The organism is Streptomyces axinellae (assembly GCF_039532135.1).
In the GTDB taxonomy this organism is placed as follows: Bacteria; Actinomycetota; Actinomycetes; order Streptomycetales; family Streptomycetaceae; genus Streptomyces; species Streptomyces axinellae.
Window position 1 is genome coordinate 285,303 of record NZ_BAAARJ010000008.1, and the last position, 48,346, is coordinate 333,648.

Consider the following 48,346-nt stretch of genomic DNA (forward strand, 5'->3'; position numbering starts at 1 on the left):
CTCGGTGCGGGCTTCCATCGGGGAGAGCGGCGAACTGCTGCTGGTGGCGCTGGTCCTGCCGGAGGATGACGCACCGCACCTCGGCAAGGTCGTGGACCTGGATCTGCTGCTGGAGTTCGGCGGTCGGCACCGCACGACCGAGGAGTACCGCCGGCTGCTCGCCGGCGCGGGATTCGAACTGCGCCGCGTCGTGCCCACCGCGGGAGCCGCGTCGGTCGTGGAAGCCGTTCCGGCCTGACCCCTTACGGAGACCTCATGCCGATACTCATCGTCGTCGGTGGAGTCACGTTCGTCTACAGCACGCTCGAAGCGATGCTCGCACCGGCCCTCCCGCTCATCCAGGCGGGCGTCGGTGGCACCTCGTCGTCCATCGCGTGGGTATTCACGGGACTGCTGTTGTCGGGGGCCGTGTGCACCCCGTTGATCGGCCGTCTCGGTGACCTCTACGACAAGAAGAGACTGTTCATCGCCGTTCTCGCGATCGTCGCGCTCGGCACCGCACTGGCGGGGCTGGCGACGAACGTGCCCGTACTGGCGATCGGCCAGATGATGCAAGGCACCGGACTGGGACTCACACCGTTGTCGATCGGCCTGATGCGCGATGTCCTGCCGGGCGACCGGGTCAAGAGCGGCAACGCGTTGATCATCGGGACATCGTCGCTGGGCGTCGTCGCCGGACCGCTGCTGGCCGGCCCGCTGACGTCCGTGATGTCGTACCGATGGCTCTTCTGGCTGCCGTTCTTCCTCCTGGCCGTCCTGACCGGACTGGCCTTCTCGATGGTCCCGACGAGCGCGACCGCGAACGCGACCACGGCCGCGGCTGCGGCAGCGAAACACGGCAGCGTGGACTGGCTGGGCGCCGGGCTGCTCGGCGGCGGCCTTTTGGCGTTGCTGACCGGCCTGACACTCGTCCCGACATGGGGCTGGGCTTCGGGCGGGTTCGTCGCGCTGGCGGTCGCCGCGTCGGCGCTGCTCACCGCCTTCGTCATGACGCAGCGACGGCTGGCGAATCCGCTGATCGACCTGCGGGTGCGCGGGCGGACCGTCTTCGTCGTCTGTGCCGTCTCCTTCGCCGTCGGCTGGGCCGTCTTCGCCACCTACACCGCCCTCCCGACGATCACCGCGGCTCCCACCACGACCGGATACGGACTCGCGTCCGACGCGACCGTGACAGGCTGGATCCTGGTGCCCTCCGGTGTGCTCGCCGGTGCCAGCGCGTTCGTGGTCCGTCCGCTCGAACGTCTGGTCGGCGCGAAGGTGCTCTTGGTGGCGTCGTGTGTGCCGATCCTGGCGGCCCCGGGCGTACTGCTGCTCGACCGGCCGTCACTCGGCCTGCTCATCACCTCATCGGCCTTGATGGGCCTGGGCATCGGGCTGGGGCTGACGCAGGCGATGAACATCGTCGTGACAGCCGTTCCGGCAGCCAGGGCCACGAGCCTGACCGGGCTGATGTTCGTCGTCCGTGCCGTCGGCGGGAGCCTCGGCGCGCAGGTCGGCGGCAGCACGCTGGCCGGCGACGTGATCCCCTCGACCACACTTCCGACCTGGTCCGCCTTCACGACGATGCTGACCATCAGCGTCCTGATCGGAGTGCTCGCCGTACTCGTCGCCGCCGCACTGCCCCGCAGATCCGGCGCTGTGCCCGACCCCGCGGGAGCCCGGGCTCCGGTGTGACCCGCTCGTCACCGGTCATCGGAGGTGTCGAGCCCCCGATGACCGGTGACGGGCGTTCTCAGACCAGCGCGCCCGCGAGTTCCGCGTACTGCTTCCTGGCCAGGGTGGGCTCGGCCCCGGGGGTGGAGAGGATCTCGATGCAGACGTGGTCCGCGCCGGCGTCGAACTGCTGCTTCACCCGTTGGACGACAGCACCGATGTCCCCGTGGGCGACCATCGCGTTCACCAGCCGGTCGCTGCCACCGTCGATCAGGTCGTCCTCGGTGAAGCCGAGCAGGTCACGCACCGCGTTCCAGCGGGACGGCAGCTGGGAGCTGTGCTCTATCCAGTACCGCACGTTCTCTCTGGCGGTCTCGCGCGCGGCTGCCTTGTCCGGGTTCAGGACGACACCTTGCTGCACGGCGAGGATTTTGTCCGGGCCGAGTATCTCCCTCGCGTGAGCGGTGTGTTCGGCCGGCAGAAAGTACGGGTGCGCTCCCCAGGTACGTTCCCCCGCGAGCGCGAGCATGGCCGGGCCCACCGCTCCCAGGACCGTCCTGAGCTCGGTTTTCGGCGGGGAGGCCGTGAACATGGCCGAGTCCATCCGGTCGAGGAAATCGCGCATCATCTCACCGGGCGGACCCCACGTCCGGCCCACCATTTCGGCCAGGTGCGGTACGCCCACCCCGATGCCGAGCAGGTACCGGTCCGGAAACGCCTCGGTCAGCGTGCGATGAGCCTGCGCCAAGGTGTACGGATTGTGCCGGTAGATGTTGGCGACGCCGCTGGCCACGGTGATCCGTGACGTCGCGGACAACAGCAGCGCTGCCTGTGTCGGTGCGTCCCGGCCGAACCCTTCCGCCGTCCACACCGTGCCGTAACCCAGGTCCTCGAACTCGGCCACCGCATCGACGACTTCGGCCCATGCGTGGTTGTCGACCTCAGCGGGCCGTATTCCCACCCTGCCCAGCATGCTTCCTCCACTAGTCGGTCAGTAGCGACAGCCTGGTGACGCCTGTCATGTACGGACTCGGCTGGAACCGCGGCGCGTCGTCGGGATCCACACGGAAGCGGGGGAAGCGGTCGAAGAGCACGTTCATCGCCACCCGGCCTTCCATCCGTGCCAACTGGGTGCCGATGCAGAAGTGCACTCCGCGCCCGAAGGCCAAGTGCGGATTGGGGTCCCTGCTGATGTCGAACTCGTGCGGCCGGTCGAACCGCCGGGGGTCACGGTTGGCCGCCGCGAGCCACAGCAGCACCAACTGATCTGCCGCGATGGCTTTGTCACCTATCCGCCCGGGCTGATTGGTGCAGCGCGAGATGGCCGCGAACGAACTCAGGTACCGCAAGGACTCCTCGATCACCCCGGGGATGCGCGACCGGTCCGACTGCACGGCTTCACGCGCTTCCTGGAACGTGTCCATGCACAGCACGGTGTTGCCCAGCAGCATCGTCGTGGTGATGTGTCCCGCGATCAGCAGCACGGCACCGAAGTTCGCCACCTCGGTGTCGCTCAGCCGCTCGCCGTCCACCTCCGCCTCGACGAGCCTGGTCAGCAGGTCGCTCCTCGGCTTCACCCGGCGTTCGGTGGCGTGCTCGTGCAAGTAGGCGATCAGCTTGCCCATTTGGTCCACGGCGTTTTGTGTGGACTCCGGTGTGGGCTCGCCGCGGGTGAACCCCTCGGGCCGCTCGAAGACCTCGCCGACCCACCGCTTGAACAGGTCCCGGTCGCTGTTGGGCAGGCCGAGCAGGTCGGCGATGACGATCACCGGCAGCGGATACGCCAGGTCCTCGACCACTTCCATCCGCCCGGAGCCGGCGGACTTGTCCAGCAGTTCGTGCGTCAGCTCGACGATCCTCGGCTCCAGGCTCGAAATCATCTTCGAGGTGAAGGCGTGACCGACCAGTTTGCGCAGCTTGTTGTGCTCGGGCGGATCCATCTTGAGCAGGTTTCCCTGGGAGAACTCACCCTCGATGGGCACCAGCCGCGCGGTATCGGAGGAGAACGTCGCGGTGTCGGCGAGGACTTCGAGCACCTCCTGATGCCCATAGACGTTCCACATCCCGGACTGCTCGTCGAAGCTGACCGGCTCGTCGGGCTCCTTGCCGTGCAGCCAGAACTGGCGCGGATCGAGATTGCTCCACCGGGCGAACGCCGTGCTCATCGTTGTGCCTCCCCAAGTGTTGGATTCACGCCGCTCGTCTGGCGACACTCTCGCGGCGGGCCGCCACGGCCGAGCCGGACTCACGCCGCGCCATCCGGCGCAGCACGCCCGGTGCCACCAGGCAGCCCACGACTCCCCACACCCCGAGCACGCCCGTCATCTCCAGGAACCGCCAGGACTCGCCGATCTCCGACGTGGCCAGGGCGTCCGGCAAAAACGCGGCACGCAGTCCGAGACCGAGCCAGTAGACCGGGAAGACCTGCGCAATCCACTGGACCCACTCGGGCAGCGTCGTGAGCGGGTAGAACACCCCGGAGAAGCCGACAAGCACCATGATCAGCACCATGATCGGGACAAGCCCCTGGGTGCTGCGGAAGAGCGAGCCGAGGATCGCGCCGACCGGCAGGATCGCGAGCATGCCGAGCGCGAGCACCCAGACCAGGTTCACCCACGACGACACCGAACCCCACCGCAGGCCGTCGAACAGGAACGCCACCGGGACCAGCAGGATGAGCAGGACCGCCACGCTGGTCCCGGCCTGCGCGAGCACCTTGCCGGTGACGTAGCCGAGCATGCCGTTCGGTGTGGCTTTGGCACGCAGCAACGTGCCGTCCTCCCGATCGGTGATCAACGTGAACGCCAGCCCTACCAGGCCGGTGAACAGCGTGTTGATCCCGAGGATGCCGGGAACCGCGTGGGTGCCGAGGGAGAATTCGGTGCCGGGCACCGTGGTGTCCCGCAGGAAGTACATCACCGCCAACGCGATGGCAGGCCAGAACAGCCAGCCGACGAGCTGGCCCCCGTTGGTCACTGTCTGCCGGAACTCGATCCAGCCACGTTGCAGCCCCGCACGCAGAGCGACCGCGCCCGGCTTCATGCCTCCTCCATCTCCCGCACCATGGCCAGGTAGACGTCTTCCAGATTCGCCCGGCGCACCTCAAGGTCACCGACCGTGTCGCCGTGCTTCTCGAACAGTTCACGTACGTACCGGGTCGCGTCCTCGGCCGACTCCACTTGAGGCTTGCCGTCGAGCGTGTACCGGACCTCGGTCCTGCTCCCCACCTGGTGCGCCAACTCGGCCGCCGTGCCGTCGGCCCTGATCCGGCCGCCCGCCAGGATCACGATCCGGTCGGCCAGCTTCTCGGCCTCGCCCAGGTCGTGCGTGGTGAGCAGGATTGTCGTGTCCTCCAGGGCGGACAGCCGCTGTACCAGCCCGTGGAACTCCTGCCGGGCCTCCGGGTCGAAACCGGTGGTCGGCTCGTCGAGGAACAGCAGATCCGGGTTGCCGATCAGGCCGACGGCCACGTCCAGCCTGCGCCGCTGCCCACCGGACAACGCGCCGACCCGGGCGTTCACATGCCCGGTCAGCCCGACCAGGCCGATCATTTCGTCGGTGTCGTAGGGACGTTTGCGCAGCGGTGTGCCGTACGGCGTGTAGTAGCGGCCGAGGTGATCGAGCAGTTCACGGACCTTCCACCAACCGTGGTCACGCCAGGACTGCAACACGATTCCCAACCGGGCACGCCATGCCTCGTCACCGTCATCCGGGTCGGTTCCCAGCACGCGGACCTCACCGGCCGAGCGCTTGCGGAATCCCTCCAGGATCTCGATGGTGGTCGTCTTGCCCGCCCCGTTCGGTCCCAGCAGCGCGAGGACCTCACCGCGGCGCGCATGGAAATCCACGCCGCACAGCACATCCTTCGAGCCGTAGCGCATCCGCAGCCCTCGGGTTTCGATGACCGGTCGGGCGTCGGCGCGTTCAGGCACGGCGTCCGCGTTCGATGCCGTGGGCAACGCCACGATTCCTCCCTCTGCTCGGTTCGGCGCCGATTATTCACCTCGTGGCCGACCCACACGGCCCCTCACGAGCCCGTGAAGGGCCCGGCTCAGCACCGTTCAGGCGCAGGTTGGAAAGGCCCCTGCGGCACCGGACATGGGGAAGTACGGATTCGCTACGGGCAGGGACGCGACCGGCGTCGGTGCGGGCATCCCACAGCACGTGGCGGCAGACTCGTGGTCATGGCCCGGAGGGAGCAGGGCTGATCAGCGGGATCCGCCCTGCTGGTCCCCGACCGGCTACTGGCAGAGGGCTTGTGAGCTGCCTTTTGCAGCTCACAAGCCCTCCGTTGCGCCACCGAGGCCGGGTGGGGGCCGGACCGGTCTCGCTACGTCGCCAGATGCGTCGGCGCGAACATCCGCAGCACTGCGGGGAGTACCACGACCGACGGCCCGGGCGCGGCGAGCGCCTCGGCGAGATCGGCCGAGAGGTCTTCCGGGGTGGTGCGCACCGCCGGTACGCCGAAGGACTCGGCGAGCGCGACGAAGTCGGGCCGGGCCAGCTCGGTGGCGGTCGCGGCGCCAAAGGCGTCGGTCATGTACTCGCGGAGGATGCCGTATCCGCCGTCGTCCACGATGAGCCAGGTGACCGGCAGGCCGTACTGGCGGGCCGTGGCCAGTTCGGCGATCGAGTACATGGCTCCGCCGTCCCCGGAGACGGCCAGCACCGGCCTGGCGGGGTCGGCCGCCGCTGCGCCGAGCGCCGCCGGGAAGCCGTAGCCGAGACCTCCGGCGCCCTGGGCCGAGTGCATCGCGGCGGGCCAGGCGCTCCACGCCCAATAGGCGAGGATCGTCATGTCCCAGAAGCTCGGCGAGTCCCGCGGCAGGGCCGCGCGGACCGCGCCGAGCACCCGCTGCTCCAGGTCGAGGTCCTGGCCGGCGATGCGCTCCCGGACCCGGGCGAGCAGGTCGGCGGCGGTGCGTTCGGCGGCCCCGCCGTCGGCTCGCTCGGCCACCGCGTCGGCCAGGTCGCGCAGGGCAGGGGCGGCGTCGGCGTGGATGCCCAGGGCGGGATGGTTGGACTCCAGTTTGCCGAGGTCCGCCTCGATCTGGATCACCCGGCCGCGGGGGCGGAAGGTGTGGTAGTTCGAGGAGAGTTCACCGAGCCCGGAGCCGACCACCAGCAGGACGTCGGCGTCCTCCAGCAGGTCGGTGGTGTACCGGTCCTCCAGCCACGACTGGAGGGAGAGCGGATGCTCCCAGGGGAAAGCACCCTTGCCGCCGAAAGTCGTCGCCACCGGGGCGCTGATCTTTTCGGCGAGCGCCAAGAGCGCGGGTTCGGCGCCCGCCCGCACCACGCCGCCGCCGGCCAGGATCACCGGGCGCGCCGCGCCCGACAGCCGGGCAGCGGCCTCGGCGATCAGCTCCGGCCGCGGCGGCAGCGGACGCGGCGTGGCCGCGAGCGCCATGACCGGCGGTACGTCAACCGGCGCGAGCAGCACGTCCTGCGGGACCTCCACCCACACCGGGCCGTAGGGCGCGCTGAGCGCCGATTCCCAGGCGGCGGCGATCGCCGACGGTATCTGGGAGGCGGCGCGCACCGGGTGCACGGACTTCACCACACCACGGAAGGACGCCTGCTGGTCGCGGAGTTCGTGCAGGTAGCCGTGGCGACCACCGCCGAGCCCGGCGACCGGGACCTGGCTGCCGATCGCCACGACGGGCGCGGAGGCGGCGGCGGACTCCTGGAGCGCGGCGAGCGACATCAGCGCACCGGGCCCGGTGGAGACCAGCAATGGCGCCGCGCTTCCGGTGGACCGGGCGAAGGCGTCCGCCGCGAAGCCCGCGTTGCTCTCCATGCGAAGCCCGACGTACGTGAGCACGGACCGGCGCAGCGCGTCGAACGCGCCGAGGGCATGCTGGCCGGGGAGTCCGAAGACGGTCCGTGCGCCCAGCGCGGCCAGGGACTCAACGACCAGGTCGCCACCGTTACGCTCACCACTGCCACGGCCGCTCATCGGACGACCGCGATCCGCCTGGACATGACCGTGGCCATCTCGTACGCGCCCGCGAAGCACGGTATGCGGGACGAGTCGGCGGGGCCGCGCGGCTCACTGGTGGTCATCGCTGCTTCCTTTCGAGGTGCTTTGCGGGGGCTGTCCCGCGAAGGGAATCCAGGAGAAGGGAATCAGAAGGGGATTCTCCGGCTTCGGCCGGTACCGCTGCGGCGGGATTGCGGCCCGCGAGCCGGTGAACACTTGCCAGGGCACGGCGGCGCCGGCCCGGGTGGTGTCTTCGCCGGGTGGGTGGCCCTTTGCGGCTGTGTGCGGCGGCGCCGGACGCAGCCGAGCGGCAGCGTTCAGTCCGTGCCCTCGGAGAGCATTTCCAAGAGTGCGGAAAATTTTCCCGTAACCCCCAACGCGGCCTTGTCCCGGGCCAGTTCCTCGGTTTGTACCCGGGACTGGCGGTGCGGCACTCCGGCCGGGGAACCGTATCGGTCCCGGCGGGCTCGGTGCTGGTCACGAGGGGGCGGTGCTTCTGCTGTGCCCGCTAGGGCTCATCCGTTGACGCGGGGCGTCTCCCCCCAGGGCCGACAGAGAGGGAGCCCCTTCCAGCGAGTCGCGGCATGAGGGTACGATCACGGCCATTCGAACGTCGCGGCAAGCATTATCGATTTCCGCAAGGCTGCTGAATTCGCGACTTGAACATATCTATGGGAGTTAACCGAAATGGGCAGCGGAGTTTCCGTGACGTCGATGACAGGGGCCGCTGCCTCAAGATCTCCGGAAGCGTCCATCGTGTGGACCGATCCTGTCACCGGCCGTCAGGCATTCCTCGTCATCGACCGGTTGATTCGAGGACTCGCCAGCGGTGGCCTGCGGATGCGTGAGGGCTGCACCTACGAAGAGGTCCGGCGCCTGGCCGCCGCGATGAGCGTGAAGGAAGCCCTTCATCACAACCCGGCGGACCGTCATATCCCCATGGGTGGCGCCAAGGGCGGAATCGACTGCGATCCGCTCAGCGACGAAGCCCCCGGCGTACTGGCGCGCTTCTTGTCCTTCATCCGGTCGTATCTGGAGAACAACTGGGCGACGGGGGATGATCTGGGGACCACCACCGAGGCCATCGAGGACGTGCTCGACGGACTGGGCATCGACGGGTGTATCGCCCCGGTGATGCGAGTGGTCGACGACCCGATCGCGGCTCGCAAACGCTTCGATGAGGCATTCTCCGTCGAGGTCGGTGGGATCGGACTCGCCGAACTGGTCGGCGGATGCGGGGTCGCGGAAGCGGTTCTCGCGGCGCTCGACAAGGACGGGATCCCCAGGAACACCGCGACCGCCGTCGTCCAGGGCTTCGGAAGCATGGGCGGGGCCACGGCGCGTTTTCTCCATGAGGCAGGCGTACGTGTGGTGGGGATCGCGGACGTCCACGGAACCGTCGCCAATCCCGACGGGCTGCCCGTCGAGGACATGCTCCGCGACCGGCTGCGGCACGGGCTTGTGAACCGCGAGAGACTGCGCGCCGGAGACGTCCTGCTCGACCGGGACGACTGGCTCGCCCTCCAGGCCGATGTCCTGGTCCCGGCGGCGGCCTCCTATGCCATCCACGCTCAGAACGAGTCCCGTATCAGCGCCAGGTACATCGTGGAGGCCGCCAACCTCCCGGTGACTGCGGACGCGGAGGCGAGCCTCCACAAGAACGGTGTTCTGACCATCCCCGACGTCGTCGCGAATTCGGGTACGAACGCTTGGTGGTGGTGGATAGTGTTCGGCGACGTTCTGCCCGAGGCCGCGCCGTCGTTCGCCAAGATACGCACTTCCCTGCGCTCACTGGTCACGGAAACCCTCGACCTCGCCGCCGAGACGGGGACCACCCCCCGTGAAGCCGCTCATCGGGTAGCCGAGGCGAGGCGCGAGACCTTGGCGCTGAGACCGGAACTGTCGTGATGGCGCTGCTGGCTGCGATCGCCGCGATGGTCTGGGGGGCGGCCGACTACTTCGGCGCCAGGGCCACGCGTGGCGTCTCGGCCATCCATATCGTGTTCCTCTCCCAGGTTTTGGGACTGCCGGTGCTGGCGGTTTGGCTCGCGGCGAGCGGCGTGGGCGCGCCAACGACATCGAGCCTCCTCTGGGGCGTCTGCGCCGGCGCCTTCGGCCTGCTGGGGATGGTGCTGCTGTACAGAGCGCTCTCGGCGTACGGAATCGTGTGGGCGGCACCCGTTACGGCGGTGACGGTCGCACTCGTCCCCCTCGTGGTGGGGCTGTTCGTCCAGACGGCTCCGGGGCCGCTCGCGCTGTGCGGCGTATGTTGTGCGCTCGCCTCGATCGCCCTCGTCAATCGGGCGGCCCAGGCGACCAGGAGCGCTATCGCGATGCGAACACTGGCTCTGGCCCTCTCCGCGGGCGGCGCACTGGGACTCCAACTGGTCTGCCTTTCCCAACCGGGACCCGGCGCCGGACTGTGGCCACTGGCAGGTGCCCGCGCCTGCTCGATTCTGTGCGCCGCGCCTTTGGTTCTGCGCGGTCGGGTACGCCTGGACCTCGGAGGAGTTCCCTGGCTGTTCGTCGCGATGGCCGGAGTCCTGGACACCGCCGCGTTCGCCTTCTACCTCTTCGCCATGGACCACGGTCTGCTGGGAGTCGTCGGCCCGATCGTGTCGCTCTACCCAGCCGCCACCATTGTGCTCGCTCTCCTCTTCGACGGCGAACGTCTGACCCGGTCGCAGGCGCTGGGTCTTTGCCTCGGGGCCAGTGCCCTGCTCCTGGTGGCCGTCTAGGGATCTTCCCTTGCCAGAAAGGGCCTGGCACCAAATCCCGCTGATCTACGCGATCTACGCGACCTACGTGAACGGAGCGAACCGCAATGACCGACGACGTGATGAAGGCCGCGGACGAGCTTGTAGCCGCTTTCTCCGACGGACGACTGGAAGACTACTTCGACGCGTTTGCGCCTGACGCGACATTCGTGTTCCACACCACTGGCAACCGCATCGAATCCGTTGCCGAATACCGTCGAATCTGGTCCCAGTGGATCACTGATGACGCCTTCCAGGTGCTCAACTGCCTCTCCTCCGACCAACTGGTCCAAAGCTGGGGCGACACCGCCGTCTTCACACACAGCGTCGAAACCGACATCCGGACTCACGCGGGTACGGAAACGCTGCACGAGCGGGAGACCATCGTCTTCCGCCGGGAGCAGGACGGGCGATGGCTGGCCGTACATGAACACCTGTCACCTGCCACCCCGGCCGGCGCTTCGTCCGGGACCGCGTGAGACGGTCCCGGTGGCAAGGATTCCTCCAGCACGACGATCAGGCGCGCGGTGGCTGCCTCCAGGGGGATGGCGGCGAGGGCACGTCTCGTCATGATCCTTTCGGGTCTGTCCGGGTGCCGGGGGAGGGGCGGTTGCGGCCCAGGCGTTCGTGCGCGGCGATGAACTCGTCGGCGCCGACCGCGGACATGGTGGACAGATCGAGGGCCAGCGCGAATCCCGCGATGATTTCGGCGAGCCGGGGCCGGCTTCCCTCCCCGGTGCAGCCGAGCATCTCCAACAGGGCGTGCTGTGCGGGCAGCCGGGTGCCGCCGCCGACCGTGCCCACGATCAGGGCGGGGAGGACCATCGTCGCCCGCACGCCCTCGCCGGCAGGCTCCAGTTCGAGGTGACCGAGGCTGGATTCGTGCACCGAGGCGATGTCTTGTCCCAGGGCGGTGAACATCCCGCCGATGATGTTGGCGATGCAGATGTCGTCGCCGACCATGCCGCCGTGGAGGGCGCCGCCGCGCTGGATGCGGTGCGTCTCCAGCAGGGTCTCCCGGTCGGAGTTGAGCACGTTCCGCAGGATGTGGCCGGACAGCTCGGCCTCGGCGACCACGCGGGTGCCGCGGCCGTTGAGGAAGCTGTGGTAGGTGACTTTCTTGTCGCCGCTGAGGTTTCCCTCGACCCGGAAGTGTTCGACATCCGCGGCGGTCTCGGCGGGGAAGCGGTCGAGAACCCACTGGCAGGCGTGCCAGGTGCACGCCGAGGTCATGTTCTGGCCCGCGGCGTCTCCGGTCTCGTAGGCGAAGACCACGTGCACGGTGCGGCCCGTCATCACCGGCCGGACGCTCACCAGCGCGGCGTGGCGGGAGACGCGGGCCGCTTGGCCGCGCAGTTCCTCCAGCTGGTCTCCGATCCAGTCCGCGAAGGCGGCGGCCTGGCCGAGTGAGCCGAGCTGGAAGACGGGCGCCCGGGTCATGCGCTGGGCGATCGCGTGGGTGCGTACGCCGCCGGCCCGGGAGAGGGCCTGGGCACCGCGTGAGGCCGAGGCGACCAGGGCGCCCTCGGTGGTGGCCAGCGGAGCGTACAGACGCCCGGAGGCATGCGTCCCGGCGAAGACCAGCGGCCCGGCCAGCCCGACGGGGACCTCTACGGCACCGATGAGGTTCTCGATGTTGTTGGCCAGGTCATCCGCGTGCAGCCGCATCGGGCCCAAGGGCGCCAGCGGTGTTCCTTGCCGCGTGCGGAGCCACTCCAGCCGCGATTGCCGTGCGGCCTCGGTGTGGTTGTCGCGCGCGGGAATCGAGGAATCGGCGCTGTCGCCACCGCCATCCGCATACATGGGGCCTCCCTACCGGTGCATCTGTCGCTCCCCCCGGGCTCCTTGCCGTACGCAGCCGTACGCAGCGGTGAAGCCCGGCCGCCTCCATCGTTGCCTGCGCACCGGCCTCCGGGAGGCAGTGTGCGGGCGCGGGTGCGTGAACGCGTTGAACGCTCGCGCGTTTGTGAAAGCCGACGCGGGACCGGCCGCCCCGGCTCATGGAGGTGGAGGCCGCCTCTTCTCGCGTGCCGTCAGCGCGTTCACGCGGCCGGCCGGCTTCCATGCATCGGCGGGCTGACGATCGTGCGTCTCCGGGAGGTGACACAGGCCGGCTGTGGCAGGAGCCGGCCACAGCCGGGTCCCCGGCGGCGTTCAGCCGGAGGCGTGCCACTCAGGTGGAGTCGTCCACCACCGCTCGTCCGGCCGGGATGTTCCGGGAAGTCGTTCAGGGCCGGCCTCCAACGGAGACCCCCGTGCTTCTTGAAGCGGTCTCCCGACCTCCGGCCTGATGGGACCGTGTCCCGGCGCTGAACCTGGTGGCGGGTTCGCATCGTCATGCGTGACGAGATGCTCGCGCCTGGGCGGCGTCGAGGAAGGCGTCGCGGTTCGTGCTCGCCAGGTGCGGGGCGTACAGGGCGTGCAACGGGACGAACACGGGCGGCTGCAACGCGAGGACCCGCACCGCGCCTCCGGCGGCTGCTCCAGGGGGTTCGGTGAGGAAGGCGACGCGGTCGGTGCCGATGACGTGAGTGACCGGCGGTGTGCCCTGGAGGGTGCTGCGTTCCAGACGGGGCTCGAAGCCGGCGGCACGACAGTGGCCGACGAGCAAGTCGGTGTAGCCGGAGTCTCCGGGACGCCCCCAGACGACGAGGGTCTGCTCGGACAGGTCGGCCAAAGCGACGGACTCGCGCCCGGCCAGCGGATGATCCGCGGCGACGCCGATGCTGATCCGGTGTTCCCCGAGGACCGCGCGCGCCAGGCCGTGGGCGGGGCTCATGCCGCGACAGAGGCCGAGGTCGAGGTCACCGGCGAGCAACCCCGCGGTCAGCTCGCCCGGGTAGCGTTGATGGGCATCGGCCGCCAGCTCAGGATCGGTGACCGCCACGTGGCGCAGGAGAAGGGATACCTCCCCTCCGGTGACGGCGGGGGTGTGGCCGATGCGGAGCATCTCGCGTTCGCCGCGCCCGATCCGGCGAGCCCTGCGCAGGGCCGACTGGGCGACACCGCGCAGCACCCGTGCGTCTTCGACGAGGGCCGCACCGGAGGGCAGCAGGGTGACGCCGCCGCTGGTCCGCTCCAGGAGGCGGACCCCGACCTCACGCTCCAGCGTGCGGACAGATGTGGAAAGCGCCTGCTGGGAGAGGTGGAGCCGAGCGGCGGCCCGGGTGAGGCTGCCTTCCTCGGCTACGGCGATGAGGTGGTCGAGTTTGTTGAGGTCCAGAGGCATGAGCGGTAGGGGCTCCGAATGCGGGCGCCGACAGCGGTGTGCGGGCTACGGTACGGGGCCGGGCTTGCGGGTGCGCCAGGTGCAGCGCGCCACAGGGCGCCGGCCGGGACGGCGGCCGTGTCCCGGCCCCGTCGTGCTGTGGCCCGTTCCGTGGATGTGATCGCCACCCATCTGTGCTCCCGGCGGGGGATCGCTGTTCCCCGTCTCCTCCGACTCGGCCCCCGGGTGACGGGCGCGGACACCCGTGACCCGTCCCCCGGGGGCCCGCAGGACTCAACGCGTGGTGTAGCCGCCGTTCGGGAACATCGTCTGACCGGTGAACCACCATCCCTCGGTGGCCAGGAATTTGATCACGGGCGCGACGTCGTCGATGTGCGTGAGCTGGTTGCCCATCGCCTGCGACTGGTGGAACTCCACTCGCTCAGGTGTCTCCTGGGGGTAGAAGAACGGGGTGTCCATGGGGCCGGGGGCCACCACGTTCACCGAGATGCCGCGGTCCGCGAACTCCTTGGCCGCCGCCCGTGTGAAATGTTCCAGGGGTGACTTGCCGCCGGCGTAAGTGGAGTAGCCGTCGGTGAAAGCGGCGAGAAGGGAGGTGCCGATGCTGATGATCCGGCCACGGTCGTTGAGGCGGCGTCCCGCCTCCTGGATGAAGAAAAAGCCCGCTTTGGAATTGATCGCGAACATGCGGTCGTATTCTTCTTCGGTGGTTTCCAGGATGGGCTTGCGCAGTACCATTCCCGTAGTGTTGACCGCGATGTCAGCGCCCCCGTACGTGTCCACGGCCGTGTCGAAGAGACGGCGGACGTCGGCAATCTGGGTCAGATCGCCCTGGACCGCCACGGCATGGCCGCCGGTGCCTTCGATGTCCTGCACAGTCTCCTCTGCGGCGCTTTTGTCGTTGTGGTAGTGGACGACGACCTTCGCGCCGTCCTCGGCGAAAGTCCGGCTGAGCAGCCCACCCAGATTCTTCTCACCGCCACCGATGATGGCGACTTTCTCCCGCAGGGCATTGCCGACCATGTCCAGCACTCCTCCTTTGTGAACGATGTACTACTGCTGACAAAGGTTAGGCAGATATTTCGGATGCTCGCCAACACAAAGATCCAGTGGGTCTACAAACTCCATTTGTGCCCCGGTCCCCGGTGCGGGCTCGTGCGCACCGGGGATTCTCGCCTGTTACCGGGCTGACGAAGAGCGCGATCCTTGACCAGCGGGATGAACGACCGGATTGCGCAGCCGCGTCCGAGTTCTCCAGCCCGAACTTGCGTCTTCGATGACGCGGTGACGCGATGACGCGATGACGCGAAACAGCGCAGGGTGCGCAGCTCCATGGTGCGGCGATACCCATGCGGTATCGACGTCTCAGAATGGGTCTTGGACAGTCGCGATGCCCTGGCAGTGGAATCGAGGCATGACTGACGAACCGAAGGCCAGTGAGCCGATCGCCGACCCCGCCGTATCGGTGGTCGGTCCGGGCGACGGTGAGACGATCTTCCTGGGCACCACGCGACTGCGCGTCCTCGAAGACGGCAGCAACACCGGGCATCGCCTCGGGCTCGCGGAGTCCGTCCTCGCGCCGCACACGCCCGGACCGCCGCAGCACCGCCACGCCCAGCACGACGAGGGTTTCTACATCATCTCCGGCACGGTGCGGTTCACGGTCGGAGAGAAAGACCATGACGCGACCGTCGGCACGCTCGTGATGGTCCCGCCCGGCGTCCCGCACACCTTCGCCAACATGACCGACCAACCGGCCGTCATGCTCAGCACGTTCACGCCAGATCTGTACGTGCAGTACTTCCGGGACTTGCAGGACATGATCGCCAGCGGCCAGGAACCGACTCCACAGGCGAATATCCAAGTGATGAGCCATTACGCCACCGAACCTGCCACCGACTTCGCCCGGAAGTCAGCAGGATGACGCCGCCCGGCTGCCCGCTACCGGATGCGTGCGGCCGAGGCGGCTTCTGCCGCCCAAGGTCCGGACCGCTTACGCACTCGCGTGTGCGTTCCGTTGGTGCTCCGCTGTTGAGGATGTGGTCACCTGCACCTGGTGGCCGTGGACGGGAATCGTGAACATCGCCTATTGGATAGTTGCCGCCCTGCTCGCTCTCTTCTACCTCTACGGGGGCGGGGTGAAAGTGGTCCGGAGCCGTGAGCAGCTCCGTCCCATGATGGCCTGGGTGGACAGCACGCCGATGCCGGCCGTCAGGGCTCTCGGGGCGATCGAAGTGCTCGGTGCGATCGGGCTGATCCTCCCGCCGCTGACCGGCATCGCGCCCTGGCTGGCCCTGCCTGCGGCCATCGGGTTAGTGGCCTTGCAGATCGGCGCGACCAGGGTTCACCTGAGCCGCGGAGACCGCCGGATCGCTCTGAACACCGCGCTCATTCTCGCTGCGGCCGTGACCTGCTGGCTGGCGACAACATGGCTGTGACGTCAGGCAGGGCAGCCCCACGAACCCGACCCTGCCGGCTGGTTCGCCGCCAACAGCCCGCCGGCCCTGCGGGAGCCTCGCCGCTCGTCAGCCGTCGGGGTCGGCCAGACCGAGCAGGGCGTTCAATCGCGGGCTGTGAGGTCCTGGCGCGCTCCCACAGCGGCCGGTAAGGCTTACCGAACGCCTATGCCAGTACCGCAGGATCGTGCCGGGAGGGGAAGCGTTCACACCCCTCGGTTGCGTGAACGCGGTGAACTGAGGAGGCGAAGCGCCCCTGCGGCCTGCTGCGGGACGACGCCGTCGCCCAGCGTGCCGGGCGCGGGTCCTGGTTCTGTCCGACGCCGAGGTTCTGCAAGGTGGCCGCGCCGCCTGGCGGCAAGGGTGCACAGCTCACTGACCGGTGCCGCGTCCTGGCCGGTCACTCCGCCCAGCGGGGGCGTGTGGGCGTGGCGAAGAGGGCGGTGGAGTTTCGAGGGCTGTCACCGATACCCCGCTGTCCCGGTGCGAGAGCCATGAGGGACGGCTCCACTGAGCGTGGAGACGATCATCTCGGGGGCCGCCCGGGCATCGACTGTCAGTTCCAGCCGCGCCTCGTCCACGAATCGCTCTTGGTGGGGAGCCCCCCCGTTGTGGCCGGCCGCGCGGTTCCCCGCGCCCCTGACGGGACGGTCCAGCTGCCGGGACGGTCTAGCTGTTCAGTGCGATCCGGATCTCGATGAGGGTGCCGTGTCCACGGAGGCGGATGTGGCCAGGGCCGTCCTGGCGCACGGTGTCCAGTCGTTCGAGGGCGGTCTCCTCCGGCTCGCACAGGGTCAGTGCGCCGGAGAGGGGCAGTGCGAGGAGGGTCTCACCGGGGTAGGCCGCGAGGGGCGGGTGGTCCGAGACCTCGACGACCCGCACGGACGCCTTCGCGCGGCCTTGCCTGGTCATCACATTGACGTCTCGGGTGGGCCCTGCGGGCAGGCGGCAGGAGACCGTGCTGTCGCCGGAGAACGCGAACGGGGTGAGAGGGGTGAGCCGGTGCTCCGTACCGTCGAGGTCGAGAATCATGCCGGAGCGTCGATCAGCGTGATGACCCGGTCCACGCCGGGGAAGGGCGAGAACGGTCCGTCCCCGCCGACATCGGCGACGCTCACCCGCCAGTCGAAGTCCGCCAGTCGCGAGCCGACGGGTTGGGCCGCCACCTCCCGGGTGCTTCCGGAACCGTTCTTCCAAGGCATCCGCGGCCGGTCGGCCCAGCGCAGCACGCTCGGCACCATCACGCTCACCTCGTTCTCCCCGGGGTCATTCGACCGCTCCTCCCGGGACCATTCGCGTCTCCTCGCGGTCATTCGGCGAACAGCCTCCGCGCTGCCGCCTCCGTATCGAACGCCTCAAGCCGGGACTGGGCCTCGGGCAGGTGGTCACACATGGCCTCCAGCAGCACCCGGCCGAGCAGCATCGGGCCGCAGGCGGTGTCGAAGGCCAGGCCGGTGCCGACGGCGACCGGCAGCAGCACATCGCTGTGGCGGGCGACCGGTGCGAGGGTGGAGTCGGCGACCGTGACGACGGTCAGCCCGGCCTTGTGGGCATGTGCCAGTGCTTCGACCACCTCGCGCGGATGCCGGGGGAGCGCGAAGCACAGCAGCGCGCTCGCGCCCGCCCGTACCGCCGCGTCGATCCTGTCCCTGAGCATCGAGCCGCCCTCGTCCAGGAGGCGGATGTCGGGGTGCACCTTGGCGGCGAAGTAGCAGAAGCCGTACGCCTGGGAGGCGGACGCTCGCAGGCCGAGGACCGGCAGGGGTGAGGACGAGGCGAGCAGCCGTCCGGCCTCGGTCACGGGTCCCGGGTCGGCCAGCGCCTCCGACAGGCGGCGCAGATTCTCCAGTTCGCCCGCCACCGCCTGCTGGTACTCGTTCGACGTCCCGGGGGCATCCTCCTCCTCGTCGGAGGACGCCTCGCGCAGGTGGCGGCGGAGCGCCGGATAGCCGTCGAAGCCCAGCGTGGCGGCGAAACGGGTGACCGAGGGCTGACTCACCCCGGCAAGTTCGGCCACTTCCACGCTGGACATGAAGGGCACCGCGGTGGCGCTGCCCATCATGCTGTGGGCGATGCGCCGTTGGGTCGGGGTGAGCCGGTGGCCGTCGAGCAGTTTCCTGAGCCGCGCGGCCACTGTGTCACTCATGCCCGTATGTCCCCTTTCGTCACGTCATGTCCCTGCGCCTCGTGTCCGCGCGCCATGCCTGGCGCGCGGAAGGCCGGGCCGACGCCTGGGCGCACGCCGACGGCCCGCCGCCTGGGCTTCGCCCCCAGGCCGCCATCCTGCCCGTCCGGGAGCGCAGATGTCACCGACGGGCTCCCGGGAGGGCTCCGGTACGAGGAATTTACCTGAAGGTATTGAGAATCATTCAATCAAGGGCGACTCTGAATGGGCTTATGTAGAGCGATCGGAGCGAGCTGGGGTCCCGGCGTGTTCGCGCGCCCCCGGCCCGCTGGGTCGGCCGTCCCCGCGGGGCGCGGCCGGAGCCCCCCTCCGATCGGGGCCGTCGGCCTGGGCGTCCGGCCCCTCGAACTGCCCATGCCGGGCCCTCGCGGCCGGTGCCCCGCAAAGGACGGAGAGATCCATGGCCGATTCCCTGGTCGAGCGGCGTTCCATCGACGTCGTACCGGACGAGGAGCGCCACGGCACGGCGTTCTCGCAGTTCACCCTCTGGTTGGGTGCCAACCTCCAGATCACCACGGTGGTCACCGGAGCACTGGCCGTGGTCTTCGGGGGCGACGTGGTCTGGTCACTGGCCGGGCTGCTCGCGGGCAACCTGCTGGGCGGCACGGTGATGGCCCTGCACTCGGCTCAGGGCCCCCGCCTCGGTCTGCCACAGATGATCTCGTCGCGGGCCCAGTTCGGGGTGCGCGGGGCGATCGTGCCGCTGGCGCTGGTGATCGTGATGTACATCGGCTTCTTCGCCAGCGGCACGGTGCTGGCCGGGCAGGCGGTCGGCAAGCTCACCCACCTCGGGGCGGTGCCCGGCATTCTGCTCTTCGCGCTGATCACGGGCGTCACGGCGATCATCGGATACCGCGTCATCCACGCCCTGGGCCGGGTGGCGAGCGTGATCTGCGCGCTCGCCTTCATCTATCTCGGGATACGGCTGCTGAACCGTATCGACCTGGGCGCGGTCCTCCAGCAACACAGCTTCGCGCTGCCGATGTTCCTGCTGGCCATGTCGCTCTCGGCGTCCTGGCAACTGGCGTTCGGCCCGTACGTCGCCGACTACTCGCGCTACCTGCCGCGCACCACCTCGTCGCGGGCCACGTTCTGGTGGACCCTGGCCGGCACGGCACTGGGCGCGCAGTGGTCGATGACCTTCGGCGTGCTGGTCGCCGCCACTGCCGGTTCGGCCTTCATCGGTGACGAGGTGGGGTACGTGGTGGGACTGGGGGGTACGGGGCTGATCGCGTCGTTCCTCTACTTCGTCATCGCCCTGGGCAAGTTGACCATCAATGTGCTCAACACCTACGGCGGCTTCATGTCGATCGTGACGAGCATCACCGGGTTCCGTAGCCAGCGCGCGATCTCGACCCGCGTGCGCACGGTGTACATCGCGGTGATCATGGTGGCCGGGACGGCCGTCGCGCTGGCGGGCCGCAACTCCTTCCTGGACTCGTTCGCCGACTTCCTGCTGTTCCTGCTGGCGTTCTTCACCCCGTGGTCCGCGATCAACCTGGTCGACTACTACCTGCTCTCCCGCGAGGGCTACGAGTTGCCCGCGCTCACCGACCCGGACGGCCGCTACGGCGGCTGGCGCTGGGACGCGCTCACCGTCTACGTCGTGGCGCTGATAGCCCAGTTCCCCTTCCTCGCCACCAGCTTCTACACCGGCCCGCTGGTCGCCTCGCTGGGCGGCGCCGACATCTCGTGGATCGTCGGCCTGGTGGTACCGGCGCTGCTGTACGGGCTGCTGGGCTCGCGGCGCCGTCGGCCGCGGGTCCGACAGGGTGCCGGTGACGGCACCCCGGACATCGGCGCGGGCGCCGGAGGCCGGGAGGAGAGCGGAAACGTGGCCGGCAGTCCGGACACCTCGGGTGCCGCGATCGGCGCGGAGTCGACGAAGACCGCGCCGTGACCGTCCGTCGGCGGGGAGGGGTGGCGGAGCGAAGTGGTGTGACCTCCGAGGGTTACTGAAATCCATTCTTGCCGTGAATCTCTGAACAGAGGAACAGTGGCCGTACCGGTTCTTCACGGGCGCGGGTTCAGCCATGAGAGACGGACCAGCGGCGTTGCCTCGCGGCGGCCTCCGTCTCGTAGGAAGCTGGAAGTGACAGCGAACCTCTCTTGACCGAGGGATACCCCGATTCCCGCAGCGGCGCATGAGGAGAAGAACGATGTCACACACCGTGGAATGGAAGATCCGTCTCGATATCTTCGAGGACGACGAAGGAACGACGAAGGCCCACATGGTGCTGGATACCGGCACCGCAGCGCTGTCCGGTCACGGGTCGGCGCACTGCCATCCGGCCGACATGAACGTGCCGGAGATCGGTGACGAACTGGCAGCGGGCAGAGCCACGCGCGACCTGGCCCAGCAACTGCTGAACATCGCCGAGCGTGACATCGGGGCCGTAGGCGCACCGCCGCAGGGGGCCCGGCACGCCATCGGATGGCCCACGTGACCGGCATCAGCGGCTCGTACGGCTCCGAGTATCGGGCCCGACCTGATCGTTGTCAGGCCGCGACTCGTACAGCGCGACCGCGTCCGCCTTGAACTCCGGCGGGTAGTTCTTCATGACCACGAGATGTCCGTTCTCAGATCCTCAGGATCCAGTGTCTTGTGCGTCCAACATCAGGGGTCAAGGCCCGCGCTCGTATTCCGCCTTTTCTCCCAGGTGCACCCCGACGACGACGGTTCCCACCTGAACATACGCCTCGCCATACTTGCCTATTCCCTTGGACCATTCGACGGCGAGCGACTGGTCGCCGAGGGCCTGCATGGACACCGGCGTGTTTCCACTCACCTTCTTCGTACGACAGCGGCCGGCACCGGCGTTCGGAACGCGCCGTAAACGGTTGACCAGGAGCCGTACTCCTGCGTCAGGGGTACCCAGCCCTGAACCGCCACGTCACGGCGTTGAACAGCCGCCGCAGGTCAGGGACCGGGCCGCGCTCGCCCACCGGCAAGAACAGCTCGACGAACTCCCACTCGGCATCCGAGAGATCACCACGTGCCACCCTCGACAACTACCAGGCCCAGCCACCCGCCACCCGGCGAATCCCAGTGATCAGAACCTGGAACAGGCCCTGACTCGGTCGCCGATGCGGCCAGTTGGCGAACTCGGTAGGAGAGATGCAGTGGCCCAGACGCAGCCGTCAGGAGAAGCCTCGATCGGCCAGGTCGATCACCAGATCCCGAACGGCGTGCAGGGCCGGGTTGTCGTCGTTCGCCCGCCAGGCAGCGACGAGTTCGACCGGCTCGGCCTCGACCCCGATGACCGGGCGCAGCACGACGCCGTCCAGCCCGAGCTCCGCAGCTGCCCGGGGCACTAGCGCGAGCCCCAATCCGGCTCGCACCAGCGCCAGGATCGTGTGCACCTGGCTGAGGTGGTGTACGTACCGGGGTGCGATCCCGGCACTGCGGAAGACGCCGACCAGCACCTCGTAGAAGTAGCGGGCCTCGGCCGGTGAGTACATGACGAACGGCTTGCCGTCGAGGTCGCGCACGTGCGGCGCCCGGTCCGGCGCGGCCAGCGGGTGCCCGGTCGGGATCGCGGCCAGCAAGGCTTCCCGGTGCAGCGGGCGGTGCGCGAGCCCGGTGCCGGGGACCGGGGGGCGGACGAGGCCCAGGTCCAGTTCCCCGGAGCGCAGCTCCTCCAGCTGCGTTCCGGACACCCGTTCGCGCAGCACCAGATCGACGCCCGGAAGTCGGGTGTGAATGCCGCCGACGATGGGGTCGAGCACCGAGTGCGCCGACGACGCCGTGAAACCCAGCGCCACTGTCCCTATCTCGCCTGCGGGGACCCGGCGCACCGACAGCGAAGCCTGCTCGGACAGGCCGAGGATGCGCCGGGCGTCGCTCAGGAACGCTCGTCCGGCCGCGGTGAGCCGGACGGAGCGACCGATCCGGTCGAACAGCTCGACGTCCAGCTCGCGCTCCAGTAGCTGGATCCGCCGGGACAGAGGGGGCTGGGTCATCGACAGCCGTTCCGCCGCGCGGCCGTAGTGCAGTGTCTCGGCGACCGCGACGAAGCTTTCAAGCTGGCTCAGCGTAAACATCGATCCATTATAGGTATCGGATGATCCCAAAGAAATGTTGGACGTGCATCGTTTTGATTCTTATGGTTCTCGCAGTCGCTGACCTGCACCCCGGGAGGAAACGTTAATGCCCGCCTTTACCCCGACCGAGCTTGCCGAGCGCCTCGGCTCCGGGCTGCTGTCGTTTCCCGTCACCCACTTCACCCGTGACCTGGCGTTCGACGAGCCCGCCTACCGAGAGAACATCGTCCGCCTGCGCCAGTACGAGATCGCCGGTCTGTTCGCCGCCGGCGGGACGGGGGAGTTCTTCTCCCTGACGCCACAGGAAGTCGGCACCGTGGTCCGGGCTGCTGTCGGCAGCGCGCCCCAGGGCACCCCGATCCTCGCTCCGGCCGGACACGGCACCGCGCAAGCGGTCGAGATGGCCCGCGATGCCGAGGCGGCCGGCGCCGACGGCCTGCTGCTGTTCCCGCCCTACCTCACTGAGGCTTCCGCGGACGGCCTCACCGCTCATGTGCGCGCGGTCTGCGATTCCACTTCGCTGGGTGTGGTGATCTACAGCCGTGCGAATGCCGTGTACACCTCGGACACAGTGGCCACGCTGGCTGACGCCTGCCCGAATCTGATCGGATTCAAGGACGGTGTCGGTGATCTGGAGGCGATCACGCGGATCCACTCGCGTCTCGGCGATCGCTTGGTCTACATCGGCGGGCTGCCGACGGCGGAGACGTTCGCGCTGCCGTACTTGGAGTTGGGTGTCACGACCTACAGTTCGGCGATCTTCAATTTCCTGCCCGAGTTCGCCCTGACGTTCTACAGTGCGGTGCGAGCGGGCGACCGAACGAAGGTGCGCCGGCTGCTCGACGACGTCGTGCTCCCTTACACCACGATCCGTGACCGTAAGGCGGGCTACGCGGTGAGCATCGTCAAGGCCGGCATGGATCTAGCCGGACATCCGGCCGGTCCGGTGCGGCCGCCGCTGACCGATCTGGATGATCCCGCGCGTGAACTGTTGGCTGATGTCATCCAGGCGTCGCGCACTGCCCTCGCCTGACGCCATCGATCCGACGAAGTGCAAGGAGCCACTCGTGTCTGCTCTCCCCCGGACCGGCCCTGCCGGCGTCATGGTCATCGGAGCCGAACCCGTCATCGGCACGGGGGAGGAGATCCGGTCCGTCGACCCCCGTACCGGCGCGGCTCTCGATCCTGGCTACCACGCGGCGTCGGTCGAGCACGTTGAGCGGGCTTGTACTTTGGCCAAGCAGGCTTTCCCGGCTTTTCGGGCGACCACTGCCGAGCGGCGTGCCGAGTTCCTCGAGCGCATCGCCGATCTGCTCGACGAGCGTCGGGATTCGCTGGTTGAGTGCGCCCATGCCGAGACCGCGCTGCCTCGTCCGCGGCTCACTGGCGAAGCCGGCCGTACCAGCGGTCAGCTGCGCCTGTTCGCCGCGGAGCTGCGGGCCGGGATCTGGCAAGGCGCTCGCATCGATCCGGCACGGCTCAACCGCGAACCGCACCCACGCGCCGATATCCGGCAGCGCCGGATCGCGCTCGGTCCGGTCGCGGTCTTCGGCGCGAGCAACTTCCCGCTGGCGTTCTCCACTGCCGGGGGCGACACGGCCTCGGCACTGGCCGCCGGGTGCCCGGTGGTCGTCAAGGCGCATCAGGCGCATCTGGGTACCGCGGAACTGGTGGCGCGGGCGATCGCCGAGGCAGCGGCTGACACGGGTATGCCCGAGGGGGTGTTTTCCCAGCTCGTCGGCAGTGGGACCGAGGTAGGGGCCCGACTCGTCAGAGATCCGAGGATTCGTGCAGTGGGTTTCACCGGGTCCCGCGAAGGCGGGCTGGCGATCGCGGCCATGGCGGCGGCTCGGCCGGTGCCGATCCCGGTGTACGCGGAGATGAGCAGCATCAATCCAGTGCTGCTGCTACCCGCGGCGCTCGAATCCCGCGGCGCCCAGCTGGGCGCCGCGTTCGCCGGATCGCTGACGCTCGGCGCCGGGCAGTTCTGCACCAACCCTGGTCTGGTGCTTGCCATCGAAGGACAGGGCCTTGATGCGTTCATGAAGGCCGCGGCCGACGCCGTCGCCGCCAACGCCGGAGCCACCATGCTCACCACGGGCATCGCCGACAACTACGCTGCCGCCGGTGACGCCCTTGCGGCCCGGGACGGGGTCGATGAGCTCGCACGTGGCAGCCGACCCGACAGCGCGGCTTGTGGCCCCGCCCGACTGCTGAGCGTCGACGGCGCTCGGTTCGCCGCCGATCCGGCGCTGCAGGCCGAGGTCTTCGGCGCGACATCGCTGCTCGTCCGGTGCGCGGACACCTCCGAGCTGACCGCAGCGGTGGAAACGCTGGAAGGCCAGCTCACCGCGACCGTGCACGCCGATGAGGCCGATCATCTACTCGCCGCGAAGCTGCTGCCGCTCTTGGAGGAGCGAGCGGGCCGCATCCTGTTCGACGGCTGGCCCACCGGGGTCGAGGTCGGACATGCGATGGTGCACGGTGGACCATTCCCGGCCACGACCGACCCACGCAGTACTTCCGTCGGAACGCTCGCGATCGAGCGTTTCCTGCGGCCCCTCGCCTATCAGGACGTGCCGACCGCGCTGTTGCCTGCTGAGGTTCGTGACGAAAATCCGCTCGGTGTGTGGCGTCGACTCGACGGTGAACCCAGTCGAGACGCGCTCGCCGTCGACAGCGCCGATTGACCAGTCGGCCGGGTGAGGCACTCTCCACCTGGCCGAGGTCCGGCCCCGCCGGCCATGCCCGCGACCGCCCAGTGGCAACCCTTCCAATGTTGTGAGGACGTAATGACACTGCGATGGCTCTCGCCGTCCCCCTCGTCGCGCCGGACCCCGGCCGCGCCGCCGCTCCCCGCCGCAGTCTCCTGCTGGCGTCCATACCCGCAGTCGATATCCGCGGCCCTGTCCGCGCACCGCGCGCCCTTTGACGGAAGGTTCCGCCATGGCCTCTCCTGAAGTCAGTGAAGTCGGCTCGGACAGCCTGCGCCAGTCCTCGCCGGAGGCAGCGCTCGGTGGACCGGCGCTACCCAAGTCGAAAATGTTCAGCCGTGACTCGATCGCGGTTGGTGCGAGGGCAGTCGCGGGGATCGTCGGTCTCTTCGTCGTGTGGCAGCTGCTGGTGACCATCTTCGCCCCGCCGGAATACCTGGCCGTCGGGCCGATCTCGGCCTTCGCCGAGCTGATCGAACGGCCCGAGTACTTCGCGAGCAACACCCTGGTCACGTTGCAGGAGGCGCTTGCCGGGTTTGCGCTCGGCACCGCGCTCGGGGTTCTGTGCGGCGCGGTGCTGCATTACGCGCCGACCGTGCGCAGTTTCCTCTACCCCGCGCTCATCGCGATCGACACCATCCCCAAGGTGGCGCTCGCACCGCTGTTCATCGTGTGGTTCGGGTTCGGCTTCGAGTCGAAGGCGTTCGTCGCGATGGCCATCGCGTTCTTCCCCCTGGTGATCAACACCTATGACGGCCTGAGCTCGGTACCCCACGAGCTACAGGAACTCGCACGGATCAACAAGGCGTCGCCGTGGAAGAAGATGACGAAGATCGATTTCATCTACGCGATCCCATCGATCTTCTCCGGAGCCAAGATCTCCATCTCGCTCGCTGTGGGCGGAGCGGTCGTCGGTGAGTTCATCGCCGGCTCGAAGGGGTTGGGATATGTCATCCTCCTCGCCAACAGCCAGGTCGATCTCCCGTCGATGTTCGCGGCCTTCATCGTGCTCGCCGCCATTGCCTTGGCATTGTTCTTCATCGTCGACTTCGCGGGACGAAAGCTGGTCCCGTGGAAGAACCACGCAAAGTGACCGCGGGGATCGGAGACTCGAATGCGTAACTCGATCCGCAGGATCGCCGCGATAGTCGGGGCGCTGCTTCTCACGTCCTTGTCGGGCTGCGCGAGCAACAGCGGGAAGAATTCGATGACCCTCATGCTCGACGTGGGGTACCTGCCGAAGCACGCTCTGTTCATCTCGGCTGTCGAGCGGGGCTTCTTCAAGGCGGAAGGCATCGATCTCACGGTCATGCCGGGGTCCGGATCGACCAACACGGTCACCTCCGTCGTCACCGGCAAGGTCGACGCCGGCTGGGCGGACTTCGGCGCCACGGTCACCGCCCAGGGCAGGGGCGCCAAAGTCAAGCAGGTCAACCTCCTTCAGGCCAGGTCCGCCTACGCGGTCGTCGGGCTGGCGGGCACCGGGATCAAGGGATGGGCCGACCTGCGGGGCAAGACAGTCGCCACCGAGGGCGGCGGTGCGATGGCCGCGATGTGGCCGTTCGCGATGCACAAGCTGGGGCTCAAGAAGAGCGATGTCAACGTCGTCTCCGCCGCGAGCGCATCGAAGATCCCCGGCCTGCTGGCCGGTCAGTGGGACGCCAACCTCGCCCTGTATGTCTCCGACCAGCCGGCTATTGACGCACTCGGGCGGAAGGCATTCGTGCTGAAGTGGTCGGACCTGGGCATCGACCTCTACGGCAATGGGATCGTCGTCTCCGACAAGAAGCTCAAAAGCGATCCCGAGCAGGTGCGGCGGTTCAACCGGGCGATGCAGAAGGGCTACCTGTGGGCCTGCCAGCACCCGGCCGACGCTGCGAAGGATTTCCAGAAGGAGGTCTCGGGCTACGAGGCCAAGACCATCACCCTCGCGATCCACGCACAATGCGGACTCAACCGGGGCACCGGAAAGTCGGAGAACCAGTTCGGCTTCATGGACGACGTCGGCACCCAGAAATCAATCGATGTCGCCCGCAGGTTCCTCGGCCTGAACCCGGAGAGCAAACTCACGCCCAAGGACGTGTACAGCAACTCCTACCTCGAACCGCTGCGCTCCAACGAGACCATCAAGGTGCCGTGACGGCCGGACGGAGAGTCACATGAACAACGAGTACGTCATCTCGGTCAACAACGTGGGAAAGACCTACCGATCCCGGGACGGCCAAGGCAACACGGTGCTCAAGGGGCTGGACTTCCACGTGAAGCCGGGACAGTTCGTCTCGATCGTCGGACAGTCGGGCAGCGGGAAGACCACGCTCCTCAAGACGATCTCCGGCCTCCAGGAGCCCACCGAGGGCGAAATCCTGGTCAAGGGGCGGCCGATCCGCGACGGTATCGAGGACATCGCGATGGTGTTCCAGAGCCCCGTGCTCCTGCCGTGGCGCAACAACATCGACAACGTCCTCCTGCCCCTGGAATTCCGCGGCACTCGCACCGACGAGTCACGGCGCTATGCCCAGGAACTGCTCGAGATGGTGGGGCTGGGCAGCAAGGCCAAGCACTACTCCTACGAGCTCAGCGGCGGGATGCAGCAACGGGTGGCCATTTGCCGCGCGCTTGTCTCCCGCCCCGAGTTGCTGCTCATGGACGAGCCCTTCGGCGCGCTCGACGCCATGACCCGCGATTCGATGAACTTCGAGATCCAGCGCATCTGGCAGACCACGGGGTGCAGTGTCCTGTTCGTGACCCACAGCATCTCCGAGGCGGTCTGGCTCGGCGACCGGGTGGTCGTCGTCGGCGACCGCCCCGGCCGGATCGTCGCCGACATCGCGATCGACTTCCCGCGGCCCCGGGGCAAAGAGCACCGGTTCTCCGCGGCTTTCTCCGACTACACGACGGAAATCGAGTCCCACATCGGAGTCGTGACCGGAATCAGCTGACCCCCGCCGGCCCGGACGCCGACACCGAAATCGATATTAGGAGCACCGCACCCATGCTGAGCCTCATCGCAGACGCCTCGCAGGTCGAAGCAGCCTACGGACTCGACGCACGCAAGAGTCTCCTGTTCTCCGCGATCCGCCTCGACTCCTACCCGCTGGTGGCACCGTTGATCGCACAGACGGATAACCACCAGTACCTGCTCGTGCGCCAACAGGAGCAGGGCAACGCCCTCTCCGCTGGGGTCCCGAAGGACCAGATCAGGTTCTACGCTCCCTGGGTCACGATCGACCCCCGCGTCGTCGCCGACACTCCCGTCTCAGCGTCCCTGACGAGCCTGGTGCAGGAACTCGCCGACGGCGCTGCGGTGAGCCTCGCCTCCGACGTCGTCTACAGCCACTACCGCACGCTGTCCGGCTCCGTCGAGCTCATCGTCGCCGACCAGGTCCCCACCCCCGTCACCGCTTACGAGCTCGACCTCGAGGAGGTCCTGGCGAGGTTCGCGGCGTGGCGCGAGACAGGCGTTCGCACCGCGCGGCGGCTCATCGAGAACGTCGAACACCTCTCCGGCCTGGCGGAGGAGTTCACCGCCGACCAGGACAGCCGGTTCTCGGCGCTGAAGACGCTCGTCGGGGACCGCTCTCTCGACGCGCTGCTCCTCGCCGCGCCCCCCAACTTCACCGAGGCAACCGGGTTCACTCAGCCGGACGGCGCGGTCGGCCTGTGGCTGGCCGGTTCGGACAAGCTGATCGTGCTGGCGCCCGAGGGAACCTCCGGGGTCCCGGGGGCGGCCGTCGGCCAGTTCCCGTCCATCGGCGCTGCCCTCAGGGATCTGGCCAGCGGTGTGCGGACCGGGGTGGAGGAGGAGTGGATCAGTGTCGGCCTGGCCCGCGAGCTCGAGCGCGAGGGAGCGGAACTGGTTCCGGTCTCTGCAGACCTCGGCCACTGGCGGGACATCCGTGATCACGAGGACCTCGCCTTCCAGGTCGTCGCCGCCCGAGCGAGCGTTTTCGCCATCGAGGAGGCGCTGGCCTGGGCGGAGGAGGGTCTCGACGCCCGCCGCTCGTTCACCGAGCTCGACATTAACGCGGTGTACCTCAAGAAGATCGCCGAGTTCCGCACGGTGAACGAGATCCCCTTCGACATCGAGCCGTACTTCACCAACCTCCACTCCTCGAACCGGATGCTCTTCCCCGGCCCGCCGGTCGACTACCCGATCAACGACGAGACAACTTGCATCCAGCTCGACGCCGGAGTGCGCATCGTGTTCGACGGGGTCACCGTCGCCACCTCCGACATGGCCCGCTCGCTGCCCCGCACCGCCGCCGCGAAGGAGGCGTACAACTTCTTCTTCGACGTGGTGCGTGAGGGCATCATCGGGCAGCTCAAGCCCGGCGTGGTGTGCGAGGACGTGCATGAGGGAACCTTGCGCTACCTGGCGCCGCACCTGGACCGGATGGTCCAGATCGGAATGCTCGGGACGGACGTCGACTTCAACACGGAATACCGCAAGCGCAACGTCGGCCACCTCATGGGCAAGCAGGAGTCATTCGCCAACGAGCTGCGTCCCGGCTACAAGCACGTCCTTGAGGTCGGTTCGTACGGCGCCGCCGAAATCCCTTGGCGCTATGAGAACGCGGCGATCGGCACCGAGGATCTCTGGTACATCGGAGGCGACCGTACTTACATCGTGAGCAAGCGATGACGGCTGAACTGCCCAAGAGCCGCATCGTTTGCGGGGATTGGGTCCAGCGCGCTGCACAGAACGCGCGACCTTACCGCTTGTCCGACCTGTTGAGCTGGGATGCCACATGACTCACGTGCAGGAGCGCCTCAAGGCGCTGTCCATCGAGCTTCCGGTGCTCGGCGCGCCCCGCTACGCATATGAGGCGACCGTTCGCTGCGACGATCTGCTTTACGTGTCCGGCCAAATCTCTCGGACCGCCCAAGGCGAGACCCTACAGGGCTGCTTGGGAGACAACGCCAACTTGACTGACGGAGTGATCGCCGCGAGAACCGCTGCGCTCAATCTCCTGGCGCGCATAAACGACGCAGTCGGCCTCCACAATGTGCGGCAGATACTGAAGCTCAATGCCTGGGCCACGAGTTCACCAACTTTCGTGGACCAGCCGTCGGTGATCGACGGGGCTTCGCAGCTGTTGCTCGATGTCCTGGGCGACTCCGGTCGTCACGCTCGAACCGCCTTGCCGGCCCATGTGCTGCCTCAAGGCGCGCTGGTGGAACTCGACGCCACGATCGCCATCGGGACTGCCGCATGATCGGGCGACGGCGGGGTTTATGCAGCCAGTGCTGCGGGTGGGGTCATGGTGGTCTCGTACTCGACGGGGGTCAATCGGCCCCAGGCGTCGTCGCCGTCGGCGCCGGTGGTAGGTCCGTTCGATCGAGGTGACGATCGCGATCCGTAACTCCTGGCGGGTGTCCCGGGCTTGGCGGTCGAGGACGTTCTTCTGCGGCAGTGCGAAGAAGCTCTCCATTGCGGCGTTGTCGCCGGCGGCCCCGACCCGGCCCATCGAGCCGACCAGGCCGTGCCGGGTGAGGGCGGCGGCGACCTTGCGGGAGCGGAATGGCGATCCGCGGTCGGAGTGCACGATGCATCCCGCAGCGGGGGCGCGGCGGGCGACGGCGGATTCCGGCGCGGCCACCGCGAGGCGGGACTTCATCCGGGCGTCGATGGAATAGCCCACGGTGCGGCCGGAGTACACGTCCTTGACCGCGCACGGATACAGCTTGCCCTCGGCGGTCGTGTGCAAGGCGAGACCACGCTGGCCCGGTCCGGCCGATGCGACGATCCGTGTCCTCAACCTGCCCGGCCTCGGCGCACGACCCGTTGTCGTACCTCCCGGTCGGCGTGGACTTCCCGGACATGGCCGCCTACGCGGCCGAGAAGCCCGCCGAGTCCACCGAGCGCGCACGCGAGTCGATTGCCCGGCGCGAGGAGGCGGCGGTCGGCTCCCCCTCGCCACCAGCCATCTGGTCTGGCCCCGAGGCGCGCGTGCCCTCGCGGACGGCGAAGGCAGCACGTCGGCCATCGCGAGGGGGCGCGCTGGGGCCGCGCATGCGGCGGCCCATCACCGCTCCGCGCGAGGCTCGTCCGCAAAGGGCTTGGACAGACTGATATGCGGATCTGGGTTACATGGTGCGCCCGGCAGGTCCGCCGAGCATCGCATTCCGTGGCGCTCTTCCTGCCTGGTCGTGAACCGGAACGAAGGAGGAGGCATCGCGGTGGGAAACGGCAGCAACAACGGCGCCACGCTTCTGGATTACGCCGTCATCACCGACCCTTACCCTCTCTACCACGCCGTCAACGAGGACACTCCGCCATCGGTGCCGCTGCCGGCGACTGTCGGTACAGGGCCGCCCCCGGTGGGTTTCCCGGATGTCGAGCCGGCACCTACCAGCACGGAGGACGGCCGGGTCCGGTCGGGCAGCCACAGGTCCACCGCGAACGCGGCTCCCTCGGCCAATGCCTGCTCCGGCAGCAGCGGCGCCCCGGATCCGGTGGCGGAGATCGCCTGGTTCAGCTCCGCCACCCGTACGGCAGGTACCGGCTTCGGCGCCACCAGAAGCCCGAGCCCCCGCAGCCCCACATCGAGCGCGGACGGGATCTGCCCCCGCAACAGCGGCACCGAGGCCAGCCCCACGTTCAAACCCACACTCACCCGGCCCACCCAGACGCGCTCCCGCCCGGGGCCGCACGGACGCCACCACCGGTTCGCCCTTGTCGTCCTGGCCGCCCGCGGTGAAACGACCGTGTTCCGCGTCGTGGAGTACGCGAACGCGGCCCGGCCGACCGTGCCGAGCTGGGCCAGCACCTCCGTGGCGGCCTCGTCCTGTACTCCGCACAGTACGGCGAGATCCTTCAGCGAGACCCCCTTGCAGTCGGCCCATGCCGCGGTGCACTGCCCCTCCTGAACCTTCCCGGCGACTTTGAACGTCAGCGTGCGCGAGGTCTGGTCCGCCTGCCCCAGCTCCAGAGTCAACGTGCCGCGATATGCCGCACTGGTGGCGCCCTGTGACGCCCTTTTCAGCCCTCCGCCTCTGATCACGCGCCGATATGCTGACGCTTTTGCGTCCTCACGCCACGCCGGTGGTGGTTCCGGCCCGGGGCGGTCGCCCGCAGGACCGGGGACTGGCCCCGCCGTCCCTGAACGTCCGACCACCCGGCCCAGGCCAGGCGGTGTAGTCCTGGGAGCCGGTGACCGCCCAACGGCGCGCTCCGGCTGGCCGAAGTCCGGAGCCTGCTTGGGGCCGACTCACTGGTGGGGCGGCAAGTACGCGATCAGCGCGCTGTCGCGGAGAGGGTGCGCGGTCCAGCCGCGGGCGTAGAACGGCGCGTGGTGTTTCCTGGTCAGGACGGCGGTCGGCTCGCGGGCCGCCGCCCGGCGGATCGCCGCCGGGGTGGTGTTGCGGTTGTTGCCGGAGACGTTGGCGGAGGCGCAGCCGGTGTAGAAGCCGATTGGTGGGGCGTGTTCGCCCGTGATCAGGCAGGGGGCGTGTACGCCCAGGTGCCGCAGCCCCTCGGCGGTGGTCGCGTAACGGGCGGCGGTGGCCCGGGCGCTGGCGATGTTGCGGTGCAGGTCCTGGTACTGCGTCGAGAGCTGAGCGGCCAGGAGCGCGGTCAGCGCGGCGCCGGTGAGCAGTCGGGGCGTCCCGGGGCGGACGGCGCCGATGGCGCGTACGGTCAGCGCCGCCACGGGCAGGGCCAGCAGAGCGTAAGCGGGCAGCAGGAAGCGCGGCGCGAAGTAGTCGATGAGCAGCAGGTAGGGCGCGCTCAGCGCGGCGGCCCCGGCGACCGGAAGGGCGGTGGCCGGCCGCCGGACGCGTACGGCCACGGCGCAGGCGATCAGTGCCAGCGTCGGCAGGGCGAACCACCACAGCGCGTGCGTGGTCGGGCCGGGCTGGATGGTGCAGGGGCGGCACAGCAGCGGACCGTCGAGGGCATTGCGTGCGGTGCTCCCGTTCCAGTGCAGGTGCATGCCTCCCTCGGTGGTGCTGGAGAGGTGCAGCCGGGTTCCGATGCCGCCGAAGCGCGAGTACGCCTCGGCGGCCCACTGGGCGCTGCCGAGGACGAGTCCGCCGAGGACGGCGAGCAGCAGGCGGGGGCGGTGCCGGGCTCGGACCAGCAGGCATGCGGCCGGCAGCGCCAGCGTCAGCCAGATGCCGTCCGAGAAGCGGAAAAGGGTCGCGGCGGCGATGCTGCCCGCCAGGAGCACGTAGGCCCGGTGGGGGGCGTCCGGGCCTGCGGCGCGCAGGAACCAGCCGAGCGCAGCGACCGCGGTCAGCGCCACCCACAGGTTCGGCATGGCCTGCGGCCCGTAGAGCACGGCGACCCACAGGGTGGAGAACAGCAGGGCGGCCAGTGCGGAGGTGCACCGGCCGAGCAGCGGCTGCCACACCCGGAATGCCGCGTACAGGCCGAGGGCGGACAGCAGCGTCAGCGCGATGCGCAGGCCGGTGGTGGAGTCGGTGACGGCCGTGACCGGGGCGACGAGCAGGCTGATGCCGCGCGAGCGCGGGGCGCTGAAGAAGGCCGCGGGGCGGTGCGGGTCGAGCTGCGAGATGTACACCGTCTCGTCCCAGCCGGGCCCGAAGCGGCCGACGACCAGCAGCAGCTGCGTGATCGCGTAGGCGACGGCGACGAGGCTGAGCCATGGGATCCGGCGCGGGGCCTTCTGCCGGTTGTCCGGGCGGGTGCGGGCGGCCGGCCGTACGGGCTGGATGGTGGTCGGCGAGGTGGTGGCCATGTCCTCCCCTGGTCCGGGCTTGCCGTGTCGTGCGCTCGGGGGTGTGCCGTCGCGCAGGCGGGCGGGCGCTCACATGGTGCGGCGCAGCGCGGTCGGACCCGTGCCGACCCGGTCCCCGGTGACGTGCGGTGGGTGGCCGCGGCGCAGGCGGCGGAGTGCGGGCAGCAGTCCTGTGGCACGGGCCAGGCGGCGCAGTCGGGTGCGCAATGCGGCGCGGTGGCGCTCTCGGGCCCGCGTGCCGCGGGTGGCGGTCAGATGGGTGAGCAGGTCTTCGTAGCGGCCGGCGATCGGCTCCGGGTCGAAGCGGGCGGCGTGCTGGATGGCGGCGTTGGCCATGCGGTGCCGCAGCGGCTCGTTCTCGACCAGCTCGCAGAGCGCGTCGGAGAGTGCGGATGCGTCGCGGACGGGGACGAGGCGGCCGTTGACGCCGTCGCGGATGACCTCGCCGGGGCCGTGCGGGCAGTCGGTGGCGACGGCGGGCAGGCCACACCGCATCGCCTCGGCGATGATCATGCCGAAGGACTCGGTGTCGGAGGACAGCGCGAGGATCGACGACCGGACGAGTTCCGGCTCGATCGGGGTGCGCGGCCCCATCAGCTGCACCTGGGCGGTCAGACCGAGGCCGTCGATGAGCTGCTGCAGGGGTTTCTGCTCAGCCCCGCCGCCGTAGATGCGCAGGCTCCAGTCAGGGTGTGCGGCGGCGACCATGGCGAACGCCTCGATGAGCAGGTCGAAGCGCTTGCCCTTGACGAGCCGCCCGGCCGCAGCAACCACCTTCTCCGTACCGTCGGCAGGCGCGGGCACGAGCGCGGGCAGCGGGTCGGGGACGCTGTTGGGGATGGAGAGAACCTCGACGCCGGGCAACGGCATCCGGCGGCGGTAGTCCGCGGCGTCCGCCTCGGTCGTGGTGATGATCGCGTCCAGGCGCCGGTAGTGACCGGCCAGCTCCGTGCGCAGACGTTTGCCGTGCACGGAGAGGCTGAGGTGTTCCTGGCCCAGGCGCAGTGCACGGCGCGGGCCGAAGCGGGCCAGGTACACGTTCAGCCCAGGGCGGGTACCGAGGATCACGTGCGCGTCCGAGGAGCGCAGATACGCCTCGGCCCGCTGATCGGTCAGCACGCTGTACTGCCGGTAGCGCCGCTCCGCGGCCGGAAAGACCAGGGCCGGCTCGCTGTACGCGGGCTCGTTGACGTCCGGCACGGATGCGCGGGTATCGACCAGCGGCACCAGCCGCACCCGCGGGTCCAGGGCGAGCCGCGGCTCCCGGCGGTGCCGGAACACCGAGGCGATCTCCACCTCGTGGCCCCGGCCTGCGAGCGCGGCGGCGAGGTTGAAGGTCGTACGAATCGTGCCGCCGATGCCGTAGGCGTTGTGCAGCAGAAAGGCGATCTTCATCGGACGCCTCCGGGCACCATCGCCGGGTGGGCCTGCGCGTCGGAACGCGTCGGAACACGTCGTTTGCCGGGCAGATGGATCAGCAGTTCGGTGGCGGCGAACCGTGCCGTGCAGGTGATGGCGAGGGCCAGCGCAGTGGCGGGCAGCACCGCCAGCCCCAGCCTCTGCACCAGCAGCGCGATCAGCGGGATGCGCACCGCCAGGTCGGCGTTGGCCAGTAGAGCAAAGCGCACGGTCCGGTCGGCCCAGGGTCGGTGATGGCGTCGTTCACGGAACAGCAGGGCCTCCACCAGCAGGGAGTTCCAGGCGACGCCGAACTGGTTCGCCACCACCTCGGCCGGCAGGTAGGGGGCCCCGGCGCCGGTCAGCAGCCGCAGCGCTGCCAGGTTGGGGACGAAGCCGGTCAGGCCGATCAGCGCAAACGCTGCCAGCTGTGCAGCGGGGTGCACCGTGCGCAGCCCGGCCAGGTGCCGCAGGAAACGCAGCCCCTCTGGCAGAGATGACTTCGACTCGCCCGCGTACCGCTCCGCGAAGGTGAACGGCGCCTCCGCCACCCGCACCGGACGGCACCGCACCATCAGCTCCAGCAACACCTTGTAGCCCAGCGGGTGCAGGCCGACTCCCTCGACGCCGGCGCGGCGTACGGCGAAGAAGCCGCTCATCGGATCGCTGATGCCGCGCAGCCGGCGCGGGAAGAGGGTCTTGGCGAGCCAGGTGCTCGCACGGGAGACCGCGACGCGGTAGCCGCCGGCCAGACCGGCCCGGCTGCCTCCCCGCCGGTACCGGCTGGCCACCACGACCTCGGCGCCGCCCCGCACCCCTTCCCCGACCAGATCGGGCACCAGCTCCGGGGGATGCTGCAGGTCACCGTCCATGACCACAATCCACTCCCCGCGGGCCAGCCGCAGCCCTTCCACGACCGCGCCGCCGAGGCCGCCGACCGGCGCATCCCGGTGGCGGACCTGTACCGGATACGGGCAGTACACCGCCGAGGCACGAACCGCCTCGGGTGTGTCGTCCATCGAGTCATCGACGAAGATCACCTCGCACGGGAGACGTGCGGGCACCGACGCGCTCACACGGTGCAGCAGCTCGCCTACGTTCCCGGCCTCGTTGAAAGTGGGCACGACAATCGACACGGCGCCGGGCGGCAGCGCCGTGGCTCCGTCAGGCACGGGGCGGTCGGCGGCGAAGGCCGCACCGCGCTCTGGGAAAGGCATCCTGGTGACCTCCTCACGTCCTTCCGCGGGCGTGAGGCTCACGGTTGTCAACAGGGGTAAGCCGACGCCGTGGCCCGGGTGAGAGGTCGGTAAGAACCTGCCGCAGCAAGTCCTTCTGCCCTGCCGCACCAGCGGAGCGACCGGCACACTGGCCAGTGATGACGACTGTGCTGCTCGCCGAGGACGACCGCGCCATCCGCCATGCCCTGCAGCGCGCACTGACGCTGGAGGGCTACGAGGTGACGGCCGTCCCCGACGGCGTGCAGGCCCTGGCCGTCGTCCACAAGGGGCGGCCCGACGCGCTGGTGCTGGACGTGATGATGCCCGGCATCGACGGTCTACAGGTGTGCCGGGTGCTGCGGGAGGGCGGCGACCGCACCCCGATCCTCATGCTCACCGCGAAGGTCGAGACCTCCGACCGGATCGCCGGCCTGGACGCCGGTGCCGACGACTACGTGCCCAAGCCGTTCGAGGTCGAGGAGGTCTTCGCCCGGCTGCGGGCGCTGCTGCGACGCGCCGGCTCCACGAACACCGATGACTGCGCCGACGGTGTCGTCGAGGCTCTCGGCATCCGCCTCGATCTGGGCGCCCGCAGGGCCTGGCACCACGAGCAGGAGCTGGAGCTGACCCGCACCGAGTTCAACCTGCTGGAGCTGCTGGTCCGCAACCACGGAAATGTCCTCGGGCACGCGCTGATCTACGAGCGGATCTGGGGGTACGACTTCGGCCCCTCCTCGAAGAACCTGGCCGTCTACATCGGCTATCTGCGCCGCAAGCTCCACCAGCCAGGGCATCCGGCCCCCATCCACTCCGTACGCGGCGTCGGCTACACCCTCCGGGAGGCCCCGTGACCACAGCCAGGGCCCGTCTGCCGCGGCTGCGGTCGCGCCGCAGTCTCCGTACCGTCTTCGCGCTGTCCTTCGCCGCCATCGCCGCTCTGGTGACGATCCTGGTCGGCTTCCTCAGTTACGACGCGGCCGCCCGCCTGGTCCGCGTCGACCAGAACCGCATCTTCGACGGCGTTGTCGACGACCTCGTACGCCAGGTCGAACAACAGCCCCTCGGCCCGCGCGACTACTACAGCTCAGACCCTGACCACGACGGCCCGCGGGACGAGCTGACCCGCCGCATGCGCACCAACGTCCAAATCCTGGGCCCCACCGGACACATCGAGGACGCAGGCAATCCCGAGCTGCCCGTGCGCGACGAGGACCGACGGGCTTCGGCGCACGACCGCGCGGGTCACCGGGAGTACTACGAGACCGCCGTCGCCGGCGACCGCTACCGGATCGGGACGGTCTCCCTGGGCGGCGGCCGGGGTGCGGTGCAGATCGCGCAGCAGTTCAGTGACACCGACGATCTTCTCGCCGACCTGCAGCAGCGCACCGTCGTGCTGACCGGCGCCGTCATCGCCGGCGCCGGACTGGTCGGCTGGTGGCTCGCCCGCCGCATCACCCGCCGACTGGTGCGCCTCACCGGCGTGGCCGAGGATGTCGCCGCCAGCCGCCGGCTCGACCTCGAAGTCCCCGTCGCCGGCCGGGACGAGGTCGGACGACTAGGCCGGGCCCTCGACGACATGCTCGGCCGCCTCGCCGACTCCGAAGAACTCCAGCGCCGCCTGGTCCAGGACGCGGGCCACGAACTGCGCACCCCGCTGACCTCTCTGCGCACCAACGCAGCCCTGCTGCGCCGTATCGACGACCTGCCGGAAGAGGCGAGGGCCGAGCTGATCACCGACATGGAGAACGAGACCCGCGAGCTGACCGACCTGGTCAACGAGCTCGTGTCGCTCGCCGCCGGCCAGCACGACACCGAAGAGCCGGTCGAGGTCTCCCTGTCCGAGGCAGTCGAGAAGGCCGCCGCCCTGGCCCGCCGCCGCACCGGCCGCGACATCACCGTCCACGCCGATGACACCACCGTCCTGGCGCGCCCCGCCGCCTTGCACCGGGCGATCTCCAACCTGCTGGAGAACGCCGCCAAGTTCGACTTCGAAGGCACCGAGCCGATCGAGATCGTCGTCGCAGGACCGCGCGTGGAGGTCCAAGACCGAGGCCCCGGCATCGCCGACGCCGACCTGCCGCGCGTCTTCGATCGCTTCTACCGGGCCGACACCGCCCGCAGCCTCCCCGGCTCCGGCCTCGGCCTGGCCATCGTCCACGCGGTCGCCACCAGCCACGGCGGCACCACCTACGCCCACCACCGCCCCGGAGGCGGCACCACCATCGGCTTCACCCTCGCAACACCGACAGGGCAGTCCCTCCCGGCACAGGACAACCTGCCGCCCGCGAACATGTAGGGGTACACGACCGCAAACAAGTAGGGGGACAGAGGCGCAGCTTCAACACGGCGAACCGTGTAACTGCCGGGTCGCCATTCCCACCGGGCTGGGCGAGAACGTGCCCGCCGTGCCGTACTTGCGGCGCCGCCCACGCAGCACCTGGGCCCGAACCTCCCACGGAGGCGGGAGGCTCGGTCAGGTGCCCCCTCGGCCGCGTCAGCTGCTCCGGTCCGGAAGCGGCCAGGGCGGGCACGCAAGCGGGTTGCGGACGAAGCTCTTGATGGGCGTCGGAGGCTCTCGGTCTCGCGCCAGCTCCCACCTGCGGACGAAGGAGGCGCGCGTGCAGCGGTGGACCACGATGTCGTGCCCGTCGATCAGGCGATCACCGAGCTCTGGTCTCTGGTCTCTGCTCAAGAGAGGCGGTGATGAGAGCCTCCATGTGGACGGACGGGCGGATGTGTCGCGGGCGCAATCCGCTGCTCTGGGGCGGAGGCGTGTTCAGGGCTCTGCGGAACGGTGCGTCGGGAGACCTCATGGCGTTGCACCAGAACCCGTGTCGTCGGTCCCCGCCTTGGGCATCACGCTGGATCTCGAAATCCCTCTGCCTCCAGGCGTTCTCGGCATCGACGCGATGAGGGAAGGGCACGACGTGCAGTCGCAATGAGGGGGTATTGGCGAGGGTACGTTCAAGGACCTGGGTGGTGGCCCCGGCGAGGATGGCCCGTCGGTCGAGCTGGAGGTGTCCTGTCGAGGAGTCAGAGGCGCAGATCTTGTGCGGGTGGCTTGGTCTGATGTGGTGGGCGCGGGCGAGACGGATGAGGAAGGCTTCCGTGGTTTCCGCTGGTCGGGGGCGGATTCTGAGGGGAAGCGGCGCCAGCACCTGACGGATGCCGCCGCCCTGCCTTACTCGTCCTGGATCAGCCAGGTCGAGCGGTGGTTCGCCGAACTGGGAACACGTCGCCCGAAACGCGGCGTGTTCTGCTCATTCGATGAGCTGAAGACCGCGCTTGAGGACCGGATCAAAACCTGGAACGAGCAGGAGCAGCCCCTCAGATGGATCCAGAGTGCGGACAAGATCGACCGCATCTGTCGGTACTGCGACAGGGTCTCCGGCCGAAGACACCAGGTAGGCATCAGGGGAGAGGATTCCAAGAGCTTTTCCCAGAATTCTCCCCAACGGGGTCCGCGCATAGGTGAAGGCGGCTCCTCCGCGTCGGAAGACCCGCCTTCACCTGATGCTTCACCGGTCGGGACGGCGGGATTTGAACCCACGACCCCTTGACCCCCAGTCAAGTGCGCTACCAAACTGCGCCACGTCCCGGTGCTCGTTCGGCTCGGGGCTTTTCCCTTGCCGCTCGCGCACAAAGAACAATACAGCACTTCAGGGGGTGCTCGCGCACCCCTCGTCAGCTGCGGCTGAAGGGGCGCTCGTCGGTGGCTTCGGGGCCGTGAGCTGGGAGCGGAGGCGTTTGGCGGCCGGGGGTGCGGGAACTCCGGCGGTCTCGCGTTCCCACGGGCGGAGGTGCCTCCTCCGTCCCTCTCCCGGGAGGAGGTCTCGGCTGTGAGCCGGTCCCGCATTGTGATCGTCGGTGCAGGGTTCGCCGGATACCAGGCGGCCCGCACCCTGTCGCGCACGCTCCGTGGTGCGGCGGAGATCGTGCTGGTGAATCCGAACGACTACTTCCTGTACCTGCCCCTGCTGCCAGAGGTCGCCTCCGGCGTGCTGGAGCCGCGACGGGTATCCGTATCGCTGGCCGGGACGCTGCCCCGCGTACGGCTCGTGCTCGGCGAGGTGGACGGCATCGACTTCGACGGGCGCCGACTGCGCTACACGGACCCTGAAGGCGGGGCGGGCGAGCTGGAATACGACCGGCTTCTGCTCACCGTGGGAAGCGTGAACAAACTACTGCCGATTCCCGGCGTCGCCGAGCACGCGCACGGCTTCCGCGGCATGCCCGAGGCCCTCTACCTGCGCGATCACATCAGCCGGCAGATCGCGATGGCCGCCACCAGCGACGACCCGGAGGAGGCCGAAGCGCGCCGCACCTTCGTGGTCGTAGGGGCCGGCTACACGGGTACGGAGGTCGCGGCGCACGGGAAGTTGTTCACCGACTCCCTGGCCCGGCAGCATGGCCGTACCGAGGACCGGTCCGGACCGCGCGATGACCGGCGTCCACGCTGGATGCTCCTGGACATCGCGCCGCGCGTCCTGCCGGAACTGGACGAGCGTCTCGCCAAGACCGCCCACCGGGTGCTGACCAAGCGCGGCGTCGACGTCCGTACGGAGATGTCGGTGAAGGAGGCGACCAGCGAGGGAGTGCTGCTGGACAACGGGGAGTTCATCGCGACCCGCTCGCTCATCTGGTGCGTGGGCGTGCGACCTGATCCGTTGGTGCAGGACGTCGGGCTGGAGACGGACCGTGGGCGTCTCGTCGTCGATGAGCATCTGCGGGTGCCTGGTCATCCGGAGGTGCTGGCCTGCGGCGACGCGGCTGCCGTGCCAGATCTGACGCAGCCGGGGGAGATCACGCCGATGACGGCACAGCATGCCGTGCGGCAGGGGAAGGTCGCCGGCCGCAACATCGCGGCCTCCTTCGGGTACGGCAGCCCGCGTCCCTACAAGCATCATGACCTGGGGTTTACCGTCGATCTGGGCGGTATCCAGGGTGCGGCCAACCCGCTGCACGTGCCGCTGTCCGGGCCCCTGGCCAACCTTGTGACCCGCGGGTATCACCTGGCCTCGATGCCGGGGAACCGGATCCGAGTGCTGGCGGACTGGATGCTGGATGCGGTGTTGCCGAGGCAGGCGGCGCAGCTGGGGCTCGTGAGGTCCTGGTCCGTGCCGCTGGAATCGTCCTCGCCGGAGGTCGCGAAGGTACCCGCGCCGGGAGGCCGCCGGTAGGAGGCGTCGGTTTCGTGAGGGGGCGGGGCGCGAAGCTGAGGGGGCCGGAGACCGGGGCGAGGCATCTGGTTGCGTTCCCGGAGGCCGGGGAGGGGCACCGCCGGTGCTGCCGCCAGGGTGCTTCAGGGGCGCTGCCCTCGCTCGTGGGCCCTCGTGTGGGTGACGGAGTTGTGCACAACCAACCGGTAGTCCACAGAAAGTACGCCCCTCGAAACGCGTCGTGACGATCGCGGCTAGCTTCTCTTCTACCGGGCCCGGCCGACGCCGATCCGCGTCGGCCGGGCCGCAGCGTACGGAGAGAAGGAGCGACGAATGCACGGGGGACTGCCATTTTTCGGGCCCAGCATGCTCGTGTACGGGCTCGTGGGTCTCGGGATCCTGGTCAGCGGCGTCTTCGCCAGGTGCCGCGGGCGCTTTCGGAACGGGACGCCCAGCAGGAGCGAGAGCGGCGGAACCGGAGCCGCGACTGGAGTGGGGGACGGCGCCGGCAGCGGTCCGGCGGGCCGCAGTGGCTGCCGGAGCGGACGGCGGCAGGAGCAGCGGGGGAGTGAGCCGGCATGCCCAGTCGTGTAACCGTGATCGTCCCCGCCCACAACGAGGAGGCGGGCCTGCCCGCCACTCTTGAGTCGGTCCGGGCCCAGACGGTGCCCCCGGACCAGGTGATCGTGGTGGACGACGCCTCGCAGGACGGTACGGGCAAGGTGGCGCGCGCCCATGGCGCCGAGGTGCTGCGGCCCCCGGCCAACCTCGGCAGCAAGGCGAAAGCTCAGAACTACGCCCTTCCGCACTGCCGGGGCGATCTGGTGCTGGCGGTCGATGCTGACACGGTTCTGGCGCCCGATTACATCGAGCAGTTGCTGCCTGCCTTCGATGACCCGTCCGTCGTGATCGCTGCCGGAAATGTGCAAACCCGCTTCGCCAGGACGGTGTGGGAGCGGGGCCGGTCAGTGGAGTACCTGTTCGGCTTCCATTGGAATCGCCCCATTCAAGAGCGGGTGAACAGCCCGATGGTCTGCTCGGGGTGCTGTTCCGGCTTCCGTCGTGCGGAGCTGGTGGCCGCGGGAGGATTCCCGGAAGCGACCATTGTGGAAGATATGGACTACACGTGGAGCCAACAGATCTCCGGGCGGCGGGCCCGGTATGTCAGCGACGCGGTCGCCTGGGCAGCCGACCCTGAATCGCTGCTGTATCTGCGCAAACAGGTGTGGCGCTGGATGGCCGGCTTCTGTCAGAACGTGCGCATCCATGCGGGAGGGCTGATCCGGCGCAAACCGATGCTGGCGGTATGGGTGCTGCTGGCCTTGATGGAGATCCTCACGGCGCCACTGTGGTGGAGCACCCCCCTGGTGCTGATCGTGGGCCTGGGGCGACCGGTGGTACCGACGCTGGCCTGGTGGGTGGGCGCCGAACTGGTCCTCACGGTTCCACCGCTGGTGTATGCCGCGCGACGGCGAGGGCTCCGTCTCGGAAAGGTGCTGGCCGACCTTCCCTGCGTCTACCCGACCAAGATCGTCAACCTCTGCTACGCGTGGAAGGCGGTGCTGGTCGAGTTGGTGCTGGTGCCCTTGGGGCTGTCGCGCGGACTGACCGTCTATGAGAAGGGCCGGGCGCCGCTGGGGAGCCCCGCCTGACCGCCCACAGGGTTTGCCCGGCTCCATGAGAGACGGCTTCGCCGGCCCGGCCCACGAGACGGCGACGGCCTTCGCCTGATCGTGAGTCGTGTGCCGAGCCGGGCAAAGCGTGTGCCGAGCCGGGCAAAGCGTGTGCCGAGCCGGGCGTGTGCCGTGCCGGACACCGCATCCGATTCGCGCGACGGCCGTGTGTCCCCGGTGTGCTGTCCGGGGACACAGGCGGCAGTCATACGGGATGCGGTGGACTCCGCGGAGAGCGGGGGCTCAGACAGCGGCCCAGGCGTCATCCACGGGAAGGATGGCGCCGTTGATGAAGGCGGCATCGTCGGATGCCAGGAAGACGATGGCGGCTGCCTGTTCCTCCGCGGAACCCATGCGGCCGATCGTCGCGCCAATGAGGCGGCCGATCAGGGCGGGCCCCCGTGCGTCCGGGGAGGCGTCCACACGGATGCTGGTCGCGGTGGGCCCAGGGGCGATGGCGTTGGTCCGGATTCCGTGCTCCCGGTAGGTGACGGCGAGGCTCTTCACCAGACCGGCCACCGCGTGCTTGGAGGCGGTGTAGGCGGCACCGGCCACACCGCCGCGCAGGCTCGCCTCCGAAGCGGAGAAAACGATCGAGCCGCGCCCGGCGTCGAGCATGTGCGGCAGCGCCGCACGAGTCAGCAGGAACGGCGCGGTGAGGTTGACCCGCAGGACGCGCTCCCACTCCGCGTCGTCAGTCTCGCCGAGCGCCGACATGCGGTCCATGATGCCGGCGTTGTTCACCAGCACGTCCAGTCCGCCGAGATCGGTGACCGCCCGCTCGACCACCGTGTCCACCACCGACTGTTCGCTCAGGTCACCGGCCACGGCGACGGCAGTGCCGTCGGCCGCCTCGATCTCGCGGACGACTTCGCCGGCTCCTTCCCGGTTCAAGTCGGCGACCAGCACCTTCGCGCGCTCCGCCGCGAACCTCAAGGCCGCGGCCCGGCCGATGCCGGACGCGCCTCCCGTTACGACGACAACCCGTCCGGCCAATCCCGTAGGAGTGTTTGTCATGGAGTTCCTTCCGGCGAAGCGTATTCGGCGTTCGTGTGGTGCCCGGCGTCCGGGGCCCGGGGCGTGAGGCGCAGTACGGTCCCCTCCCCGTTGGCCGAGAGCAGCAGCGTTCCGTCGGGAGCGGCGGTGAGGCCCGCGAACGGGTCGGGTACGCCCGGCATTCCGTGGGCGAACAGCGCGGGCCGCGCGAGGGGGGCCGCGCTCTTTGGCAGTCCGACCGCCAGGTCCCTCGCCTCGATGCGGCTCTCCCCGGTGGCGAGTGAGATCGCCCGCAGTTCCCGCGTACCGGTCTCGACGGTGAACAGTTCCTCGCCGAGCACGGTGAGCCCCTGTGGTGCGGCGAGTCCGTCCGCGACCGGAACGGCGTGTCCGTCCTCGATCCGGAGCACCGTGCCGGCGTGGTCATCGCTCACGTAGCAGTGTCCCGCCGCGTCGTGGGCCACATCGACCGGGTGGGCGAGCCCCTCCGCCAGCACGGTGACGGCGTCGTTCCGGTCGAGGGACAGCACACGTCCCGCGCCCGTCTCGGCGATGACGAGTTCGCCTCCCGGCAGCGCGGAGATGCCCGTGGGCCGATTCAGGCCGCTCGCCCGGACGCGGTGCGTGCCGTGCTCGGGGTCGTAGGTGCGCACCTCGCCGTACTGGGAGGTGAGGTGCAGGAACCCGCCCTCGGCGATGATGCCGTGTGCGAAGGGCCGCAGCTCGTAGGTGGTCACCCCGACCGGTGTGCCGGTCGAGGCCGGTACGTCGGTCGGGACCGGTGCGTCGGTCGGGACCGGTGCGTGGTGCGGGGCCGGTGCGGCGGCCGGGTCCGGAGCGCCCGGGCGGTGCGGTTCGGGCCGCTCCTGTCCGTCCTCCGCCTGGCTCTTCGGGCCCGCCAGGCGGTAGTGGTCGGCGGCGTACACCCTGCCCGCCAGGTCGATGGTCACTCCGTACGGGCCGTCGAGGCCACGCGGCACCAGGTCCCTGGTCCGGCCGTCGGGGTGCAGTTCGGTGATGCCGCCGTCGGCGTAGCTGGAGACGAACATCCTGTTCTCGGTGTCGAACGCCGCGTTGTCCAGCCCGGGGAGGCCGCTGGTGACCAGCGAACGGGAGCCGGTGGCGTGCAGGTCGATACGGGTGACCAGGCCGGCGTGGCCCCGGGAGAGGACGAGCATGACGCCGCCCAGGTCGAAGCGGACCGCGACCGGTTCGTGCACGTCCTCGGCGACGAGTTCGGGTGCTCCGCCGTCCGGCGATACGCGCCACACCTGCCCGGTCATCATGTGCGGGTAGTAGAGGTGACCGTCGGGGCCGCGCTGCATGGCGTTGCCGAGGGCCAGCCCCTCGGCGAGCACCCGGGGCTCGCCTCCGCAGGGGAACAGCTCCATCAGCCGTCCGTTCATCCTCATCTCGTTGACGAAGAGCCGGTCACCGACGCAGGTGATGCCATTGGGCAATTTCACCTGGTCGGAGACCAGGCTGTATTCGCCCTGCGGGCTGCGGCGCCACACCTTTCCGGGAACCAGGTCGGCGATGTACATCGAGCCGTCGGCCCCGAAGGCGAGATCGTCCGGCGACTGGACCGGACCGCCCATCGGTACCACCGCCTCGACGTCCCCGCCGACCGGATTCACCGCGCTGATCTGCCCGGCCAGGAACTGTGCGACATACAGCCGCCCGTCCGGTCCGAAGGCGACACCGTTCGAACCCCACAGCGGATTGGGCGCGTTGAGCCGCCGGATGTCCCAGCGGGGGCCGGCGGTGGGCCCGGGAGAGGTGTCGCCGTAGCGGCTGGAAGGCCGTGTCCTCGTCACTTCTCCCTCCCGGCCCCGGCCCCTGCCCCCGCCTCTGCTCCGGCGCCGGTCCCTGCCCCAGCCCCTGCTCCGGTGTCCGCTTCGGCGCCGACGAGGACTTCGCGCATGCCGCCGTTCGCGCGCCAGTCCCGGAGAAGCGCGTGGAAGGCGCGCGGGCCGTCACCGAAGGACTCACTGCGCTGCCTGGGCATGCCCTCGTTGTTGTAGTAGCCGGGAGTGCACTCGGCGTGGAACTTGTAGAGGTCGTCGGCCTTTTCCCGGATCGTCGCGACCCAGGCCGCCTCGGCCTTCGCATCGGGCTCCACCCGCTGGGCCCGTACTCGGCGCGCTTCGGCGACGACCTCGGCCACGTGGGTCGCCTGCTCATCGAGGATGTGGACGAAATTGACGGAGCTGGCGTTCTGGAGCGGCCCGAGCTGGAAGAGGTTCGGGAACCCGCTGCTGTAGAAGCCGTGGAGCGTCCGGGGCCCCTCCCGCCAGGCTTCGGTCAAGGTGACGCCTCCCGCGCCGCGCACCGGCAGCCGTCCGGAGGTGACCCCCGAGCGGCCGACCTCGAACCCGGTGCCGAAGATGACGCAGTCCACCTCGTACTCCGTGTCGCCCACCACGACGCCATGCTCGGTGATCCGCTCCACTCCGTGGCTGTCGGCCGTGTCGACCAGGGTGACGTTGGGGCGGTTGAAGGTCTCCAGGTAGCTGTCGCTGAAGGTGGGCCGCTTGCACATGTAGCGGTACCAGGGCTTCAGTTTCTCGGCCGTCTCCGGGTCCGCGACGATGGCATCGACCCGTGCGCGGATCTCGTTCATCTTCTGGAAATCGGCTATCTCATAAGCACGTTCCCGCTCCTCGGCCGGCACGTCCCGGTAACCGTCGGTGGGGATCAGCTTCTGGTGCAGGCGTGCGCTGCCGGTCCAGCCGTCGTTGATCAGGTCCTCCTCGACGTGTCCGCCGGTGACGAGGGTGAGGAAGTTGTCCCGGCGGCGCTGCTGCCAGCCGGGAGTCAGGGAGGCGGCCCAGGCGGGGTCGGTGGGACGATTGCCGCGTACATCGACCGAGGACGGGGTGCGCTGGAACACGTACAGCTGGGCCGCGTCGGCGCCCAGGTGCGGGACGCACTGGATGGCCGTCGCGCCGGTGCCGATCAGGGCGACGCGCTTGTCGGCGAGCTTGTGCAGGTTTCCCTTGGCGTCCCCGCCGGTGTAGGCGTAGTCCCAGCGGCTCGTGTGGAAGGTGTGGCCCCGGAAGGTCTCGATCCCCGGGATGCCGGGGAGCTTGGCCTCGCTCAGCGTGCCGCTGGCCGTCACCACGTACCGCGCCCGGATCCGGTCGTTCCGGTCGGTTCCCACCAGCCATTCGCCGGCGGACTCGTCCCACTCCAGTTCGGTCACCTGAGTCTGGAAGCATGCCTCGCGGTACAGGTCGAAGGTCCGTCCGATCGCCCGCGCGTGCTGCCGGATCTCCTCCCCCGGCGCGTACTTCCACTTGGGAACGTAGCCGACCTCTTCCAACAGGGGCAGGTAGATGTAGGACTCGATGTCGCAGTGGATTCCTGGATACCGGTTCCAGTACCAGGTGCCGCCGAAGTCCCCGCCCTTCTCGATCACCCGGATCGACTCCACGCCCGCCTGGCGCAGCCGGGCTCCCGCGAGCAGGCCGCCGAACCCGCCCCCGATGATGGCCACTTCGCCCCGGTCGTGCAGCGGCTCGCGCACGAGGTCACCCTCGGTGTAGGGGTCCTCGTCGTAGTACCCGAACCGGCCGCTGACCGGGAGGTATTGCTTGCTGCCTTCCGGCCGGACACGGCGGTCACGCTCGGCCCGGTAGCGGGACCGCAGGGCATCCGGGTCGAATCCGGGCTCCGTCGGATGACCGGGGGTGCGTTCGGACGAGGTGTGGGGGAAAGACATGCGGGGTCCTTCTCCTCTCTGTGGGCGGTGCCGCCGTTGGGGGGCGCGCGGCGTCCGCGCGGCGGCGCGTGGTTCCCGGACGGGCGCGTGTTCGGGGAGGGTCTGCGAGTGGCTTTCGTGGAAGGCCGCGCGTGACGCGGGCGCGGGGGAGCAGGCAGGCCGCGGTCCGCGCGCGGGGTGGTGACGGGGCCGGATCAGGGCCTGACGGCGGCCTGTTCGGTGCCCGCACCGGCGGCGGGGGCCGTCCCGGCGTCTCTGGGCGCTGGTTCGGGTGAGGGCTCGGGCTCGGGTGCGGTCTCCGGCGCGTTGGCGCGCGCGGCCGGAATCGCCGTCGCGATGGCGGCGGCGACCAGGGCGACGCCGCAGCCGATGAGCAGTCCGGTGCGGAAGCCGTTTTCGGAGGTGAAGGTGTGGCCGCCTGTGGTGGTGGTCAGCTGGGCGAGGACGACGCCGATGA

Annotated in this window: 42 protein-coding genes, 1 tRNA gene and 3 pseudogenes (1 of these 46 running past the window's edge); 22 read left to right on the forward strand and 24 right to left on the reverse strand. The window is 69.3% G+C overall.

Annotated elements, in window-relative coordinates; all coding sequences use genetic code 11:
• Both ABD339_RS14660 and ABD339_RS14665 read left to right on the forward strand, forming a co-directional pair.
• On the forward strand, window positions 1–238 hold the 3' portion of the coding sequence (locus tag ABD339_RS14660; protein WP_344566052.1) for a methyltransferase. The gene continues 785 nt to the left of window position 1, outside the view; the window shows 238 of its 1,023 coding nt (coding positions 786–1,023); its start codon lies off the left edge, out of view; the stop codon is at window positions 236–238.
• 17 nt (window positions 239–255) lie between these two features.
• A complete protein-coding gene (locus tag ABD339_RS14665; RefSeq protein ID WP_344566054.1) occupies window positions 256–1,674 on the forward strand; it encodes an MFS transporter in 1,419 nt (472 codons plus the stop codon).
• Between the two features lie 58 nt (window positions 1,675–1,732).
• Here ABD339_RS14665 and ABD339_RS14670 read toward each other — a convergent pair whose 3' ends face one another.
• From ABD339_RS14670 to ABD339_RS14690, 5 genes are all read right to left on the reverse strand, one after another.
• Window positions 1,733–2,626, reverse strand: coding sequence for a TIGR03620 family F420-dependent LLM class oxidoreductase (locus ABD339_RS14670; RefSeq protein ID WP_344566056.1), 894 nt, complete (start codon window positions 2,624–2,626; stop codon window positions 1,733–1,735).
• Between the two features lie 10 nt (window positions 2,627–2,636).
• Complete coding sequence (locus ABD339_RS14675; RefSeq protein WP_344566058.1) at window positions 2,637–3,818, reverse strand: cytochrome P450; 1,182 nt, start codon at window positions 3,816–3,818, stop codon at window positions 2,637–2,639.
• 25 nt (window positions 3,819–3,843) lie between these two features.
• Window positions 3,844–4,695, reverse strand: coding sequence for an ABC transporter permease (locus tag ABD339_RS14680; protein WP_344566060.1), 852 nt, complete (start codon window positions 4,693–4,695; stop codon window positions 3,844–3,846).
• A complete protein-coding gene (locus tag ABD339_RS14685) occupies window positions 4,692–5,534 on the reverse strand; it encodes an ABC transporter ATP-binding protein (RefSeq protein WP_344566149.1) in 843 nt (280 codons plus the stop codon). Before ABD339_RS14685 ends, ABD339_RS14680 begins: the two co-directional genes overlap by 4 nt.
• 449 nt (window positions 5,535–5,983) lie before the next feature.
• A complete protein-coding gene (locus ABD339_RS14690) occupies window positions 5,984–7,612 on the reverse strand; it encodes a thiamine pyrophosphate-binding protein (protein ID WP_344566062.1) in 1,629 nt (542 codons plus the stop codon).
• Window positions 7,613–8,350: 738 nt separating this feature from the next.
• Here ABD339_RS14690 and ABD339_RS14695 point away from each other — a divergent pair.
• The 3 genes from ABD339_RS14695 (at window position 8,351) to ABD339_RS14705 (ending at window position 10,871) form a co-directional block, all read left to right on the forward strand.
• Window positions 8,351–9,544, forward strand: coding sequence for a Glu/Leu/Phe/Val dehydrogenase dimerization domain-containing protein (locus tag ABD339_RS14695; protein ID WP_344566151.1), 1,194 nt, complete (start codon window positions 8,351–8,353; stop codon window positions 9,542–9,544).
• Window positions 9,544–10,374: an EamA family transporter gene (locus ABD339_RS14700; RefSeq protein WP_344566153.1), complete on the forward strand. Its 831-nt coding sequence runs from the start codon at window positions 9,544–9,546 to the stop codon at window positions 10,372–10,374. The genes ABD339_RS14695 and ABD339_RS14700 overlap by 1 nt, the downstream gene beginning before the upstream one ends.
• A gap of 86 nt (window positions 10,375–10,460) precedes the next feature.
• Window positions 10,461–10,871, forward strand: coding sequence for a nuclear transport factor 2 family protein (locus ABD339_RS14705; protein WP_344566063.1), 411 nt, complete (start codon window positions 10,461–10,463; stop codon window positions 10,869–10,871).
• Window positions 10,872–10,959: 88 nt separating this feature from the next.
• Here the strand turns inward: ABD339_RS14705 and ABD339_RS14710 are convergent, their stop codons facing one another.
• The 3 genes from ABD339_RS14710 to ABD339_RS14720 all read right to left on the reverse strand — a co-directional run bounded on the left by ABD339_RS14710 (window position 10,960) and on the right by ABD339_RS14720 (window position 14,644).
• Window positions 10,960–12,195: a hydroxymethylglutaryl-CoA reductase gene (locus ABD339_RS14710; RefSeq protein WP_344566064.1), complete on the reverse strand. Its 1,236-nt coding sequence runs from the start codon at window positions 12,193–12,195 to the stop codon at window positions 10,960–10,962.
• 532 nt (window positions 12,196–12,727) lie between these two features.
• Complete coding sequence (locus tag ABD339_RS14715) at window positions 12,728–13,621, reverse strand: LysR family transcriptional regulator (RefSeq protein ID WP_344566067.1); 894 nt, start codon at window positions 13,619–13,621, stop codon at window positions 12,728–12,730.
• 273 nt (window positions 13,622–13,894) lie between these two features.
• Complete coding sequence (locus ABD339_RS14720) at window positions 13,895–14,644, reverse strand: SDR family oxidoreductase (RefSeq protein ID WP_344566155.1); 750 nt, start codon at window positions 14,642–14,644, stop codon at window positions 13,895–13,897.
• 391 nt (window positions 14,645–15,035) lie between these two features.
• Here ABD339_RS14720 and ABD339_RS14725 point away from each other — a divergent pair, with 391 nt between their 5' ends.
• Both ABD339_RS14725 and ABD339_RS14730 read left to right on the forward strand, forming a co-directional pair.
• Window positions 15,036–15,545, forward strand: coding sequence for a cupin domain-containing protein (locus ABD339_RS14725; RefSeq protein ID WP_344566068.1), 510 nt, complete (start codon window positions 15,036–15,038; stop codon window positions 15,543–15,545).
• Window positions 15,546–15,696: 151 nt separating this feature from the next.
• Entirely contained in the window at window positions 15,697–16,059 is a 363-nt protein-coding gene (locus ABD339_RS14730) for a DoxX family protein (RefSeq protein ID WP_344566070.1), read from the forward strand.
• Between the two features lie 687 nt (window positions 16,060–16,746).
• On the opposite strand, the gene ABD339_RS14735 is transcribed toward ABD339_RS14730, so the two are convergent.
• The 3 genes from ABD339_RS14735 to ABD339_RS14745 form a co-directional block, all read right to left on the reverse strand.
• The gene (locus ABD339_RS14735; RefSeq protein WP_344566072.1) at window positions 16,747–17,109 is read right to left on the reverse strand and encodes a HutD family protein; all 363 of its coding nucleotides are present in this window, start codon (window positions 17,107–17,109) and stop codon (window positions 16,747–16,749) included.
• Complete coding sequence (locus ABD339_RS14740) at window positions 17,106–17,318, reverse strand: HutD/Ves family protein (protein WP_344566156.1); 213 nt, start codon at window positions 17,316–17,318, stop codon at window positions 17,106–17,108. The genes ABD339_RS14735 and ABD339_RS14740 overlap by 4 nt, the downstream gene beginning before the upstream one ends.
• A 68-nt stretch (window positions 17,319–17,386) precedes the next feature.
• Window positions 17,387–18,223, reverse strand: a complete 837-nt coding sequence (locus ABD339_RS14745) for a MurR/RpiR family transcriptional regulator (protein WP_344566074.1) — start codon at window positions 18,221–18,223, stop codon at window positions 17,387–17,389.
• A gap of 439 nt (window positions 18,224–18,662) precedes the next feature.
• On the opposite strand from ABD339_RS14745, the gene ABD339_RS14750 reads away from it, so the two are divergent.
• Together ABD339_RS14750 and ABD339_RS14755 are read left to right on the forward strand one after the other, a co-directional pair.
• Window positions 18,663–20,162 carry a purine-cytosine permease family protein gene (locus tag ABD339_RS14750; RefSeq protein ID WP_344566076.1) on the forward strand — a complete coding sequence of 500 codons (1,500 nt, stop codon included), beginning with the start codon at window positions 18,663–18,665 and terminating at the stop codon, window positions 20,160–20,162.
• Between the two features lie 259 nt (window positions 20,163–20,421).
• Window positions 20,422–20,709, forward strand: a complete 288-nt coding sequence (locus ABD339_RS14755) for a DUF1876 domain-containing protein (protein ID WP_344566078.1) — start codon at window positions 20,422–20,424, stop codon at window positions 20,707–20,709.
• Window positions 20,710–20,886: 177 nt separating this feature from the next.
• Here ABD339_RS14755 and ABD339_RS14760 read toward each other — a convergent pair whose 3' ends face one another.
• The 3 genes from ABD339_RS14760 to ABD339_RS14770 all read right to left on the reverse strand — a co-directional run bounded on the left by ABD339_RS14760 (window position 20,887) and on the right by ABD339_RS14770 (window position 22,306).
• Window positions 20,887–21,033 carry a hypothetical protein gene (locus ABD339_RS14760; protein ID WP_344566080.1) on the reverse strand — a complete coding sequence of 49 codons (147 nt, stop codon included), beginning with the start codon at window positions 21,031–21,033 and terminating at the stop codon, window positions 20,887–20,889.
• 94 nt (window positions 21,034–21,127) lie between these two features.
• Window positions 21,128–21,265 carry a hypothetical protein gene (locus ABD339_RS14765; RefSeq protein WP_344566082.1) on the reverse strand — a complete coding sequence of 46 codons (138 nt, stop codon included), beginning with the start codon at window positions 21,263–21,265 and terminating at the stop codon, window positions 21,128–21,130.
• A gap of 138 nt (window positions 21,266–21,403) precedes the next feature.
• Window positions 21,404–22,306 (reverse strand): LysR family transcriptional regulator, encoded by a 903-nt coding sequence (locus tag ABD339_RS14770; RefSeq protein ID WP_344566084.1) that lies wholly within the window; start codon window positions 22,304–22,306, stop codon window positions 21,404–21,406.
• 106 nt (window positions 22,307–22,412) lie between these two features.
• Between ABD339_RS14770 and kdgD the strand changes: the two genes are divergently transcribed.
• The 7 genes from kdgD to ABD339_RS14805 all read left to right on the forward strand — a co-directional run bounded on the left by kdgD (window position 22,413) and on the right by ABD339_RS14805 (window position 30,236).
• The gene (gene kdgD, locus ABD339_RS14775; RefSeq protein ID WP_344566086.1) at window positions 22,413–23,339 is read left to right on the forward strand and encodes a 5-dehydro-4-deoxyglucarate dehydratase; all 927 of its coding nucleotides are present in this window, start codon (window positions 22,413–22,415) and stop codon (window positions 23,337–23,339) included.
• Between the two features lie 34 nt (window positions 23,340–23,373).
• Window positions 23,374–24,996 carry an aldehyde dehydrogenase (NADP(+)) gene (locus ABD339_RS14780; RefSeq protein WP_344566090.1) on the forward strand — a complete coding sequence of 541 codons (1,623 nt, stop codon included), beginning with the start codon at window positions 23,374–23,376 and terminating at the stop codon, window positions 24,994–24,996.
• A 256-nt stretch (window positions 24,997–25,252) separates the two neighbouring features.
• The gene (locus ABD339_RS14785) at window positions 25,253–26,113 is read left to right on the forward strand and encodes an ABC transporter permease (RefSeq protein ID WP_344566092.1); all 861 of its coding nucleotides are present in this window, start codon (window positions 25,253–25,255) and stop codon (window positions 26,111–26,113) included.
• A gap of 21 nt (window positions 26,114–26,134) precedes the next feature.
• The gene (locus tag ABD339_RS14790; protein WP_344566094.1) at window positions 26,135–27,160 is read left to right on the forward strand and encodes an ABC transporter substrate-binding protein; all 1,026 of its coding nucleotides are present in this window, start codon (window positions 26,135–26,137) and stop codon (window positions 27,158–27,160) included.
• A gap of 19 nt (window positions 27,161–27,179) precedes the next feature.
• Window positions 27,180–27,959 carry an ABC transporter ATP-binding protein gene (locus ABD339_RS14795; protein ID WP_344566096.1) on the forward strand — a complete coding sequence of 260 codons (780 nt, stop codon included), beginning with the start codon at window positions 27,180–27,182 and terminating at the stop codon, window positions 27,957–27,959.
• Window positions 27,960–28,012: 53 nt separating this feature from the next.
• Window positions 28,013–29,662 (forward strand): M24 family metallopeptidase, encoded by a 1,650-nt coding sequence (locus ABD339_RS14800; protein ID WP_344566098.1) that lies wholly within the window; start codon window positions 28,013–28,015, stop codon window positions 29,660–29,662.
• Window positions 29,663–29,768: 106 nt separating this feature from the next.
• Window positions 29,769–30,236, forward strand: a complete 468-nt coding sequence (locus ABD339_RS14805; RefSeq protein ID WP_344566099.1) for a RidA family protein — start codon at window positions 29,769–29,771, stop codon at window positions 30,234–30,236.
• 17 nt (window positions 30,237–30,253) lie between these two features.
• Here ABD339_RS14805 and ABD339_RS14810 read toward each other — a convergent pair.
• Window positions 30,254–30,725 (reverse strand): annotated as a pseudogene (locus tag ABD339_RS14810) (transposase); the annotation flags it as partial.
• Window positions 30,726–30,778: 53 nt separating this feature from the next.
• On the opposite strand from ABD339_RS14810, the pseudogene ABD339_RS14815 reads away from it, so the two are divergent.
• A pseudogene (locus tag ABD339_RS14815) lies at window positions 30,779–30,928 on the forward strand (hypothetical protein); the annotation flags it as partial.
• A gap of 340 nt (window positions 30,929–31,268) precedes the next feature.
• On the opposite strand, the gene ABD339_RS14820 reads toward ABD339_RS14815, so the two are convergent.
• The 4 genes from ABD339_RS14820 to ABD339_RS14835 form a co-directional block, all read right to left on the reverse strand.
• Window positions 31,269–31,958, reverse strand: coding sequence for a hypothetical protein (locus ABD339_RS14820; protein WP_344566100.1), 690 nt, complete (start codon window positions 31,956–31,958; stop codon window positions 31,269–31,271).
• A 273-nt stretch (window positions 31,959–32,231) separates the two neighbouring features.
• Window positions 32,232–33,722 carry a hypothetical protein gene (locus ABD339_RS14825; RefSeq protein ID WP_344566101.1) on the reverse strand — a complete coding sequence of 497 codons (1,491 nt, stop codon included), beginning with the start codon at window positions 33,720–33,722 and terminating at the stop codon, window positions 32,232–32,234.
• Between the two features lie 69 nt (window positions 33,723–33,791).
• Complete coding sequence (locus tag ABD339_RS14830) at window positions 33,792–35,117, reverse strand: glycosyltransferase family 4 protein (RefSeq protein ID WP_344566102.1); 1,326 nt, start codon at window positions 35,115–35,117, stop codon at window positions 33,792–33,794.
• A complete protein-coding gene (locus tag ABD339_RS14835) occupies window positions 35,114–36,337 on the reverse strand; it encodes a glycosyltransferase (protein ID WP_344566103.1) in 1,224 nt (407 codons plus the stop codon). The genes ABD339_RS14830 and ABD339_RS14835 overlap by 4 nt, the downstream gene beginning before the upstream one ends.
• Window positions 36,338–36,495: 158 nt before the next feature.
• On the opposite strand from ABD339_RS14835, the gene ABD339_RS14840 reads away from it, so the two are divergent.
• The 3 genes from ABD339_RS14840 (at window position 36,496) to ABD339_RS14850 (ending at window position 39,897) form a co-directional block, all read left to right on the forward strand.
• The gene (locus tag ABD339_RS14840; protein WP_425575987.1) at window positions 36,496–37,188 is read left to right on the forward strand and encodes a response regulator transcription factor; all 693 of its coding nucleotides are present in this window, start codon (window positions 36,496–36,498) and stop codon (window positions 37,186–37,188) included.
• Window positions 37,185–38,633: a HAMP domain-containing sensor histidine kinase gene (locus ABD339_RS14845; RefSeq protein WP_344566105.1), complete on the forward strand. Its 1,449-nt coding sequence runs from the start codon at window positions 37,185–37,187 to the stop codon at window positions 38,631–38,633. Before ABD339_RS14840 ends, ABD339_RS14845 begins: the two co-directional genes overlap by 4 nt.
• Window positions 38,634–39,393: 760 nt before the next feature.
• Window positions 39,394–39,897 carry a hypothetical protein gene (locus ABD339_RS14850; RefSeq protein WP_344566106.1) on the forward strand — a complete coding sequence of 168 codons (504 nt, stop codon included), beginning with the start codon at window positions 39,394–39,396 and terminating at the stop codon, window positions 39,895–39,897.
• Here the strand turns inward: ABD339_RS14850 and ABD339_RS14855 are convergent.
• A tRNA-Pro gene (locus ABD339_RS14855) sits at window positions 39,863–39,936 on the reverse strand. The genes ABD339_RS14850 and ABD339_RS14855 overlap by 35 nt on opposite strands.
• 240 nt (window positions 39,937–40,176) lie before the next feature.
• Between ABD339_RS14855 and ABD339_RS14860 the strand changes: the two genes are divergently transcribed.
• Together ABD339_RS14860 and ABD339_RS14865 are read left to right on the forward strand one after the other, a co-directional pair.
• Complete coding sequence (locus ABD339_RS14860; protein ID WP_344566108.1) at window positions 40,177–41,517, forward strand: NAD(P)/FAD-dependent oxidoreductase; 1,341 nt, start codon at window positions 40,177–40,179, stop codon at window positions 41,515–41,517.
• A 557-nt stretch (window positions 41,518–42,074) separates the two neighbouring features.
• On the forward strand, window positions 42,075–43,148 hold the full coding sequence (locus tag ABD339_RS14865; RefSeq protein WP_344566110.1) for a glycosyltransferase family 2 protein: 1,074 nt from the start codon (window positions 42,075–42,077) through the stop codon (window positions 43,146–43,148).
• Window positions 43,149–43,412: 264 nt separating this feature from the next.
• Here ABD339_RS14865 and ABD339_RS14870 read toward each other — a convergent pair whose 3' ends face one another.
• The 4 genes and pseudogenes from ABD339_RS14870 to ABD339_RS14885 form a co-directional block, all read right to left on the reverse strand.
• Window positions 43,413–44,186, reverse strand: a complete 774-nt coding sequence (locus tag ABD339_RS14870) for an SDR family NAD(P)-dependent oxidoreductase (protein ID WP_344566112.1) — start codon at window positions 44,184–44,186, stop codon at window positions 43,413–43,415.
• On the reverse strand, window positions 44,183–45,982 hold the full coding sequence (locus tag ABD339_RS14875; protein ID WP_425575988.1) for a hypothetical protein: 1,800 nt from the start codon (window positions 45,980–45,982) through the stop codon (window positions 44,183–44,185). Before ABD339_RS14875 ends, ABD339_RS14870 begins: the two co-directional genes overlap by 4 nt.
• Window positions 45,979–47,889, reverse strand: coding sequence for a flavin-containing monooxygenase (locus ABD339_RS14880; protein WP_344566114.1), 1,911 nt, complete (start codon window positions 47,887–47,889; stop codon window positions 45,979–45,981). Before ABD339_RS14880 ends, ABD339_RS14875 begins: the two co-directional genes overlap by 4 nt.
• Window positions 47,890–48,083: 194 nt before the next feature.
• Window positions 48,084–48,346 (reverse strand): annotated as a pseudogene (locus tag ABD339_RS14885) (hypothetical protein); the annotation flags it as partial.

Bases quoted from the DNA above. Each gene is read 5' to 3' on its own strand.
- ABD339_RS14880 (WP_344566114.1), bottom strand. From the start codon at position 47,889: ATGTCTTTCCCCCACACCTCGTCCGAACGCACCCCCGGTCATCCGACG.
- ABD339_RS14835 (WP_344566103.1), bottom strand. From the start codon at position 36,337: ATGCCTTTCCCAGAGCGCGGTGCGGCCTTCGCCGCCGACCGCCCCGTG.
- ABD339_RS14805 (WP_344566099.1), top strand. From the start codon at position 29,769: ATGACTCACGTGCAGGAGCGCCTCAAGGCGCTGTCCATCGAGCTTCCG.
- ABD339_RS14705 (WP_344566063.1), top strand. From the start codon at position 10,461: ATGACCGACGACGTGATGAAGGCCGCGGACGAGCTTGTAGCCGCTTTC.
- ABD339_RS14695 (WP_344566151.1), top strand. From the start codon at position 8,351: ATGACAGGGGCCGCTGCCTCAAGATCTCCGGAAGCGTCCATCGTGTGG.
- ABD339_RS14685 (WP_344566149.1), bottom strand. From the start codon at position 5,534: ATGCGCTACGGCTCGAAGGATGTGCTGTGCGGCGTGGATTTCCATGCG.
- ABD339_RS14690 (WP_344566062.1), bottom strand. From the start codon at position 7,612: ATGAGCGGCCGTGGCAGTGGTGAGCGTAACGGTGGCGACCTGGTCGTT.
- kdgD (WP_344566086.1), top strand. From the start codon at position 22,413: ATGCCCGCCTTTACCCCGACCGAGCTTGCCGAGCGCCTCGGCTCCGGG.
- ABD339_RS14675 (WP_344566058.1), bottom strand. From the start codon at position 3,818: ATGAGCACGGCGTTCGCCCGGTGGAGCAATCTCGATCCGCGCCAGTTC.
- ABD339_RS14755 (WP_344566078.1), top strand. From the start codon at position 20,422: ATGTCACACACCGTGGAATGGAAGATCCGTCTCGATATCTTCGAGGAC.
- ABD339_RS14710 (WP_344566064.1), bottom strand. From the start codon at position 12,195: ATGTATGCGGATGGCGGTGGCGACAGCGCCGATTCCTCGATTCCCGCG.
- ABD339_RS14680 (WP_344566060.1), bottom strand. From the start codon at position 4,695: ATGAAGCCGGGCGCGGTCGCTCTGCGTGCGGGGCTGCAACGTGGCTGG.
- ABD339_RS14790 (WP_344566094.1), top strand. From the start codon at position 26,135: ATGCGTAACTCGATCCGCAGGATCGCCGCGATAGTCGGGGCGCTGCTT.
- ABD339_RS14665 (WP_344566054.1), top strand. From the start codon at position 256: ATGCCGATACTCATCGTCGTCGGTGGAGTCACGTTCGTCTACAGCACG.
- ABD339_RS14785 (WP_344566092.1), top strand. From the start codon at position 25,253: ATGGCCTCTCCTGAAGTCAGTGAAGTCGGCTCGGACAGCCTGCGCCAG.
- ABD339_RS14825 (WP_344566101.1), bottom strand. From the start codon at position 33,722: ATGGCCACCACCTCGCCGACCACCATCCAGCCCGTACGGCCGGCCGCC.
- ABD339_RS14745 (WP_344566074.1), bottom strand. From the start codon at position 18,223: ATGAGTGACACAGTGGCCGCGCGGCTCAGGAAACTGCTCGACGGCCAC.
- ABD339_RS14740 (WP_344566156.1), bottom strand. From the start codon at position 17,318: ATGGTGCCGAGCGTGCTGCGCTGGGCCGACCGGCCGCGGATGCCTTGG.
- ABD339_RS14750 (WP_344566076.1), top strand. From the start codon at position 18,663: ATGGCCGATTCCCTGGTCGAGCGGCGTTCCATCGACGTCGTACCGGAC.
- ABD339_RS14715 (WP_344566067.1), bottom strand. From the start codon at position 13,621: ATGCCTCTGGACCTCAACAAACTCGACCACCTCATCGCCGTAGCCGAG.
- ABD339_RS14735 (WP_344566072.1), bottom strand. From the start codon at position 17,109: ATGATTCTCGACCTCGACGGTACGGAGCACCGGCTCACCCCTCTCACC.
- ABD339_RS14795 (WP_344566096.1), top strand. From the start codon at position 27,180: ATGAACAACGAGTACGTCATCTCGGTCAACAACGTGGGAAAGACCTAC.
- ABD339_RS14830 (WP_344566102.1), bottom strand. From the start codon at position 35,117: ATGAAGATCGCCTTTCTGCTGCACAACGCCTACGGCATCGGCGGCACG.
- ABD339_RS14870 (WP_344566112.1), bottom strand. From the start codon at position 44,186: ATGACAAACACTCCTACGGGATTGGCCGGACGGGTTGTCGTCGTAACG.
- ABD339_RS14865 (WP_344566110.1), top strand. From the start codon at position 42,075: ATGCCCAGTCGTGTAACCGTGATCGTCCCCGCCCACAACGAGGAGGCG.
- ABD339_RS14840 (WP_425575987.1), top strand. From the start codon at position 36,496: ATGACGACTGTGCTGCTCGCCGAGGACGACCGCGCCATCCGCCATGCC.
- ABD339_RS14725 (WP_344566068.1), top strand. From the start codon at position 15,036: ATGACTGACGAACCGAAGGCCAGTGAGCCGATCGCCGACCCCGCCGTA.
- ABD339_RS14700 (WP_344566153.1), top strand. From the start codon at position 9,544: ATGGCGCTGCTGGCTGCGATCGCCGCGATGGTCTGGGGGGCGGCCGAC.
- ABD339_RS14720 (WP_344566155.1), bottom strand. From the start codon at position 14,644: ATGGTCGGCAATGCCCTGCGGGAGAAAGTCGCCATCATCGGTGGCGGT.
- ABD339_RS14770 (WP_344566084.1), bottom strand. From the start codon at position 22,306: ATGTTTACGCTGAGCCAGCTTGAAAGCTTCGTCGCGGTCGCCGAGACA.
- ABD339_RS14670 (WP_344566056.1), bottom strand. From the start codon at position 2,626: ATGCTGGGCAGGGTGGGAATACGGCCCGCTGAGGTCGACAACCACGCA.
- ABD339_RS14800 (WP_344566098.1), top strand. From the start codon at position 28,013: ATGCTGAGCCTCATCGCAGACGCCTCGCAGGTCGAAGCAGCCTACGGA.